Here is a 55470-nt window from a genome sequence, read left to right on the forward strand (position 1 = left end):
ATGCGGCCCCGAGCGCCGCGATACCGGGAGCAACCGCCTGTTCGGCGTTCCGGGCGCAGAGTTCCGGGCGCAGCGTCCCGAGCCGGTGTGACGCACGCCGCGCCCGCATCGTGGGCACGCTCACGGGCGCCCCGGAGGCGACGGGATAAGGTGGAGACCGTCAGAACGACACCCTTTAACACCGTCCCGTGAGGCGGAGAAGGAGGTCGCCAGTGACTGCTGGCACCGGCATGCCCGGAACACCCGAACCGCGTGACGTCCCCGAGGGGACCGTCGTGCTCGGCGCGAGCGACGTCGCCCGCGCCCTCACCCGGATCGCGCACGAGATCGTCGAGCGCGCCAAGGGTGCCGAGGACGTCGTCCTGCTCGGTATCCCCACCCGCGGCGTGACCCTCGCCGCGCGCCTCGCGCAACGGCTCGCGAGCATCGACCCGGCCTTCGACCCGGAGGGCGACCTCGGCGAGCTCGACGTCACGATGTACCGCGACGACCTGCGTCGCCAGCCCACCCGCGCGGTCGGCGTCACCCGCCTGCCCGCGTCGGGGATCGAGGGCAAGACGGTCGTCCTGGTCGACGACGTGCTCTTCTCCGGCCGCACCATCCGCGCGGCCCTCGACGCCATCGGCGACCTCGGGCGCCCGCAGGCCGTGCGCCTCGCGTGCCTCGTGGACCGCGGGCACCGCGAGCTGCCGATCCGGCCCGACTTCGTCGGCAAGAACCTCCCCACGGCGCAGACGGAGCGCGTGCGCGTGCTTCTCGCCGAGGTGGACGGCACGGACGCCGTGGTGATCAGCGGGCGCGAGCCCGGCGCCGGCGCCCCGTCCGCCGATCCCGCGGCCGAGGGGGGTGCGCGATGAGGCACCTGCTGTCCACCGCGGACCTGGCCAAGGACGAGGCGATCGAGCTGCTCGACACCGCCGCGCAGATGGCGGCCACGCAGTCCCGGGCGATCAAGAAGCTCCCGACGCTGCGGGGCCGCACGGTGGTGAACCTGTTCTTCGAGGACTCCACCCGCACGCGGATCTCGTTCGAGACGGCGGCCAAGCGGCTGTCCGCAGACGTCATCAACTTCTCGGCCAAGGGGTCGAGCGTGTCCAAGGGCGAGTCGCTCAAGGACACCGCGCTCACGCTGCACGCCATGGGGGCGGACGCCGTGGTGGTCCGGCACTGGGCGTCGGGCGCGCCGTACCAGCTGGCGCACGCCGGCTGGCTGGACGCCGCCGTGCTCAACGCCGGCGACGGCACCCACATGCACCCCACGCAGGCGCTGCTGGACGCGTACACGATCCGCCGGCACCTCGGCGGCCACGGCGGCGGCCTGCGCCGCGGCGGGGACGACGGCGTCGATGCGGACCTGGCCGGCGTGCGCGTCGCGATCGTCGGCGACGTGCTGCACTCGCGCGTCGCGCGGGCGAACGTGTGGCTGCTGCGCACCCTCGGCGCCGAGGTGACGCTCGTCGCGCCGCCCACGCTGCTGCCCGTCGGGGTCGAGGCCTGGCCCTGCCGCACGTCCTACGACCTGGACGCGACGCTCGCGGAATGGCAGCCGGACGCCGTGATGATGCTGCGCGTGCAGCGCGAGCGGATGTCCGGCGGCGCGGGTGCGTTCTTCCCGAGCCCGCTGGAATACACCCGCTACTTCGGCCTCGACGCGCGCCGCCTGGCGCTGCTGCCGGCGCACTCCATCGTCATGCACCCCGGGCCGATGAACCGCGGTCTGGAGATCTCCGCCGAGGCGGCGGACTCCGACCGCGCGGTCATCGTGGAGCAGGTCGCCAACGGCGTCGCCGTGCGCATGGCCTCGCTCTACCTGCTGCTGTCCGGCACCTCCTCGTCCGCCCCTGTCTCGAGCACCACCGAAGGGACCGCCCTGTGACCACCACCTACGTGCTGCGCGGGGCCCGGCCCCTCGGCGGCGAGCCCGCCGACGTCGTCCTGTCCGACGGCGTGATCACCCAGGTCGCGGCCCCCGGCGCCGCGGAGGTCCCCGCCGGGGACGACGTCGTGGAGATCGCGGCCGACGGGCACGTCCTGCTGTCCGGCCTGGTCGACCTGCACACGCACCTGCGCGAGCCGGGCCGCGAGGACGCCGAGACCGTCGCGTCGGGCACCCGCGCCGCGGCGGCGGGCGGCTTCACCGCCGTGCACGCCATGGCGAACACGTCGCCGGTCGCGGACACCGCGGGCGTCGTCGAGCAGGTGTGGCGCCTCGGCCAGGAGGCCGGCTGGGTCGACGTGCACCCGGTCGGGGCCGTCACCGTGGGCCTGGGCGGCGAGCGCCTCGCCGAGCTGGGCGCCATGGCCGACTCGGCCGCCCGCGTCCGCGTCTTCTCCGACGACGGCAAGTGCGTGCACGACCCGATCCTCATGCGCCGCGCCCTGGAGTACGTCAAGGCGTTCGACGGCGTCGTCGCCCAGCACGCGCAGGAGCCGCGCCTCACCGAGGGCGCCCAGATGAACGAGGGCGTCGTCTCCGCGGAGATCGGCCTGGCCGGCTGGCCCGCCGTGGCGGAGGAGGCGATCATCGCCCGCGACGTGCTGCTCGCCGAGCACGTCGGCTCGCGCCTGCACGTGTGCCACCTGTCCACCGCCGGGTCCGTCGAGATCGTCCGGTGGGCCAAGGGCCGCGGCATCGACGTGACCGCCGAGGTGACGCCGCACCACCTGATCCTCACCGACGAGCTGGCCCGCACGTACGACCCGACCTACAAGGTGAACCCGCCGCTGCGCACGGCCGAGGACGTCGAGGCGGTGCGCCAGGGCCTGGCCGACGGCACCATCGACATCGTCGCCACCGACCACGCCCCGCACACCCGCGAGGACAAGGACTGCGAGTGGGGCGCCGCGGCGTTCGGCATGACCGGGCTGGAGACGGCCCTGTCGGTCGTGCAGGCCACGATGGTCGACACGGGCCGGCTGGGCTGGGCCGACGTCGCCCGCGTCCTGTCGGCGAACCCCGCGCGCATCGGGCGGATCGACGACGCCCACGGCCGTCCCGTCGCGGTGGGCGAGCCTGCCAACCTCACGCTGGTGGACCCGGCCGCGACCCGCGTCGTCGACGGCGCCGCCCAGGCCTCCGCGAGCGGCAACACCCCGTTCGCCGGGCGCGAGCTGCCCGGGCGGGTGGTGGCGACCTTCCTGCGCGGGCGCGCCACCGTCCTGGACGGCGCACCCGTGGAGCACGCCGCCGCCACGCGGGGAGGGGCGCGATGAACCTCCCCATGCCCGTCGCCGTCGGCATCTGGGTCGTGATCGGCGTCCTGCTGCTGCTGGTGGTCCTCACCGGCCGGCGGCGCCTCGCGGCCCGCACCCGCGACACGGTCCCGGTGCCGCCGGTGGCGCCCGAGGACCTCGGCGCGCTGCGCCTCGGCCCGCTGGACGCCACCTACGTGTCCTCGACGCTCGCGGGCGACTGGCTCGCCCGCGTCGGGGCGCACCACCTCGGCGACCGCTCCACCGCCCACGTCACGGTGCACGACGCCGGCGTCCTGGTCGAGCGCGACGGCGCCCCTGACGTGTTCGCCCCCACGGCGGCGCTGCGCGGCGTCGGCCTCGCGCCCGGCATGGCCGGCAAGTACGTCGGCGCCGACGGCCTGGTCGTCGTGACCTGGGAGGACCCGGAGGCGGGCGGCGTGCCCGCGGTCGCCCTCGACACCGGCCTGCGCACGCGCCACGAACCCGACCGCTCCCGCCTGGTCGACGCCGTGCGCCACCTCATGACCTCCGCCCCCGCACCGAAGGACGAGCAGTGACCTCCAGCTCCCTGACCAACCCCGCGACCAGCACGGCGCCCGCGGCCCACGCGGCCCTGCTCGTCCTCGAGGACGGCACGGTCGCCCGCGGCCGCGCGTACGGCGCCCGCGGTGCCACCTTCGGCGAGATCGTCTTCTCCACCGGCATGACCGGCTACCAGGAGACCCTCACCGACCCGTCCTACCACCGGCAGATCGTCGTGATGACGGCCCCGCACGTCGGGAACACCGGCATCAACGACGAGGACCCGGAGTCCGGCAAGATCTGGGTGGCTGGCTACGTGCTGCGCGACCCCGCCCGTCGCGTCTCGTCCTGGCGTGCGGACCGCTCGCTCGAGGAGGAGCTCGCCGCGCAGGGCGTCGTGGGCATCAGCGAGGTCGACACCCGCAAGCTGACCCGCCACCTGCGCGAGCTCGGCGTGATGCGCGCCGGCATCTTCTCCGGCGACGCCCTCGTGCGCGAGGTCGCGGGCGGCACGCTCGTCGAGCGGTCCGTCCCCGAGCTGGTCGCCGAGGTGCAGGCCTCCCCGCAGATGGCGGGCGCCAACCTCTCCCCGGAGGTCACGACCGCCCACCCGTACGTCGTCGAGCCGTCGGGCGACTTCGCGGGGCAGGAGCCGCTGGCGACCGTCGTCGCCGTCGACCTCGGTATCAAGGCGATGACCCCGGCGCGCCTCGCCCAGCGGGGCGTGCGCGTGCACGTCGTGCCCCAGTCGGCCACCATCGCCGACGTCGAGGCCCTCCTGCCCACCGACGGCTCGCCGTCCGGTGTGTTCTTCTCCAACGGTCCCGGCGACCCGTCGTCGGCCACCCACGAGATCGAGCTGCTGCGCGGCGTCCTGGACCGGGGCATCCCGTTCTTCGGCATCTGCTTCGGCAACCAGCTGCTCGGCCGCGCGCTCGGGTACGGCACCTACAAGCTCGGGTACGGCCACCGCGGCATCAACCAGCCCGTCATGGACCGCACCACCGGCAAGGTCGAGGTCACCGCGCACAACCACGGGTTCGCCGTCGACGCGCCGCTGGACGCCGTGAGCACCGCCCCGCACGACGCCGAGCGCACCGACGGCCCCGCCTACGGGCGCGTGATCGTCTCCCACGTCGGCCTCAACGACCAGGTGGTCGAGGGCCTGACCGCGCTCGACATCCCCGCCTTCTCCGTGCAGTACCACCCCGAGGCCGCCGCAGGTCCGCACGACAGCGCCTACCTGTTCGACCGCTTCGTGGAGCTCATGACCACGCGCCGGCCCGTGACCGTCCCCGCCGAGGCGCTCGCCGCCCTCTCGTCCACTCCCGCCGCCGGCGAGAAGGAGAACTGATGCCCCGCCGTTCCGACCTCTCGTCCGTCCTCGTCATCGGCTCCGGCCCGATCGTCATCGGTCAGGCCTGCGAGTTCGACTACTCCGGCACGCAGGCCTGCCGCGTGCTCAAGGAGGAGGGCCTGCGCGTCGTCCTCGTGAACTCCAACCCGGCCACGATCATGACCGACCCGGAGTTCGCCGACGCCACCTACGTCGAGCCGATCACCACCGACGTCCTCACCTCGATCATCGCCAAGGAGCGCCCCGACGCCCTCCTGCCCACCCTGGGCGGCCAGACGGCGCTCAACGCCGCCATCGCCCTCGACGAGGCCGGCGTCCTGGAGCAGTACGACGTCGAGCTCATCGGCGCGAACATCCCCGCCATCCAGAAGGGCGAGGACCGCCAGCAGTTCAAGGACGTCGTGGCCAAGTGCGGCGGCGAGTCCGCCCGCTCCGTCATCGTGCACACCGTGGAGGAGGCCGTCGCCGCGGCCGGCGACCTGGGCTACCCGATGGTCGTGCGCCCGTCCTTCACCATGGGCGGCCTCGGCTCCGGCTTCGCCTACGACGAGGCGGAGCTGCGCCGCATCGTCGGACAGGGCCTGCACTACTCGCCGACCACCGAGGTGCTCCTGGAGGAGTCCATCCTCGGCTGGAAGGAGTACGAGCTCGAGCTCATGCGCGACAAGGACGACAACGTCGTGGTCGTCTGCTCCATCGAGAACGTCGACCCCGTCGGCGTGCACACCGGCGACTCCGTCACCGTCGCCCCCGCGATGACGCTCACCGACCGCGAGTACCAGAAGCTGCGCGACATCGGCATCGCCGTCATCCGCGAGGTCGGCGTCGACACCGGCGGCTGCAACATCCAGTTCGCCGTCGACCCCGACACCGGGCGCATCATCGTCATCGAGATGAACCCGCGCGTCTCGCGCTCCTCGGCCCTGGCCTCCAAGGCCACCGGCTTCCCGATCGCGAAGATCGCCGCCAAGCTCGCCGTCGGCTACACCCTCGACGAGATCCCGAACGACATCACCCGCGTCACCCCGGCCAGCTTCGAGCCCACGCTCGACTACGTGGTCGTCAAGGTGCCCCGGTTCGCGTTCGAGAAGTTCCCGGCCGCCGACCCGACGCTCACCACCACCATGAAGTCGGTGGGCGAGGCCATGGCGCTGGGCCGAAACTTCACCGAGGCCCTCGGCAAGGCTCTGCGCTCCATCGACAAGGGCGGCGTCTCCTTCCACTGGGACGGCGCCGCGCCGTCGGGCGCGGACCTCGACCAGCTCCTCGCCGAGATCGTGCGGCCCACCGAGCACCGCATGGTCGGCGTGCAGCAGGCGCTGCGCGCCGTCGTCGCCGGGCATACGACCCTCGAGGCCGTGTTCGAGGCCACCAAGATCGACCCCTGGTTCCTCGATCAGATCCTCCTCATGAACGAGGTCGCCGCCGAGGTCGCCACCAGCGTCACCCTCACCGAGGACGTGCTGCGCCGCGCCAAGCGGCACGGCCTGTCCGACGTGCAGGTCGCCCGCCTGCGTGGCATGGGCGCCTCGGGGGAGGCCACCGTCCGCGAGGTGCGGCGCGCCCTCGGCGTCCGCCCCGTCTACAAGACGGTCGACACCTGCGCCGCCGAGTTCGCCGCGACCACGCCCTACCACTACTCGACCTACGACGAGGAGTCCGAGGTGGCGCCCCGCGAGCGCGAGGCCGTCATCATCCTCGGCTCCGGCCCCAACCGCATCGGCCAGGGCATCGAGTTCGACTACTCCTGCGTGCACGCCGCCCTGACCCTGTCGGAGCGGTACGACACCATCATGGTCAACTGCAACCCGGAGACCGTCTCGACGGACTACGACACCTCCGACCGCCTGTACTTCGAGCCCCTCACCTTCGAGGACGTCCTCGAGGTCTACGAGGCCGAGCTCGCCGCCGGCCCCGTCAAGGGCGTCATCGTGCAGCTCGGCGGGCAGACGCCGCTGGCCCTCGCCCAGCGCCTCGCCGACGCCGGCGTGCCGATCCTCGGCACCTCGCCCGAGGCCATCGACGCCGCCGAGGACCGCGGCATCTTCGGCCAGGTCCTGCTCGACGCCGGTCTCCCCGCCCCGGCGTTCGGCACGGCCCGGTCCCTCGGCCAGGCCCGCGAGGTCGCCGAGACCATCGGCTACCCGGTGCTCGTGCGCCCGTCGTACGTGCTCGGCGGCCGCGGCATGGAGATCGTGTACTCCGTCGACCAGCTCGCCGAGTACGTCGAGCGGGCGCTCGCGGCCGCCGCCGCGGACGAGCGCACGGCCGGCGGGCTCCTGCCCGCGCCGCTGCTCATCGACCGCTTCCTCGACGACGCGATGGAGATCGACGTCGACGCCCTGTACGACGGCGAGGAGATGTTCCTCGGCGGCGTCATGGAGCACATCGAGGAGGCCGGCATCCACTCGGGCGACTCGGCCTGCGTGCTGCCGCCCGTGTCCCTCTCGACGGCCGAGATCGAGCGCATCCGCCGCTCCACCGAGGCGATCGCCCGCGGCGTGGGGGTGCGCGGCCTGCTCAACGTGCAGTACGCGCTGGTCTCGGACGTCCTGTACGTGCTCGAGGCCAACCCGCGCGCGTCGCGCACCGTGCCGTTCGTCTCCAAGGCCACCGGCACCTCGATGGCCAAGGCCGCGGCCCGCGTCATGGTCGGCGAGTCGATCGCCGAGCTGCGCGCGGCGGGCGTGCTGCCCGCCGAGGGCGACGGCGGCACGCTTGACCTCGGGGCGCCGCTCGCGGTCAAGGAGGCCGTGCTTCCGTTCAAGCGGTTCCGCACCGCGGAGGGCCAGGTCGTCGACACGGTGCTCGGCCCGGAGATGCGCTCCACGGGCGAGGTCATGGGCTTCGACAAGGACTTCCCGCACGCGTTCGCGAAGTCGCAGGCCGCCGCGTTCGGCGGGCTGCCCACGGCGGGCCGGGTGTTCGTCTCGGTCGCCGACCGCGACAAGCGTTCGATCGTGTTCCCGGTGAAGCGGCTGGAGGAGCTGGGCTTCGAGGTGCTCGCGACCTCGGGCACCGCCCAGGTGCTGCGCCGCAACGGCATCGGGAGCACCGTCGTGCGGAAGTTCTCCGAGGGTCGCGGCGCCGACGGCGAGCCGACCATCGTCGACCTCATCACCGACGGTAGCGTCGACCTCGTGGTCAACTCCCCGTCCGGCCAGGGCGCGCGCGCCGACGGCTACGAGATCCGCGCCGCCACGACGGCCGCGGACAAGCCGATGATCACCACGGTGGACCAGCTCGCGGCGGCGGTGCAGGGCATCGAGGCGGTCCGCGGCGGCCCGTTCGACGTGGCCAGCCTCCAGGAGCACACGGCCGCCACGGCGGCCCGGCTCGCGGGGGAAGACGTCGTGGCCGGGGTGTCGGCGTGAGCGCCGCGACCGTGCCGTTCGGCGCACGGCTCGCCGCGGCGATGGACGCCCACGGGCCCTTGTGCGTCGGCATCGACCCGCACGCGTCGCTGCTGGCGGCGTGGGGGCTGGGCGACGACGCCGCCGGGGTCCGCGAGTTCGGGCTCCGCGTGGTCGACGCGCTCGGCGGACGAGTCGCGGCGTTCAAGCCGCAGGCCGCGTTCTTCGAGCGGCACGGCTCGGCCGGCGTCGCCGCCCTGGAGGACGTGATCGCCGCGTCCCGCGCCGTCGGCACGCTGACCGTCGTCGACGCCAAGCGCGGCGACATCGGCTCGACCATGGGCGCGTACGCCGACGCGTTCCTCGCGGACGGCTCGCCGCTCGCGGGGGACGCCGTGACCGTGTCGCCGTACCTGGGGTTCGGCTCGCTGGCCCCGGCCGCCGAGCTCGCGGCCCGCACCGGCCGCGGCATCTTCGTGCTGTGCCTCACCTCGAACAAGGAGGGCCATGAGGTGCAGCACGCGGTCGGCCCCGACGGCGTGAGCGTCGCGGCCTCCGTCGCCGCCCAGGCCGCCGTGCTCAACGCCGGCGCCGTCGCCGAGGGGCTGCCGATGGGCTCGGTCGGGCTCGTCGTCGGTGCCACCGTCGGCGACGCGGCCCGCGAGACCGGCACGGACCTGGTGGCCGTGAACGGCCCGTTGCTCGCCCCTGGCGTGGGCGCGCAGGGCGCGGGGGAGCGCGAGCTCGCCCAGGTCTTCGGCCCGGCACGGCGGCGCGTGCTGGCGTCGTCCTCCCGCGGCGTCCTCGCCGCAGGCCCCGACGCCGACGGGCTGCGCGCCGCGGCCGCCACGGCGACCGCCGACGCACGCGCCGCGCTGCGGGGTTGACGGGCCCGCCCGGAAGCAGGGACCAGCACCGCCGAGGGCCGCACCCCGCGAGGGTGCGGCCCTCGGCCGTCGTCGCGCGTCCTCCGGAGGCCGGGGCGGGGTGCTCAGGACGGCGGAGCGAGCTGCCAGACCGACACGTGCCGCTCGCTCTCGGCGGTGAAGGGCGTGCCGTCCCAGTCCTCCCAGCGGTCCACGAGCCGCATCCCCGCGATCCGGGCCATGAGGTCCAGCTCGGCGGGCCACACGTACCGGAACGGCAGCCACCGGAAGCGTCCGGAGCCGTCCGCCCCGACCGTCACGTGGTTCGAGGTGAACCGCTGGGTCACCACGTCGATCCGGTCGAAGCCCACGTACCCGCCACCGGCGTCGTCGGGGGCGACGGCGAACGGCACGGTGTCCTGCCCGGGCGGCATGCGCCGCAGGGGCGGCACCCCCACCTCGACGACGAAGTGGCCGCCGGGGCGCAGGTGGGCCGCCGCGGTGCGGAAGCAGTCCACCTGGCCCTCCTGCGTGGTGACGTTCCCGATCGTGTTGAACACGAGGTACGCGACGGCGAACTCCCCGGGCACGCGGGCGCTCGTCATGTCGCCGATCGTCACCTCGACACGGTCGCCGCCGGGCTTGTCCGCGATCCGCGCGGCCATCGCGCGGGACAGCTCGATGCCGCGGGTGGGCACGCCCCGCAGCGCGAGCGGCGCGGCCACCCGGCCGGTGCCGACGGCGAGCTCGAGCGCCGCGCCGTCGCCGGCGAGCCCGGCCAGCACGTCCACGGTGCGCGCGACCACGTCGGGGTCGAACTCGGGGTCGGACGAGGTGTCGTAGCGGGCGGCCACGCTCTCCGGGAACCAGCCGTCGGCCGCGCTGTCGGGACCGTCGTCGGCACCGGTCTCGGGGGAGCCGTGGACGACGTCGTCGGGGGCGGTCCCGGGGGCCCGGGCGGAGGGCGGCGGATCGATGGCCATGCCGGCGACGCTAGGGCGGCGGTCGGGGCGCTGACGAGGGGATTTCCCCCCGCACGCGCCACCTGCGGAGATATCCTGACCCGTATGCCGCTTTCCTCCCGGTCGGCGGGTGGGGCGAACTGCCCTACGGATTGCCGCCTCCGCAGGTCGTGGCTACTTTCGAGTGAGCAGTTCCCTCATCAGCGGCTCGAGAAGAGTAGGTGACTTGCGTGGCTCTCCCCCCTCTCACCCCGGAACAGCGTGCGGCGGCCCTTGAGAAGGCGGCCGAGGCTCGGCGCGTGCGCGCCGAGATCAAGAACCGGTTGAAGTACTCCCAGGGCTCCCTCAAGGACGTGATCGAGCAGGGGCAGAAGGACGACGTCGTGGGCAAGCTCAAGGTCGTCTCGCTGCTCGAGTCGCTCCCCGGGGTCGGTAAGGTGAAGGCCCGGGCGATCATGGAGGAGATCGGGATCGCCGAGACCCGCCGGGTCCGCGGCCTCGGGCCGCACCAGGCTTCGGCGCTCATCGAGAGGTTTGGCTGACATTTCCGCACCACCCGCCGGCAGTCCGGCACCGCAGCAGGCCCCTGTCCCGGCGGACGCGGGCGCGAGGCCGGCCCGTCTGACCGTGCTCGCCGGGCCCACGGCCGTGGGCAAGGGCACAGTCTCCGCCGACATCCGCGCGCGCTACCCGCAGGTGTGGCTGTCGGTCTCGGCGACGACGCGGCCCCCGCGCCCCGGCGAGGTGCACGGGGTGCACTACCTGTTCGTCTCGCCCGAGGAGTTCGACCGGATGGTCGCCGAGGGCCAGATGCTCGAGTGGGCGGTCGTGCACGGGCGCAACCGGTACGGCACGCCGCGGGGGCCGGTCGAGGAGCACCTCGCCGCCGGGGTGCCCACGCTGCTGGAGATCGACCTGCAGGGTGCACGGCAGGTGCGGGACTCCATGCCGGACGCGCACTTCGTGTTCCTGTCCCCGCCGAGCTTCGATGAGCTGGTGCGGCGCCTCGTCGGGCGCGGGACCGAGGACGCCGAGGAGCGGGAGCGGCGCCTGAGCACCGCGCGCACGGAGCTCGCCGCCGAGGCGGAGTTCGACGTGACGATCGTCAACGACGACGTCACGCACGCCACCGACGAGCTCGCGCGCGTGATGGGTGTGACGTCCGCGACGCCACAGGTCACGCTGTAGGCCCTGCTGCGGTCCACCGCGCGTGCGCGGGTAGGATGGACCGCTGAACCCCGACCTTTCCTGAGACTGTCTGGAGTGTGACCCATGGCCGGAACCGTGGCCCAGCCCATCGGCATCACCGACCCGCCCATCGACGAGCTGCTCGAGCGCACCGACTCGAAGTACGGCCTCGTGCTGTACGCGTCGCAGCGCGCCCGCCAGATCAACGCCTACTACTCGCAGCTCAACGAGGGCCTGTTGGAGAACGTGGGCCCGCTGGTCGAGACCCGCAACCAGGAGAAGCCGCTCTCCATCGCGATGCGCGAGATCAACGAGGGCCTGCTCGTCTCGACGCCGGTCGAGGAGAAGCCCGAGGACGCCGCGGACCAGGTCGCCGAGCCCGGCGACGAGATCACCTTCTGACGCGTCGCCGTCGGGCGGTCGGGACGGGTAGCTGGCGATGAGGATCCTGCTGGGCGTCAGCGGCGGCATCGCCGCGTACAAAGCGGTGCTGCTGCTGCGCCTGCTGCGCGAGGAGGGCCACGCGGTGCGGGTGATCCCGACCGCGTCGGCCCTCCGTTTCGTGGGCGCCCCCACGTTCGAGGCGCTGTCGGGTGAGCCCGTCACCGACGAGGTGTTCGAGGACGTCGCCCACGTGCCGCACGTGGCGCTCGGCCAGGGCGCCGACCTCGTCGTCGTGGCACCCGCGACCGCCGACCTGCTGGCCCGCGCCGCGACCGGCCGGGCGGACGACCTCCTCACCTCGACCCTCCTCACGGCCCGCTGCCCGGTGGTGATGGCGCCCGCCATGCACACCGAGATGTGGGAGCACCCCGCCACCCGCGCGAACGTCGCGACGCTGCGCGAACGGGGCGTCACGGTGATCGACCCCGCCAGCGGCCGGCTCACGGGCGCCGACACCGGCCCGGGTCGCCTGCCCGAGCCGGAGGAGATCGCCCGCGTCGCCCTGGCTACGGTGCAAGGCGCCTCCGGCACGGCGGCGGTGCAGGACCTCGCGGGGCGCGCGGTCGTCGTCTCCGCCGGCGGCACCCGCGAGGCCATCGACCCCGTGCGCTTCATCGGCAACCGCTCCAGCGGACGGCAGGGCGCGGCGCTGGCCGAGGCCGCCCGCGCCCGCGGCGCCGACGTCACGCTGGTGGCCGCCAACCTCGACGACGCGGTGTGTGCCCCCGCGCGGGCAGCGGGCGTCGCCGTCGTCCCCGTGGAGTCCACCGCCGAGCTGCGCGACGCCGTGCGGACGGCCGCCGCGGACGCGGACGTCATCGTGATGGCGGCCGCCGTCGCCGACTTCCGCCCCGCCGAGGTGCCCGACGCCAAGATCAAGAAGGTGCCCGGCTCCGGCCCGGCGCCGATCGCCCTCGTGGAGAACCCGGACGTGCTCGCGGAGCTCGCGCGCGACCGGCTGCGCGCCGGGCAGCTCGTGGTCGGCTTCGCGGCCGAGACGGGGGACGCCGACGGGTCCGTCCTCGAGCACGGGCGGCGCAAGGCCCTGCGCAAGAGGGCCGACCTGCTCGCCGTGAACGCCGTGGGCGGCGGCCGCGGGTTCGGCGCCGCGACGAACGCCGTGACCGTCCTCGACGGGCGTGGCGAGGTCGTCGCGGAGACGGCAGGCTCCAAGCGCGAGGTGGCCGACGCGATCTGGGACGCCGTGACGAAGGCCCTGCCCACGATCTGAGATGTTCCCGGCATGTGAGATTTTCTCCTGCTCGGGGACGTGGCCGGGCGGGCTCGTGCCCGTAGGCTGTGCCGCATGACCGATGCGCTGCGCCTCTTCACGTCCGAGTCCGTGACCGAGGGCCACCCGGACAAGGTGTGCGACCAGATCTCCGACGCCATCCTGGACGCGCTGCTCGCGCAGGACCCGCACTCCCGCGTCGCCGTGGAGACGATGGTGACCACCGGCCTCGTGCACGTCGCCGGCGAGGTCACCACCGACGCGTACGTCGAGATCCCGCAGATCGTGCGCGAGGTCGTGCGCCGCATCGGCTACACGTCGTCGGCGATCGGCTTCGACGGCGACTCGTGCGGCGTGTCCGTGTCCATCGGGCAGCAGTCCCCGGACATCGCCCAGGGCGTCGACAAGAGCCTCGAGGACCGCGACGACGCGTCCGGCCCCGGCCTGGACCGCGACCCCCTCGACGCGCAGGGTGCCGGCGACCAGGGGCTGATGTTCGGGTACGCCACCGACGAGACGCCGTCCCTCATGCCGCTGCCCATCTGGACGTCGCACCGCCTCGCCGAGCGGCTCGCGGCCGTGCGCCGCTCCGGCGAGCTGCCCGGGCTGCGCCCCGACGGCAAGACGCAGGTGACGATCGGCTACGACGGCGACCGCCCCGTGCGCGTCGACACCGTGGTCCTGTCCACGCAGCACGACGCCGACATCGTGCAGGAGAAGCTGCAGCGCGAGGTCGCCGACCAGGTCATCGGCCCCGTGCTCGCGCAGGTGGCCGCCGAGACCGGCATCGAGACCGCGGGTGCGCGGCTCATCGTCAACCCGACCGGCAAGTTCGTCGTCGGCGGCCCCCAGGGCGACGCCGGCCTCACCGGCCGCAAGATCATCGTCGACACCTACGGCGGCATGGCCCGGCACGGCGGCGGCGCGTTCTCCGGCAAGGACCCGTCGAAGGTGGACCGCTCCGCGGCGTACGCGATGCGCTGGGTCGCCAAGAACGTCGTGGCCGCCGGCCTCGCGCGCCGGTGCGAGGTGCAGGTCGCGTACGCGATCGGCAAGGCGCACCCCGTGGGCCTGTACGTCGAGACGTTCGGCACCGAGACCGTCCCCACCGAGCGGATCAGCGCCGCCATCGGCGAGGTGTTCGACCTGCGCCCCGCAGCGATCATCCGCGACCTGGACCTGCTGCGCCCCGTGTACGCGGCGACGGCCGCCTACGGCCACTTCGGGCGCGACCTGCCGGGGTTCACGTGGGAGCGCACGGACCGCGTCGACGCCTTGCGCGCCGCCGTCTGAGCCCTACGCCGCGCGCATGCCCCGTGTATCGGTGGTGCGCACGCGTGGGGGCGAGTCTTCTTCGCGCGGACGCGTTCACGGGCGCCAGGGCACCCTCCACTTCGGGAGGGATACGTCCGCGCGAAGAAGACTCGCCCCCACGCTCGTCGTCAGGTGCGGTTCGCGTCCACGACGTCGGGCGTTCGTTCGGTGCCTGCTGTGCCGTGGGCGGGGCGTGATGGGATGGCCTCGTGACTGAGATCTCCGAGCCCGAGCAGCCCGCGCTGCTCGGGCTCGACGACGTCCCGGCCCCGCGCACGACGGGCAGGGCGGGCAAGGGCGGCACGGGTGCGAAGCGCCGGAAGGCGGCACTGGGTGCCACGCCCGTGGCCGACGAGCTGCCGGTGGCCCGGGTCGTGCTCGACCTGCAGCCCGCGCACCTGGACCGGCCCTACGACTACCTCGTGCCCGCCACGATGGCCGACGACGCCCGGCCCGGCGTGCGCGTGCGTGCCCGGTTCGGGCCGCAGGAGGTGGCCGGGTACGTCGTGGAGCGTCGGGAGACGTCGGACCACGACGGGCGGCTCGTGCCCCTCAAGCGGCTGGTGTCCGCCGATCCCGTCCTGTCGGAGCCGGTGCTGCGCCTCGCGCGGGCGGTGGCCGACCGGTACGCCGGGACCCTCGCCGACGTCCTGCGCCTGGCGGTGCCGCCGCGGCACGCGCGCGTCGAGAAGGAGGTCCTCGCCTCCCTGACGCAGGGTGCCCCGCAGGACGCGTCTGAGGCCCCCCAGGACGCCGCGGAGGACGAGTCGGCGGGCCTCGTGACTCCTCGGGCGGTACGGGCCCTGACAGCGGGCTCCACGGCCGCGTGGGAGTCCTACCTGGGCGGGGAGGCGTTCTGCCGCCACCTGCTGGCCGGGCAGGCGCCGCGCGCGGTGTGGACGCCGCTGCCGGGACTCGCGCCGCCGACGGGCGACGGGCCCGCGCACGTGCCGCACTGGGCGGCCGCCGTCGCGCAGGCCGCGCGCTCGACCCTCGCGGGGGGACGGCGCGTCCTGGTCGTCGTGCCCGACGCCCGCGACGTGGAGCGGACGGTCACCGCGCTCACCGAGGCGGGCGTCGACGACGTGGTCCGCCTCCTCGCCGACGACGGTCCCGCCCCCCGCTACCGCGCCTTCCTGCGCGCCCGGCACGGCCTCGCCGACGTCGTCGTCGGCACCCGCGCCGCCATGTTCGCGCCCGTGCCCGACCTGGGGCTCGTCGTGCTGTGGGGCGACGGGGAGGACACCCTCGCCGAGCCGCACGCCCCCTACCCGCACGCCCGCGACGTGCTCGCCCTGCGCAGCGAGCTCGAGGGCGCCGCGTACCTGCTCGCGTCGCCCGGGCGCACCGTCCAGGCCCAGGCGCTCCTGGCCGCCGGGTGGGCGCGGGAGATCGCCGCACCGCGCGACGTCGTGCGCGCCCGTGCCCCGCGCGTGCGCGCCCTGACGTCCGTGGAGCTCGCGTCGGAGGGACCGGGTGCGGCCGCGCGCCTCCCCACGGCGGCGTGGCGGGCCGCGCGCGACGGACTGACCCGGGGTCCCGTCCTCGTCCAAGTGCCCCGCACCGGGTACCTGCCCGTCGTGGCCTGCGCCCGCTGCCGCACCGCCGCCCGCTGCGGCGCGTGCCACGGGCCGCTCGGCATGCCCCGCCACGGGTCGGCGCCCCAGTGCTCCTGGTGCGGGCGGCTCGCCGGCGGCTGGCGCTGCGACGAGTGCGGCGACACCCGGGTGCGCGCCGTGCGCGTCGGGTCGGACCGAACGGCCGAGGAGCTCGGCCGCGCCTTCCCGGGCACCACGGTGCGGGTGTCCGCCTCCAACGCCCCCGGGGGCGTCCTCGACCGCGTGGGCGCCCAGCCGGCCCTCGTCGTCGCGACCCCCGGGGCGGAGCCGGTCGCCGACGGCGGGTACGCCGCCGCCCTCCTGCTCGACGCCGCCGTGTCGACCGCCGGGACCGGGCTCGCGACCGCCACCGAGGCCCTGCACCGCTGGCTCGCCGCCGGAGCCCTCGTGCACCCCTCGCGCGCCGGGGGGCAGGTGCTCCTCGTGGGGGACGCCGCACCCGCCCCGACGAACGCCCTCGTGCGGTACGACCCCGGCGGCCTCGCCGACCGCGAGCTCGCCGAGCGCCGCGAGCTCGCGCTCCCGCCGTCGGTCCGCGTCGCCGCCGTCACCGGGGACCGGGGCGCCGTGGACGCCCTCGTGGGCCGGGTGGCGCTCGCGGGCCCCGAGACCGTCCTCGGGCCCGTCGAGCTGCCCGACGGCGCCGACCCGCGCCGCAGCGGCACCCTCGAGCCCCAGGTGCGCACCGTGCTGCGCGTCCCCCTCGCCCAAGGTGCCGAGCTCGCCGCCCAGCTGCGCGCCTCGCTCGCGGTGCGCTCCGCCCGGCGCGAGGGGGGCAGCGTCCGCGTGCAGATCGACCCCAAGGAGATGCTCTAGATGACGCAGGACGTCCCGACCGGCAGGCCGGGCCCGGAGACAGCGCGACCCGAGGATGGCCGCCCCGGGGTCGACGGTCCCGAGATCGACACCGTGGTGCTCGACTTCGGCAACGTCCTGGTCGGCTGGGACCCCTACGGCGCGTTCCCCGGCCGCTCCCGCGCCGAGGTGGACGCCTGGATGGCCGAGATCGACTTCCCCGCCTTCAACCTCGCCCAGGACGCCGGGCGCAGCTGGGCCGACGCCCGCGCCACCCTCGCCGACCGCCCCCACCTGCAGCCCCTGCTCGACGAGTACGTCGAGCGTTTCGCCGGCACCCTCACCGGCCCCGTCCCCGGCTCCGCCGAGCTCGTCGACGAGCTGCACGACGCTGGCCTGCGCCTCCTGGGCCTGACCAACTGGTCCGCCGAGCTGTTCCGCCACGCCGCCCCCGCCGCGCCCGCCACCACCCGCATGGAGCAGGTCGTCGTCTCCGGACGCGTGGGACTCGCCAAGCCCGACCCCGCGATCTTCCGCCACCTCGCCACCACCCACGACGTCGACCCCGCGCGGGCCGTGTTCGTCGACGACAGCCCCGCCAACGTCGCCGCCGCCCAGGGGGTCGGCTTCCACGTTGTCCGGTTCACCACCACCCCCGCCCTGCGCGCCGCGCTGCGCGACCTCGGGCTCCCCGTGCAGCCGTAGGGGACGTGGGAAGCCACCTCAGGTGGCAGAGGCCTCCGGCCCGCGCAGCCCCACGCAGTCCATCCGCCAGAACACGTCCGGGTACACCAGCGCCCCCGCCATCCACGGCTCGTGGCGCTCGCGGACCAGCACCTGGAACGCGGCGGGCGGGATGCGGTCCGACGGCGGGCGGAACCCGCGCGTCCCGCCCGGCACGAACCCGAACCGCGGGTAGAACCCCGGGTGCCCCTCCAGGAACACCAGCGGCTCCGCCCGGCCCGCCGTGCCCTCCAGCGCGTGCCGCACCAGCGCCGACCCGACGCCCGCCCCCTGCGCGGCCGGGACCACCGCCAGCGGGCTGAGCACCAGCACGTCCACCAGACGCCGAGGAGCGTCGAGCCACGCCCCCGTCAGCAGCACGTGCCCCACCACCTCGCCGTCCCGCTCCGCCACGAACGACAGGTCACGCCAGGCGTGCGACTCCCGCAGCGCCAGCACCAGGCGCGCGACCAGCGCACCCTCGTCACCGAACGCCGCCCGCACCACCGCCTCCACCGTAGTGATGTCCCCGGGACGCTCCCGCCGCAGGAGGAGACCTTCCCGGGGAGGGGGCGAGACCCCACCACCTTGCCCGCCGGAGGAACCTCGCCCGCGCCCGTCGACCGTCATGCGCCGCAGGCTAAGCGCCCCGGCGCTCGCGGACGCAGCGCAAATCCGCACGACTACGATCGGGTGGTGCGCCTGCTCTTCGCCGGAACCCCCGAACCCGCCGTCCCGTCCCTGCGTGCCCTCCTGGGGTCCCGCCACGAGGTCGTCGCCGTCCTGACCCGCGCCGACGCGCCCGCCGGCCGCGGCCGCCGCCTCGTGCCCAGCCCGGTCCGCCTGGCGGCCGAGGAGGCCGGCGTCCCCGTCCTCACCGAACGCCCCCGGGGCGAGGAGTTCCTCGCGACGCTGCGCGAGCTCGAGATCGACGCCGCCCCCGTGGTCGCCTACGGGCACCTGCTGCGCCCCGACGTGCTCGCCGTGCCCCGCCTCGGCTGGGTGAACCTGCACTTCTCCGTGCTGCCCGCCTGGCGCGGCGCGGCCCCCGTGCAGCACGCCGTGCTCGCCGGCGACGAGGTCACCGGCGCCACCACCTTCCTCCTCGACGAGGGGATGGACACCGGGCCCGTGCTCGGCACCGCGACCGAGACCATCCGCCCCCGCGACACCTCCGGCGACCTCCTCGGCCGACTCGCCGTCAGCGGCGCCGACCTCCTCGTCGCCACCCTTGACGCCCTGGAGGACGGGACCCTCGCCCCGCAGCCCCAGCCCGCCGACGGCGCCTCCCTCGCCCCCAAGGTGACGACCGACGACGCCCGCGTCCGCTGGGACGACCCCGCCCTCGCCGTCGACCGCCGCGTGCGCGCCGTCACGCCCGCCCCCGGGGCCTGGACCACCCTGCCGTCCACCCCCGGCCCGGACGCCGCCCCCGGCGCCCGCCTCGGCCTCGGCCCCGTGTCCCCGCGGCCCGAGGTCACCGACCTCGCCCCCGGCCAGGTGCGGGTGGGCAAGAAGGAGGTCCTCGTGGGCACCGCCACGCACGCCGTCGCCCTCGGGCACGTGCAGCCCGTGGGCAAGAAGCCCATGCCCGCCGCCGACTGGGCGCGCGGCGCCCGGGGGCTCTTCACCGGCGACGCCGACGTGCGCCTTGGGCAGGACGCCCGATGAGCGCCGAGCGGGGCTCCGCCGGCCGGGGCGCCAGGGGACCCGGCGGGAGCGGAGATCGCCGCGAGTCCTCCCGAGACTCCTTCCGGGACAGCAAGGGACGCCAGCGGGGCGCCGCGCGCTCCCGCGGCGAGACGCACCGCTCCGCCCAGGCCCCGGGGGAGCGCCGTCGCCGCACCGACCCCGCCCGCACCGCCGCCTACGACGTCCTGCGGCAGGTGGACGGCTCCGACGCGTACGCCAACCTCGTCCTCCCGCCCCTGCTGCGCGAGCGGCGCATCTCCGGGCGCGACGCCGCCTTCGCCACCGAGCTCGCCTACGGCACCCTGCGCCTGCGTGGACGCTACGACGCGATCCTCGCCCACTGCGTCTCGCGCCCCCTCGACCAGCTCGACCCCGAGGTGCTCGACGTCCTGCGGCTCGGAGCCCACCAGCTCCTCGGCATGCGCGTGCCCTCCCACGCCGCCGTCTCCGAGACCGTCGCCCTCACCCGCGACCGGGTGGGCGCCGGGCCCGCGCAGATGGTCAACGCCGTCCTGCGCGCCGTCGGACGCACCCCGCTCGACGACTGGCTCACCACACTGACCGACGAGGCCACCGACGTCGTCACCGGGCTCGCCACCACCGGCTCCCACCCCGTCTGGATCACGCGCGCCCTGCGGGAGGCGCTCGCGGGTCACGGGCGCAACCCGGACGAGCTCGGCGCGCTGCTCGACGCCGACAACGCCGCCCCCCGGGTCACCCTGGTCGCGCGGCCGGGGCTCACGGAGCCCGACGAGCTGCGCGCGCAGGCCGAGGACGCCGACGTGCGGCTCGAGGCGGGCCGCTGGGCGCCGACCGCCCTGGTGCTCGCGGGCGGCAGCGACCCGGCCGGGCTGGCCGCCGTCGCCGACGCCCGCGCGGGCGTGCAGGACGAGGGCTCCCAGCTCGTCACCCTCGCCCTCGCCGGCGCGCCGCTGGACGGGCCCGACGGTCGCTGGCTCGACCTCTGCGCGGGCCCGGGCGGCAAGGCCGCCCTCCTGGCCGCGCTGGCGGGGGAGCGGGGCGCCACCCTCGTGGCGAACGAGCTGCAGCCGCACCGCGCCCGGCTGGTGGAGCGCGCCCTGCGGGCGGTGCCGGGCGGCGTCGTCGAGCGCGTGCGCACGGGCGACGGCCGCGAGGTCGGGCACGAGGAGCCGAGCGCCTACGACCGCGTGCTGGTCGACGCGCCCTGCACCGGGCTCGGTGCGCTGCGGCGGCGCCCGGAGTCGCGGTGGCGGCGCACGCCCGCGGACCTGGGCACCCTGAGCGCGCTCCAGCGCGAGCTGCTCACCTCAGCCCTGGACGCGGTGCGGCCGGGCGGCGTCGTGGCGTACGTGACGTGCTCGCCGCACCTGGCGGAGACCCGCCTCGTGGTGGACGACGTGCTGCGCCGCCGCGACGACGCCGAGCGCCTCGACGCCCGGGCCGCGGTGCGCGGGGCGCTCGTGCCGGGCGCCGACATCGACCTCGGCGCGCAGGATGGCGGCGCAGGCGGGCTGGACGTGCAGCTGTGGCCGCACGTGCACGGCACGGACGCGATGCACCTCACGCTGCTGCGCCGCCGCGGGTAGCGACGTCGCCGGGCGGCGAGGCCGTCAGCCCAGCGACCGCTGCAGCAACATCGTGCTGACGCTGCGCCCGTGCTTGACGCCGACGTCACGCAGCACGCCCGCGACCTCGAACCCCAGCCGGCGGTGCAGGGGCAGCGAGCCTGCCGCGGCGGGGTCGTCGGCCACGACGGCGACGACCTGCCGCACCCCGGCGAGCGAGCAGGCGTCGAGCAGCGCCGAGAGGAGCCGGGTGCCGACGCCGCGGCCCTGGGCCGCGGGGGCCAGGTAGATCGTGTCCTCCACGGTGTACCGGTACGCGGCCTTGGGGCGCCAGGGGGAGACGTACGCGTACCCCACGACCTCGCCGTCGAGCTCGGCGACGAGGAAGGGCAGCCCGCGGGCGGCGAGGTCGGCGAGCCGCTGCCGCCAGACGGCGAGGTCCGGGGGCTGCTCGTCGAACGTGACGGCCGTGCCGCTCACGTACGGCTCGAGGATCGCCGCGACGGCCTGGAGGTCGTCGGTCTCGGCGGCGCGGACGACCGGCGGGGCGGACGGGGAGACGTCCGGGGAGGGCGGCCCTGCGGGGGAGGGGAGCGGTGGCACGGAGCGAGCGTAGTGGGTGCCGCGCCTAGGCTGGGCGCATGCCTGCGCTGATCAACCCGAGCATCCTGTCGGCCGACTTCGCGAACCTCGAGCGCGACCTGGGGGCCATCGCCACCGCCGACTACGCCCACGTGGACGTCATGGACAACCACTTCGTGCCGAACCTCACGCTGGGCCTGCCGATCTTCGAGCGGCTCGCGCAGGTCTCCCCGGTGCCGCTCGACGCGCACCTGATGATCGCGGACCCGGACCGGTGGGCGCCGGCGTACGCGGAGGCGGGGGCGGCGTCGGTGACCTTCCACGCGGAGGCCGCCACGGCCCCCGTGCGCCTCGCGCGCGAGCTGCGGCGCCTCGGGGCGCGGGCCGGAGTCGCGCTGCGCCCCGCGACGCCCGTGGAGCCCTTCCTGGACCTGCTCGGCGAGGTCGACATGATCCTCGTGATGACCGTGGAGCCCGGCTTCGGCGGCCAGTCGTTCATCGACGGCACGCTCCCCAAGATCCGCCGGGCGCGCCAGGCGGTGGGGGAGTCGGGGCTGGACGTCTGGATCCAGGTGGACGGGGGAGTGTCTCGCGACACGATCGAGCGAGCCGCCGACGCGGGGGCCAACGTCTTCGTCGCGGGGTCGGCGGTCTACGGCGCCGAGGACGTGCCCGGCGAGATCGCGGCCCTGCGGGAGCTGGCCTCCCGGCACTCCCACTGAGCAGCACGACGCATGGTCGGACAGCCCCGACCCCGTCGCCTCCAGGTAAAAATAGTGTGCCAAGCGCCCTGAACAACAAGGACGGACCGTCCCGAGGGACGAAACCCCGCCGGGAGGGCCGGGTCCCGGCGTCTAGGCTGGGCGGGTGAAGACGTTCGACTCCCTGTTCGCCGAGCTGACCGAGAAGGCCACCACCCGCCCCGCCGGGTCGGGGACCGTGGCCGAGCTGGACGCCGGCGTGCATGCGATCGGGAAGAAGATCGTGGAGGAGGCCGCCGAGGTCTGGATGGCCGCCGAGCACGAGACCGACGAGGCCGCTGCCGAGGAGATCTCCCAGCTGCTCTACCACCTGCAGGTGCTGATGCTGGCCAAGGGGCTGACGCTCGAGGACGTGTACACGCATCTGTGAGCGCCCGGACCGGGGCCGCACCGTCACGGTGCGGCCCCGTCGTCCGTCGCGCGCGCCCAGACGCCCGACACTCCACGACCCGATCAGAACGAGGTATCCGCTGTGCTCCGTATCGCCGTCCCCAACAAGGGGTCCCTGTCCGTCCCGGCCTCCGACATGCTGCGCGAGGCGGGCTACCGCCAGCGTCGCGACACCCGTGAGCTCGTCCTCGCCGACCCCGACAACGGGGCGGAGTTCTTCTTCCTGCGCCCGCGCGACGTCGCGGTGTACGTGGGCTCCGGCACCGTCGACGTCGGCATCACCGGGCGCGACCTGCTGCTGGACTCGGGTGCCGACGCCGTCGAGCACCTGCCGCTCGGCTTCGCGGCGTCGACGTTCCGGTTCGCCGCTCCCGCCGGCACCGTGACCGACGTCGCGCAGGTGGCCGGGCGCCGGGTCGCGTCGTCGTACGACACGCTGGTCCGCGCGTACCTGCAGGAGCGGGGGATCGAGCCCGCGGCGGTCGTGCACCTCGACGGCGCGGTGGAGAGCTCCGTGCGCCTGGGCGTGGCGGACGTCATCGCCGACGTCGTGGAGACGGGCACGACGCTGCGCGCCGCCGGCCTGGAGGTCTTCGGCGAGCCGATCCTGCGCTCCGAGGCGCTGCTGATCCGCCGCTCCGGCGCGGAGGAGCCGGCCGGGCTGGACGTCCTCACGCGCCGCCTGCAGGGCGTGATCACGGCGCACGAGTACGTGCTCATGGACTACGACGTGCCGATCGAGCTCGTCGACGCCGCCGTCGCGGTGACGCCCGGCTTCGAGTCGCCCACGGTGTCGCCGCTGCACAACGGCGAGTCGGCCGCGGTCCGGTCGATGGTGAAGCGCGCCGAGACGAACCGCGTGATGGACGCGCTCTACGAGGTGGGGGCCCGCGGCATCATCGTGACCTCCATCCACGCCAGCCGGCTCTGAGCCGGTGCCGTCCGCCGGCAGGAGCGGCGGCCGACCTGTCGAGCTCGGCACGACGGTGGCAGCGTGGTGGGCATGACGGACCCCAGGCAGCCCCGCGACACCGCCCGAGGCCGGTCGGCGCCAGACAGGTTCCGCACCTTCCGGCCCCTCTGGGGGCAGGTCGCCGCGTGGTTCGTCTGGGTCGTCGCCGGGGTGGGCAGCGTGGTGGTGGGTCTTTCCGCGAAGGGGCCGCTCGGCGCCGCGGCCGTGAACAAGGCGTCGTTCGTCGCGTTCGCCCTCGCCGTCACGTGGCTCCTGTGGCGGCTCGGCGGAGTGCACGCCGTGCCCACGCCCGAGGGTCTGCGCGTCCGTAACCTGCTGCGTTCGAGGACCCTGGTGTGGCCGGAGATCGTCGAGGTGCGGATGGGGCCGAACGACCCCTGGGTGCGGCTGGACCTGGCCGACGGCGGCACGCTAGCCGTGATGGGCATCCAGCGCGCGGACGGGGAGCGCGGGATGGCAGAGGCGCGCCGCCTGCGCGGCCTCGTCGTCAGCCTGGGCGAGGCCCCGGACCGGACCTGAGCACGGCGAGGACGCCGCGACGACGAACGCCCCCGAGCCAGCAGGCTCGGGGGCGTTCGTGCGCGGTTCCGGTGTCGTCAGGCGGTGCGGGCCGGACGGCGGTCGGTGCGCGGGCGCTCCGTGCGGGGTGCGCGACGCTCCGGCGCACCCTTGTCGAGGGAGATGCGCAGCGCCTTGCCGGCGACGTGCGCGCGGCCGATCCGGGTCATGGTCGCGTCGTCGAGCGGCCGGGTGATGTCCACCAGCGAGAAGTTCCCGAAGATGTCGATCTTGCCGATGTCGCTGCCGGACAGCCCGCCCTCGTTCGTGAGCGCCCCGACGATGCCGCGCGGCTGCGCGCCGTGGGAGTGCCCGACGGAGATCCGGTAGCGGGTCCCGTCGGCCGGGCGGCGGATGCCGCGACCCCGGTCGTCCCGGTCGGAGCGCGGGTGGCGGCCGGTCCGGTCGCCGTCCCGCTCGGTGCGCTCGGCACGGTGGGTCTCACGGGTGCGACCGCCCTTCGCCTCGGCGCGCTCCCGCTCGTGCTCCTCCTGCGCGGCACGCTGCTGGGGGCCGTCGTCGCCGACCGCGAGCGCCAGGAGGGCGGCCGCGACCTGGGTGACGTCGACGCGGGCCTCGGTACCTGCCTCGGTACCACCCTCGGCCTCGCTGTCGTCCTGCTGGGCGGCGGCCCGCTCCTGGAGCATGCGCGTGTACATCTCGAGGCGGCCGGACTCGATGCGGGTGCCGACGGCGTCGAGCAGACGGCGTGCGCGGTGCTCGGAGACGTCCCGCGGGGACGGGATCTCGACCTCGACGAGCTGGGCGCGGATGGTGCGCTCGATGTGCTTGAGCTTGCCGCGCTCGTGCGGGGTGACGAACGAGAGGGCGCGGCCGGTGCGGCCGGCGCGGCCGGTGCGGCCGATGCGGTGCACGTAGGCCTCGGCCTCGCGGGGGATGTCGAAGTTGACGACGAGCCCGATGCGGTCGACGTCGAGGCCGCGGGCGGCGACGTCGGTGGCGACGAGGACGTCGAGGGCGCCGGACTTGAGGCGCTCGACGATCTTCTCGCGTTCCTTCTGGGCGACGTCGCCGGAGATGGTGGCGGCGGAGGTGCCGCGCTCCACGAGGGCGGCGCCGACCTCCTCGGCGTCCTTGCGGGTGCGGGTGAAGACGATGGCGGCGTCGGCGTCGGAGGTGGCGAGGACGCGCACGAGGGAGCCGATCTTGTGCCGGAAGGGCACGACGGCGTAGGTCTGCTCGACGGTCGACACGGTGGACGACTGGCGGGAGACGGCGATCGCGACGGGGTCGTTGAGGTGCTGGGCGGCGACGGAGCGGATCGCGGGCGGCATGGTCGCGGAGAAGAGTGCGACCTGTCGCTTCGTGGGGGCCTGGCCGAAGATCGTCTCGACGTCCTCGGCGAAGCCCATGCGGAGCATCTCGTCGGCCTCGTCGAGGACGAGGAACTTCACGCCGTCGAGGGAGAGGGTGCCGCGCTCGAGGTGGTCCATGACGCGCCCGGGGGTGCCGACGACGACGTGGACGCCGTCGCGCAGCGCGCGCTGCTGGGGCTGGTACGGGGAGCCGCCGTACACGGAGGTGACGCGCACGCCGGGCAGGTGGGTGGCGAACGACTCGACGGCCTCGGCGACCTGGAGCGCGAGCTCACGGGTGGGGGCGAGGACGAGGGCCTGCACGTGCCCGCCGGAGACGTCGGCGGCGGGGTCGAGCGCGGCGAGCAGCGGGATGCCGAAGGCGGCGGTCTTGCCGGTACCGGTCTGGGCGACGCCGGTGATGTCGCGCCCGGCGAGGAGCTCGGGGATGGCGCGGGCCTGGATGGGCGACGGCGTGACGAAGCCGAGGTCGTCGACGGCGGCCTGCAGCGGGGCGGGGAGGCCGAGGTCGGAGAAGGTGGGCCCGGTGGGGGTCGTCTCCTCGACGGCGGGCGTCTGCTCGGGGTTCTGCTCGGGGTTCTGCTCGGTGGGCAGCGTGGAGTCAGGGGTGCTCAAGGCGGGGTCACCGTTCTGTGGGTGGTGGGGGAGGAGTCCTGCGTCGCCGAGCTGGCGACGCGGTCGCTCTGTCCCGGACACACACCAGCCCCGCTCTTGGACGGGGCGCAACGAACACGCGGGAGGCACGACGAACTCCGAAGGTGTCACCAGTCTACGGGGTGGGGGCGAGCCCCGGTTCGTGGGGGCCGGTGAGTTCGGCCACTGCGGGTGGTGCCGTGCGTAGGATGTGCGGGTGCACGAGGGCCGGGAGATCAGCAGCCGGGTCTTCACGATCCCGAATCTGGTGAGCTTGCTGCGGTTGGCACTGGTGCCCGTCTTCGCGGTGCTCATCGTGGTGGGCGAGGACGTGTGGGCCCTGGCGGTGCTGGCGTTCTCGGGGTTCACGGACTGGCTCGACGGCGTGCTGGCACGCCGCCTCGACCAGGTCACCCGGCTGGGGCAGATGCTGGACCCGGCGGCGGACCGGCTGTTCATCTTCGTCACCCTGGCCGGCCTTGCCTGGCGGGACGTGGTGCCGCTGTGGCTGCTGGTGGTCATCCTGGCGCGCGACCTGATGCTGGCGTGCCTGCTGCCGGTGCTCGCGCGGCACGGGTACGGGCCGCTGCCGGTGAGCTTCGTGGGCAAGGCGGGGACGTTCGCCCTGCTGTACGCGTTCCCGCTGCTGCTGCTCGCGACGGTGCCCGGCGCGCTCGGCTCGGCCGCCCATGTGGTGGGGTGGGCCTTCACGTGGTGGGGCGTGGGCCTGTACTGGGTGGCCGGCGCGCAGTACCTGCGCCAGGCGCGTGAGCTGGTCGGGGCCGCGAGCGCCGGTTCGGCCGCGGGCGGTGCCGAGGAGGAGCGCGCGTGACGGCGCCGGTGCGCCCGTCGGGGCGGCGTCGCCCGGACGAGTCGATGACGCTGCTGGTCGAGGTGATGGAGAAGCCTCTGGACCCGGGGTACGCGGAGGCGGCGCAGCGGCGTGCCGAGGCCGAGCGGGCGGGCCAGCCGCCGAGGCGGCGCGGGACGGGTGTGGCCCTGCTCGTGGTGCTCGCGATCGCCCTGGGGCTGCTGACGGTGTCGGCGGCGCGGCAGCTGCGAGCGCCGCAGGCGGACGTGGCCGCGGCGCGCGAGGTGCTGGAGACGCAGATCGTGGACCGGCGCGCGGAGGTGGATGCGCTGCAGCGCCGCTCGGTGGCGGCGAGCGACGAGATCGAGGCGTTGCAGCACTCCGCGCTGGCGAGCGAGGACCCCGCGCTGTTGCAGACCCTGCGGCTGGACGCGGTGGTGAGCGGTTCTGCGGCGGTCGCGGGTGAGGGCCTGGTGGTGAGCCTGTCGGACGGCGACGCAGCCCAGTCCGAGCAGGATCCCGATCCGAGTGCGCGGGTGCGGGACGCGGACGTGCAGACGGTGGTGAACGCGCTGTGGGCGGCGGGGGCCGAGGCGATCTCGGTGGACGACCAGCGCCTGACGTCCCTGTCGGCCATCCGCAACGCGGGGGACGCCATCCTGGTGGACCTGGTGCCCCTGCCCGGGCCGACCTACGTCATCCGCGCGATCGGCGACCCTGATGCGATGCAGACCGCGTACGCTCGGTCCGGCGCGCCCGCGTACCTGCAGCTCTTGGGGTCGCGCTACGGGATCGGTTCGTCCGTCACACCGCAGGGCGACCTGTCGCTCCCGGGGGTGGGCAGCCAGACCCTGAGGTATGCCGAGCCGTCGGCTGCGGGGGACTCCTCGCGGCCGGGCGCCGGGTCCAGCTCTCCGTCGTCCAGCACGCCGTCGTCCGACACCGAGGAGGAACGTCCATGATCGCCGCGATCGGGCTCGTGATCGGCGTGATCGCCGGTCTGGTGCTGCAGCCGACCGTGCCGGTGGCGCTGCAGCCTTACCTGCCGATCGCCGTCGTCGCCGCGCTGGACGCCCTGTTCGGGGGCCTGCGTGCCAAGCTCGACGGCCTGTTCGACGACAAGGTCTTCCTGGTGTCGTTCCTGTCGAACGTCCTGGTGGCGGCGTTCATCGTCTTCCTGGGCGACCAGCTCGGCGTGGGGGCGCAGCTGTCCACCGCGGTCGTGGTGGTGCTCGGCATCCGCATCTTCTCGAACGCCGCGGCGATCCGCCGCCATCTGTTCAAGGCGTGACGGGCCCGATGAGCGACCGCACGGGCGACCGCCCCGACGCCCCGGGGGACGAGGACCGCGAGGCTGCCGAGAGTGTCGAAGCCGCCGAGGCCGCGAGCGCCGGGGACACCGCGCCCGACGACGCGCCGCCCACGGGCGACGTCTCCGGTGATGCCCCGGGGCCCGAGCCTGCCGAGGCCGCCCCGACGGAGGCCGTGCCGCCCGTCGCATCGACGGACGGCCCTGCCCAGGACCCGGAGCCCCTCGTGTCGCCGGCCGAGGAGGACGACACCGACGACGCCGACGACACCGGCGACACCGGCGACACCGGCGACACCGGCGACACCGGCGACACCGGCGACACGGAGCGCGCTGACGCCGCTGACCCCGCTGACCCCGCTGACGACGCGCCACGGACGGCGGGCGCGGCGGGCGGCACCCCGAGCGGATGGCGACGGCTCGGCTCGGCCCTGCACCCGCGCGCCACCCGCTCCCAGGTGCTGGCGGGCGTGCTGTGCGCCGCCCTGGGGTTCGCGCTGGTCGTCCAGGTGCAGCAGTCCGCGTCCGACCAGCTCTCCTCGGCTCGCCAGGAGGACCTGGTACGCCTGCTGGACGAGGTGACGGACCGGGCGCAGCAGCTCGGCGACGAGGTGTCGGGGCTGGAGGCCACGCGCGACGAGCTGCGCTCCGGTACCGGCAAGGCGCAGTCCGCCCTCGAGCTCGCGCAGCAGCGGGCGGAGTCGGAGGGCATCCTCTCCGGCAGGCTGCCCGCGCAGGGCCCGGGCGTCGAGGTGACCATCCAGGACCCGGGCGGCCAGCTGCGCGCCTCGCAGATGTTCAACGTGCTCGAGGAGCTGCGCAACGCGGGGGCGGAGGTCGTCGAGCTCAACGATGTGCGCCTCGTCACGTCCACCTGGTTCGAGGACAAGGGCGACGCGATCGTCGTCGACGGCACCCGGCTCACGTCGCCGTACGAGTGGACCGTCATCGGCGACCCCGAGACGCTGGACCGCGCCCTGGAGATTCCCGGCGGCGCGCTGGCGACGGTGCGCACGGCGGGGGCGGAGGCGTCCACCACCCGGCAGGACAAGGTCACGATCACGGCCGTGACCCCGCCGCAGGAGCCGGAGTACGCGCAACCGGAGCGGGAGCAGGGCTGACGTGCGCCGACGGGCCGCCGGCACAGGGAGCGGGGTTCCCGGTCACGGCCCCGTCGGGGTAGGTTTGTCGGACGACGGCGCACGTCGGACGCACAGCCAGCCATCGACGGACACCGGTCCGGGGTCCACGACGGCGGCAGCGTCGCCCGACCCACCCGGCCCGACCTCACAGGAGGACTGATGACGGACCCCCGCGCTCTTCCGCCGCACCAGGCGGCCGCGGACACCACCGCGCACCTGGGGCGCGTGGGCGCGCCCGCGGAGGAGCAGTCGTTCCGGATCCCGCTGACCGCGGAGGAGGCGGCCGCCGTGGCGGCCCTGCCGCGGCACTCCGCGCTCCTCGTGGTGCAGTACGGGTCCGGCGCGGTCGGGGAGCGTTTCCTGCTCGACTCGGACCGCGCCGTCGCCGGCCGCAGCGAGCAGGCCGACATCTTCCTCGACGACGTGACCGTCTCCCGCAAGCATGCGGAGTTCGCTCGCGAGGGCGACCGGTTCGTCGTCCGGGACATCGGCTCCCTGAACGGCACGTACGTCAACCGCGAGCGGATCGACGCGGCCACGCTCACCACCGGTGACGAGGTGCAGATCGGCAAGTTCCGCATGTCGTTCCACGCCAGCCCGCAGGCGCCGCGGGATCCGCAGGCGCCCGCGTCGTGACGGCGGCGCAGGCCGCGCACGGCGAGGAGCCGGCCGGCCCCCAGGCGCCTGAACCGTGGCCGCGGGGCATCTCCCGCCAGGCGACGATGCGGATCTCCGACGTGCTGGGCCAGCTCGGCCCGGAGTTCCCGTCGGTGTCGCACTCCAAGCTCCGGTTCCTCGAGGACCAGGGGCTCATCGACCCCGTCCGCACGTCGTCGGGCTACCGGCAGTACAGTCCGGCGGACGTCGAGCGGCTGCGGTTCGTCCTCACCGAGCAGCGCGACTCCTACCTACCGCTGAAGGTCATCAAGGAGCGGTTGGCGGAGATGGACGCGGGGGAGCCCGCCCCCGGGCCGGCCCCGCGCCTCGCCGAGGCCGCCGGCGCGACGGAGGTGACCCGCCGCCGCTGGACCGCCGAGAGCGTGGCGGAGGCCACGGGCACCACCCCCGCGTTCGTCCAGGAGCTCGTGTCGTCGGGCGTGCTGCACTCCCGCTCCGGGAGCAGGCTCGACGCCGGGGCACCGGACGTCGTGCGCATCGCGGCACGGCTCGCGGAGCACGGCATCGAGCCGCGGCACCTGCGGTCGCTGCGCGCGTCCGCGGACCGGCACGTGGGTCTCGTGGACCAGCTCGTCGCCCCCTACCGCAGCCAGCAGACCCCGTCGGCGCGCGCCCAGGGCGCGGAGCTCGCGGCCGAGGTGGGCGAGCTCCTCGCCCGCCTGCACTCCACCTGGGTGCGGCAGGGCACCGGCGACCTCGTCTGACCTGGCGTTCCCCGCCACCGGCGGCCGCCCGCCGACGGCCACGTCCTCCCGCACGACGTGCGGCGACCGCGCGACGTACCGTGGGTCGGTGGAACCCGACGAGGCGAGCGACGCACCGATGGTCCCGGTCGAGGTCCTCGGGGTGCGCCAGCAGCAGCACGACCAGGAGATCGTGGTGCTGCTGCTCGACGCCGCGGCCAACCTCGCCGTCCCCATCGTGATCGGCGCGCGGGAGGCGTCGGCGATCGCGATGGCGCAGGCCGGCCTCGTCACCCCCCGACCCATGACCCACGACCTGCTGCGCGACCTCCTCGTCGCGGTCGGCGTGGAGCTCGAGCGGGTCGAGGTCGTCGCCCTCGACGGCGGCGTGTTCTTCGCCGAGCTCGTCCTGTCCAACGGCACCCGGCTCGACTCGCGGGCGTCGGACGCGATCGCGCTGGCCGTCCGTACTGCCAGCCCCGTGTTCTGCTCCGCGGAGGTCGTGGCCGTCGCCGGGGTCGAGGTCGTCGACGTCGAGCAGCAGCGCGAGGTCGAGAAGTTCCGCGACTTCCTCGACCACGTCACCGCCGAGGACTTCACCACTCCCGGCGGTCCCCAGGACCCCGGCGCGCCCGGCCCCCACGGGGGAGGGCGGCCCGACGACGCACCACCCTGAGACGGCGACGACGCAGGGTTCTCCCACCGTCGCGCCACGCCGAGGGCAACCCTCGACCTCGGGTCGAGCCTCAGGCTCGGCTACCGTAGGACCCGAACCTTCAACCAGTAGTCGATAGTTGAGGGTGAGGCGTGAGGTCCCCGGGCGTCGGGGAGGACGCGCGACACGCGGTCGCGCAGGCGCCGACGTCGTTGACGACCCCCCAGGGGCGTCCTAGCGTGGAGTCGAACACCAGGAGGCACAGTGAACAGCAGCGGTGAGGCAAGCGTCCCCACGGGTGCGTCGGTGCCGCACGGCGCCCAGGGCCTGCTCTTCGGCGAGGACCTCACGGAGCAGGACGCCGCCACCGGGTACCGCGGCACCACGGCGTGCCGCGTCGCCGGGATCACCTACCGTCAGCTCGACTACTGGGCGCGCACCGGCCTCGTGGAGCCGTCGATCCGTCCCGCGACGGGATCCGGCACCCACCGCCTCTACAGCTTCCGCGACATCCTCGTGCTCAAGGTCGTCAAGCGGCTCCTCGACACGGGCGTCTCCCTGCACCAGATCCGCAGCGCCGTGACGCACCTGCGGGAGCGGGGCGTCGAGGACCTCGCGCAGATCACGCTCATGAGCGACGGCGCTTCGGTGTACGAGTGCACGTCGCCCGACGAGGTCGTCGATCTCGTCCAGGGCGGCCAGGGCGTCTTCGGCATCGCCGTCGGACGCGTGTGGCGCGACATCGAGGGCACGCTGTCCGCGATGCCCACGGAGTCCCTGGAGGACGAGGAGCCGGCGCCGCACGAGGGCGACGAGCTCGCCGCCCGTCGTGCCGCGCGCACCGCGGGCTGACCCACCACCCGCAGACAGCAGAGAAGGGCCCGCCGTCTCCGGCGGGCCCTTCTCGTGCGCGGGCGGACGCGTCGAGCTGGATCAGAGCAGCGGGCGCAGGGGCGACATCAGACGCTCGGCCACCTTCGACAGCGGGTGCCGTCGCCGCCACTCGTCCAGGGTCAGCTCGCGCGAGTTGGACTCGTCCATCCGGAACGCGTCCTCGAGCTGGGTCGCCAGGCCCTCGTCGACGACCTCGAGGTTGATCTCGTAGTTCCCGGTCAGGCTCAGCCGGTCGATGTTCGCGGTGCCCACCGTGGTCCAGCGGCCGTCGATCGTCGCGGTCTTCGCGTGGATCATCGCCCCCTGGTACAGGAAGATCCGCACACCGCCGCGCAGCAGGGTGGAGTAGTGGCCCCGCGCGAGCCAGTCCGCCACCACGTGGTTGGACCGCTCCGGGACCAGGACGCGCACGTCCACCCCGCGCGCCGCCGCCGCCAGGAGGCCGGCCTGGATGTCCTCGTCGGGGATGAAGTACGCCTGCGTGATGTAGACGTGCGAGCACGCCCGGTCCATCGCGTCGAGGTAGATCCCGCGGATGGGGAAGACGAGCTCCGAGGGCGCGTTGCGCGCCGCCCGCAGCTGCGGCAGCCACAGCGACGTGCCCACGTCCTGCAGCACGGGCAGCTGCGGGCTGCGCCAGCGGTTCCAGAAGTCGACGAACGCGTTGCGCAGCTCCCACGCCGACGGGCCCGTGAGGCGCAGGTGGGTGTCGCGCCACTGCGTCGCGTACAGGGAGCCGATGTTGTACCCGCCCACGAACGCGGTGTCGTCGTCGACCACGAGGATCTTGCGGTGGTCGCGGCCAGAGCGCCGCACGTCCAGCATGAGCAGCCCGGGCCGCATCGCGGGGAAGCGGAGCATGTGCACGCCCGGCATCTCGTAGAACCGCCGCGGGACCACGAGGTTCGCGAACCCGTCGTAGACGACGTACACGGCCACACCGCGCCCGGCGGCCTCCGCGAGGGCCTGCTTGAACTGGCGGCCGACCTCGTCGTCCTTCCAGATGTACGTCTCGAGGAAGATCTCGCGCTGCGCGCCGCGGATCGACTCGAGCATCGCCTCGTAGAGGTCCGCGCCGTAGGTGTAGAGGGTCGCGGTGGTGTCCTCGACCTCGGTCGACGACGGCGGGGCGGTGGGGAACGGGGTGTCCAGCGGGTACTGGTGGCGGCGGAACCGCTCGAGCCCCATCACCGTCGCGGCCGCGGCCACCGGGACGGCGGCCGCGAGGAGCGCCCCGCGAGTCGCGTAGCGGCGCAGCGAGGGCCAGTCGATCTGGACACGGACGGGCTTGCGGAGGCGGGGAAGGCGAGGCGGCACGAGCCTCACGGTAGCCAGGGGGCCGGGTCGGCGCGCGCCGAACTGTCGGGTTGGTCGGTGATGTCACCCGCCTCCCGAGCATCGGGCGACGTGGCCGGCCCGGCCGGTTCGGCCGGACCGGACGCCTCCGGCGCCTCCGCCCCGACGTCCGTGGGGACGGCGAGGTCCGCGGAGAGCGGGTGGGAGCGGATCGCCGCGGCGAGCTCGCCCTCGATGCGGTCCAGGTACACCCCGGTGGTGGCGATGGAGCGGTGCCCGAGCAGCTCCGCGACGACCTTGACGTCCCAGCCCTCCGCGACGAGGAGGGTCGCGGTGGTGTGCCGCAGGGCGTGGGGCGTCGCGGGACGGCGGTAGGGCGCGGGCATGCGCTCGACCGCGCGGGCCAGGAGCGCGCGCACGGCCTGCGTGTCGACCCGGCGGCCCCGCCAGGTGAGCAGGAGGGCGCGCTGCGCGTCGGGGTCGTCGGGGCGGCGTGCGGCGAGCCGGGGCCGGAGCTCGGCGAGATAGTCCTCGAGCGCGGCGGCCAGGGGCGGCGAGAGCGCCACCGTGCGGATCGAGCCGCCCTTGCCGACGATGCGCCAGCGCGTCTCCTCCGGCTCGCGGGTGAAGTCCGCGACGTCGGCGCGGGCGAGCTCGGAGACCCGGGGGCCGAGGACCAGCAGGAGCGCGACGACGAGCCGGTCGCGCAGCACGAGGGCCTGATCCGTGCGGGGCGCGCGCGACCCGAGGGCTCCCTGCGTGGCGGACGGGCGGGGCGTCGCCGCGGCGGACGCCTGCAGGAGGGCGCCGGCTGCGGTCGCGGACAGCGCGGTGCGCTCCACCCGCAGCCGGTCGCGGGACCGGGCGGGCGGGGCGGCCCACTGCATCGGGTCGGCCTGCACCCAGCACTGCCGGGTGGCGTGGGCGAAGAAGCGGCTGACCGACTGGCGGAAGCGGTTCACGGTCGCGACAGAGCGGCCGGGACCACCCTTGCGGGCCGGGTCGCTGTACCGCTGATCGGGGGTGGCCTGGTAGCGCACGAGGGCGTCGTCGACGTCCTCGCCCGTGACGTCGTCGAGGACGCGATCGCCTCCGACGAGCCGGCCGAGCTCCCGCACGTCCCGCTCGTAGCTGCGCGCGGTGGCGGGGGAGAGGACCCCGCGCACGCTCTCCACCCGGACCGTGGCGAGGTACCGCTCGACCGCGGTCGCGACGTCGACGCGGTCCAGCCGGGGCGGGGCGACCATGCTCGTCCTCCTGGGTGCCTTGGCGGCCGGGCGCGGACCACCCGCGCACCGGTGACCTGCGGCGACGCCCACCGCACGGCCCGGCCCCAGGGTAGGCGGCCGCACCGACATCCCGTCCGGCGACGGGGCGCCGACCGACAAGGACCGGGGGGCGACCCGGTCAGCGGCCGAAGAGGCTCACAGGTCGAACAGGGTGGGCTGCTCGAGGTGGACGCCCTCGGCGTCGAGCATGCGCAGCTTGGTGCGCCGGCCGCCGCGCGCGGAGAAGCCGCCCACCCGGCGCCCCGCGGCCAGGACGCGGTGGCACGGGACGATCGGCGGGAACGGGTTGCGCCCGAGCGCCTGCCCGACGGCCTGGGCGGCGCCGGGGCTGCCCAGGCGGGAGGCGACCTCGCCATAGGTGAGCGTGGCGCCCGCGGGGATGGTGCGCACGACCTCGTAGACGCGACGGTCGAAGTCCGCGACGCCGCTCATGTCGACGTCGATGGCGGACAGGTCCCCGGCCCCGGACCCGAGGAGTCCCGCCACGGCGGAGACCGCGTCGGCCAGGTCACCGTCCGGGGAGGACTCCCGCGCCGACGGGTACCAGCGGCGGACGGCGTCGCGCGTGCCCTCGGCGGAACCCTGGGGGAGCGCGGAGCCCACGACGCGGCCGGGGGAGCGCCACACCAGCGCGCAGTGCCCGATCGCCGTCGGGAAGATGCAGAAGGCGAGCCCGTCGCGGGGTGCGGCCATGTCGTTCACCGTAGGGCCGGGCACCGACACCGCCTCCGCGCCGGGGCAGGCGACGTGCGGAGTCGTGACAGGGGAGCCGCGGATCGCTCCTGCGGCAAAACCACTGTGTTGTGTCATACACAATGGTTTGAGGCGTATGTCCGAATTAGCCTAGCGCGGATCGCGGGCGATGGCGAGGGGTCGATCGGCGGCAGGTCAGGTTGCCCGGCATGGCCGCAGGATGCGCCGCGGCCTGGGCCCGGCAGTCTGCCGGACAGCGCCGGACCGCCACCCGGGGGACCGCGGGGACGAGGTCGCGTCAGGAGCGATGACGAGCGAGGCGCGAGCGACGGCACGGGCGGCCTGCGGGCGCCGGAGAACGCGCGGGGTGCGTCGCAGTCATGACCGTCGGCGCACGGTGGCGCGTGGCGAGGCCTGAGGTCGGATCTGAGGCGAGAACGTCGCAGGTGGTCGATGTCGACGCCGCCCAGAGGTTTCCCGTCAGATTCGTCGTCCGATCGTCGTCCGATCGTCGTCCGATCGTCGTCCGATCGTCGTCCGATCGTCGTCCGATCGTCGTCCGATCGTCGTCCGATCGTCGTCCGATCGGCGTGCGTGCCGCTCGTGCGCCGTGGGCGCGAGCCGCCGGGACGCACCGTCGCCACCCACGGTCGGCGCGGCTCGCCGTCCAGCCGGGCACGCCTATCCGGCGCGACGTCCGGCAGTCGACGCGGGGCGGGTTGTCCGCCGAGAGGGGGCCGCTCTCGAGCCTCGTTCTCCTCCGCGTAATGACATAATGTGCATTATCGGCCATGCATTCAGGATGGCCGCTCCCGCCGAGAACGCCGTCGGGACGCGTCAATCCAGCTCGCGCAGCTCGGCCGTCATCTCACCGCCGGCGTCGCCGGTGTTGACCGTGCCCTGCGGCTCGAACAGCAGCGCGTGCGTCTCCTCGTCGGCGCGCGGACAGTGCTCGACGCCGCGCGGCACGACGAACACGTCCTGCGGCCCCAGCACGACGTCCCTGTCCCGCAGCTGGATCGTCAGCCGCCCGCTGATCACGACGAACAGCTCGTCGGTGTCAGGATGCGTGTGCCACACGAACTCGCCCTTGAGTTTGACGACCTTGACGTCGTAGTCGTTCACGGACGCGAGCCGGTGTGGCTGCCAGGGCTCCGGGACCCTCGACAGGGCGGCGGAGATGTTGCGGACGTCGTCACTCACGCCTCGACGATACGACGTCGGCCTCGGCGGCGGCTCCAACAGGGGCTCGGCTCCCCCGGTACTCCCTGGGCCAGCGGCTCGGGCCCCCCGAGACGCGAAGCTCGAGCTGGCGGAGTCCGTCGTGGCCCGCTACCACGGCGCGGTAGCGGCGGCCGACGCCCGGGCGGCGAACACGCGCCGCGGGCCGACGGTCTTCGTCCAGGCGGTGAACTTCGCCATGACCTCTGGGATCGGGCGCGCGCCCTCGGTCGCGGCCGCCCAGACCGACGGCGGCTGGGTGTCGAACCAGTCCAGCGTGTCCGGGTTCGGCGCGGCGCCGGGCAGCGGCTCGAGCACCGCCTCGAACTCGTCCACGACGCGCTCCCCCGGCCGCCGTCGACCGGTCCAGGACGACAGCGATGTCCACGACGACATGTCCACGACGGGTCAGCGGCCGGGGTGCGACCGCCAGTGCCCGGCGACGGGCCGGCCGGCGCGCTCGTGGGGCGGAACCCAGGTGGCGGCGGGGCCGGTGCCCGCTCCCCCGCCCCGCGTCCTGCCGAGGGCTCGCGCGACGTCGGCGGAGCGGGCCGCCGCGCGGTCGGCGAACCGTGCGGCGACGTCGGCGGAGACGAGGTCGCGCTCGCCGGCCGCGGCGTCGCGCACGGCGTCCGGCCAGGCGGCCGCGTACGCGGCGGCGGTGCCCAGGAGCCAGCCCGCGTCGACGCCCAGCTCTCCGGCGGCGCGCTCGACGTTCCGGGCGCCCAGCGCGCGCAGCCGGTACTCACCGCCGAGCTTCATGGCGAGCCGCGCCTTGAAGCGGACCTCGTCGGCGGGCCACAGCAGCGCGGCGCTGACCAGGTCGTACAGGGGCGCCAGCACGGTGCGGGCCCCCACGTGCAACAGGGCGAGGTTCTTGGCGTGCGCGTCGGTGCCGGCGACCACCCAGTTGAGGACGACGGAGCGTGCCAGGTCGTCGCGGGAGCGGGCGAGGTCGCGCCGGTCGACGGCCCGCGCGACGACGGCCGCGACGTCCCGCACGCCCGGGCCGCCGTCGGACTCGTACTTGGCGGAGCGCCACAGGCCGAGGGCTTGGCACAGGTCCTCCTGGTGCAGCCGGCGCGCGCCGCCGCCGGGCGTCGGCACGCGGTCGAACCTCTCGACCACCACGGCGCCCTGGTCCTCGAACCAGGCCGTCTCCACGCCCGCGACGGGGAGCCCGAGCGAGCGCGCTGCGCGCATGGTCACGAGCTCGGCCGCGGCGGAGTCGGCGACGCCGTCGACGCCGATCTTGAAGATGTGGGTGCTGGCGCCGCGCCCGGTGGGCTGGTGCCAGGTGCCGTCGGCGGCGCGAGCCAGCGCGAACTTGCCCTGCTGCCCACCCAGGGAGAACCGGCCCCCGTGCCGCTCGAACGCCCACGAGCTGTCGTCGGCGCGCAGCTCGCGCAGGTGCGCCGCGACCTCCGCCTCGTCCAGGGGGCGCGAGCCGGCGCCGTCGTGCGGCTCCTCGCCCTCGGGCACCACCTGCACCGCGCCCGCGCAGTCGGCGCCCATGTGGCGCAGCAGGGCGAACGCCGTCGCGCGCCGCTCGTCGAACTGCGCGGCCCAGCGGGCGCGGACGGTGTCGCTGTCGGGCAGGAGGTTGTCGATCCACGGCATGACGACGTCCGGGCCGTGCTCGGTGACGTGCCGGGGCATACTCACCGACAGCGACGGCGCGGCGCGCAGCGTCTGGTAGGCGGGCACGTAGGCGAAGGTGACGTCGCCGCCCCGCCCGCGCCGCAGCGTGCCAGCATGGGCGCCGTCGAGCCAGACGTCGAGCCGGTCAGCCACGCGCCCGCCCCAGGACGGTCTCGAGCGCGTCGTCCGGCTCGTCGGGGACGACGTCGACGACGAGGTCGACGGCGCGCAGCGCGTCCAGCACCAGGTCGAGCCGCGCGGTGGGCGCCCCCGCCTCGGCCGCGATGACCCACTGGCGGGACACGTCGACGGCGGCCGCGAGCTGGGCCTGCGTCATTCCCTTGTCCTTGCGGGCGCGGCGCAGCAGCGCGCCGAGCTGCTCGGCGTCGGCGACGATCATGGTCCCCTCCCCTGCCCCGCGGACGGATGTCAGCGGTAGACGACATCTGGTGCGATGTCAACGCTAAGTAACATTGGTCCAGATGTCAACGAACGGTGACATCGATGCCCCAGCGACGCTTCCACCGGGGCGCCCAGTCGTCATCCATGAAAGTTCCTTTCGCCGCCGGGTGGTGCCGGGGGCAAGTCTTGACGTCGCCCGGGGGCGGTCCTAACTTTCAGGTCAGGCGCACCCGGACAACGACGTCCCACGGTCCCGCACCGTCGCGCGCCAGTCCGACACAGGAGGACCTCGTGAAGGATCTAGGAACCAGGCGCCTCGTGCGCTCGACGGCGGTGCTGGCGGGCGCGGGCCTGCTGCTCGCCGCCGTCTCCCCCGCCCAGGCGCAGACCACCGCCCCGACCAGCACCACCGGCAGCCCGGCCGCCGCGGCGTCGAGCGCCGACATCGCGGCGATGGTCGACGCCATGACGCTCGACCAGAAGATCGGCCAGATGACGTGGACCCACGTCTACGGCTCGTCCGCGCACGACACGTCCATGGCGGCCAGCAACCAGGCCCGCTACGGGGTGGACACCCCGGCCGAGGTGGTGCAGAAGTACGACCTCGGCGGCGTGCTCTACTTCGCCTGGTCGGGCAACACGAACAACCCGCAGCAGGTCAACGGGCTGTCCAACGGCCTGCAGGACGCGGCGCTCGCGGACGGCGGGCCCGGCATCCCGCTGGCCGTCACCATCGACCAGGAAGGCGGCCTCGTGGCCCGCGTCGGGCCGCCGGCCACGGCGCTGCCGGGCAACATGGCGCTCGGCGCGACCTTCGACGCGGGCCTCGCCCGCGCGCAGGGCGACATCCTCGGCTCGGAGCTGAAGGCGATGGGCGTCAACGTCGACTTCGCCCCCGTGCTCGACCTCAACACCAACCCCGACAACCCCGTCATCGGGGTGCGGTCGATGGGCGCCGACCCGGCGACCGTGAGCAGGCTCGGGGTGGCCCAGATCCAGGGCATCCAGCAGCACATCACCGCCACCGCGAAGCACTTCCCGGGCCACGGCGACACCGAGACCGACTCCCACTACGGGCTGCCCGAGGTCACCTACGACCGCGCGACCCTGGACAAGCACCTGGAGCCGTTCCGCGCCGCGATCGACGCAGGGATCGACATGATCATGACGGCGCACATCGTCGTCGACGCGATCGACCCCGACCTGCCGGGCACCCTGTCGCCCAAGGTCCTCACCGGGCTGCTGCGCGACGAGATGGGCTTCGACGGGATCATCACCACCGACGCCCTCGACATGGAAGCGATGACCGACAACTGGTCGCAGGAGGAGATGTCCGTCAAGGCCATCCAGGCCGGCTCCGACATCCTGCTCAACTCCCCGGACGTGGACGCGTCCATCGCCGGTGTGAAGCAGGCCGTGGCGGACGGGGCGATCACCGAGGCCCGGCTCGACCAGTCCGTCACCCGGATCCTGGAGTGGAAGGCGAAGCGCGGCATCCTCGCGGACCCGTACGCCGACCCGGCCCAGGTCGGGCAGGTCGTGGGCTCCCCCGCGCACCTGGCCACGGCCGCGACCATCGCGGACCGGTCCATCACCAACGTGCGCAACGAGGACCGGGTTCTCCCGCTGCAGCCGGGCGAGGACTCGGTGCTCGTGGTGGGCGCCGGGTCCGGGTGGCCCGAGCGGCTGGCCCCGCTGCTCGCCGCACGCGGGTTCGAGGTCACCACCGAGCTCGAGAACGGCAGCTCGCCGTCGGCGGCCTACCGGGCCCGCGCGGTCGCGGCAGCAGCGGGCGTCGACGCCGTCGTCTTCACCTCGTACAACGCGAGCGGCAACCCCGCGCAGCAGGCGATGGTGGACGCGCTCGCGGCGACGGGCAAGCCCGTGATCGTGGTGGCCTCCCGCAACCCGTACGACATCAACGTGTTCCCGGCCGCGGACGCCGTGCTGAACAGCTACGGGTACGCGGTCGTGAACTACCAGGCAGTGGTGCGGGCGATCGCTGGCGACATCAACACCCTCGGCAAGCTGCCGGTCGCGGTGCCGACGGCGGACGGGACACAGACGCTGTTCCCGCTCGGCTTCGGCCACCGGTACCCGAGCTGGCCGCACCTTCCCGGGTCGGGCAAGCCCGGGAAGTGACGGCCTGAGGTCGCACGCGACGGCGGGCGTGGGGTGCTCCCCCACGCCCGCCGTCGTGCGAGGTCGTCCCTGTGCGGCCCTCGCGTGCGGTGTCGCACTCAGACGCCGCCGAGGCGCTCGAAGCTGAGGAGCGGGCCGACGGTGATGCCTCCGTCGACGGGCAGCGTGACGCCCGTGATCCAGCCGGCGTCGTCGGAGGCGAGGAACGCGATGGCGGCGGCGACGTCCTCGGGCTCACCGACGCGGCCGAGCGGGTACAGCGGGGTGAGCTTGTCCGGGCCGCCCTGGTGGTCCCACACGCGCGTGCGGACGGTGCCGGGCGCGACGACGTTGATGCGCACGCCGCGTTCCCCGAGGCGGACGGCGAGGTTCCGCGCGAGGGAGACGAGCCCCGCTTTCGCCGCGGAGTAGTCGTCGCCGCCGAAGGCCTGCAGCCCGTTCACGGATCCGACGAGCACGATCGCCCCGCCGCGGGGCAGGTGCGGCACCGCCGCGCGGACGCAGCGCACGGGTCCGGCGAGGTTGAGGTCGAGGCCGGCCGCCCAGGTGGCGTCGTCCATCCCCTCGACCACCGACGGGTGCGGGGTGTCGCCGCCTGCGACGCCGACGAGCGCGTCCAGGCGGCCGTGCCGCTCGAGGACGGCGGCGACCGCGGCGTCGACGGACGCACGGTCGCGCACGTCGCACGGGACGGTGCTGGCTTCGGCCTGCCCGGGCCCGGCGGGCGGGAGGTCGTCGACGGTGTGCCGCGCGGCGTCGTGGTCGAGATCGGCGACGACGAGGGTGGCGCCCTCGTCGTGCAGGCGCCGCACGGTGGCGGCGCCGATGCCGTGCGCGCCGCCGGTGACGAGCACCACGCGTCCTTCGAAGCGTCGGGTCACGGTCTCCTCCTCATCGAGTCCAGTCGTGTCCTGCCGGGTCCTGCCGTGCGTTCTCGTGCCCACGGGGCGTCAGAGCGTGAGGCGGTAGTACCGCTCCTCGCCGTACCGCTCGAAACCCGCCTTGCGGAGGATGCGCGCGGAGGTGCTGACGCGCCCCTTGACGAGCGCGAGGGTGGCGCCGGCGGCGTACGCGATGCGGAGCCGCTCGACGAGGACGGCGCGGTACGCGCCGCGCCCGCGCCGGTCGGGCAGGGTGCCCGCGCCCCACAGCCGGGCGACGGTGCCGAGGTCGGGGCGCGGCCCGGGCGCGAGGGTGAGGCCGGCGGTGGCGACGGGCTCGTCGTCGAGGTAGGCGACGACGCGGGCCTCGTGGCCGCCGTCGGCGAGGAGGGTGCGCGCGTTCTCGGCGAGCCGGTCGTCGTCCATGGGCTGCTGGTCCCACACGACGGTGTCGACGCGGTCGGCGTCGCGCAGACCGTCGATGTCGGTGACGCGCCGGACGACGACCCGCTCGGCGGCGTCGCGGGGCGGCTCGTCGAGGGCGCGGGCGAGCACGTCGACGGTGTCCTCGAGGCGGGCGCCGCGCGCGAGCAGCTCCGCGGTGACGTCGGGGGTGCTGCTGGCCGACACCCACACGCCGAGGGTGTCGCTCTTCCACTCCCGGGCCTGGTCGACGGCCCCGCGCAGGACCTCGGCGGGCGTGCGCTGCGAGGCCAACCCGGTCAGCACCACCCGCCCGTGCGCCCAGGCGGGCCACCGCGTGAGGGTGACGTCGGTGGTGCGGCACTCGGCGTCCGGCGGCACCCACGACCAGTCGGCAGCGGCGCGCAGCACGGTCGAGGCGTCCCAGGCGTCGCTCATGACGGCAACCTAGCGAACGGCGCCGGACGGCGGGCGGCGGCGCGCGGTTCCCCCGGACCGGCGCGGACGCGGCCGCTCAGAGGCCGGCGGCGAGGGAGCGCACGACGTCGGCTGCGGGCCCCGTGGGCGCCGCGCGGTGGCCGGCGCCGGCCCACAGGTGGAGGCGGTCGGCGTCGCCGGTCGCGGCGGCCCGGCGGCGCAGCTCTCGGGTGAGGTGGTGCACCTGCGGGTACCCGAGCGGGGCGGCCTCGTCGTGCCGGCGGACGAAGCCGTTGCGCAGCGCGCGGGCGGGGCGCCCGGTGAAGGCGCGGGTCACGGTCGTGGCGTCGAAGCGGGGGTCGACGAGCGCGTCGCGGTGCGTGGTCGACGCCCCCGACTCGTCGGTGCGCAGCAGCAGGGTGCCCATGGCGACGGCCTGCGCCCCCGCCGCCAGCAGCCGGGCGGCGGCGCGAGGGCCGTCCACTCCCCCGGCGGCGACCAGCGGCAGCCGGGTGCGCGCCGCCACCGCCGCGACGACCTCCGCCGTGTCGGCGTCGCCCACGGCCCGGGCGGGGTCCCAGGCGCCGCTGTGCCCGCCCGCACGAGGTCCCTGCACGACGAGCCCGTCGGCGCCGAGCTCCTGCGCGGCCGCGGCCTCCTGCGGCGTCGTGACCGTCACCAGGACGAGGGACCCGACCGCCTGCAGGGCGGCGACGTCGGCCGCGGGCGGCGGCCCGAACGTGCACGACACGACGGGCACCGGGTCACGGCGCAGCACGTCGACCTTGGCCGCCCACGCGTCGTCGTCGGCCGCGGGCACCGCGCCCGGGTCGAGGGTCACGCCCAGCGCCGCGGCCTCGGGCGCGAGCCTCCGGGCGTAGGCCGCGAGCGCCGTGGGGTCGAGGGTGGGGGTGCCGGTCGGCGGCGGGACGAAGAGGTTGACGCCGAAGGGGCGTCCGTGGGCGTGGGCGGCGCGGACCTGTGCGGCGAGGGCGTCGGGGGTCTGGTAGCCGCCGGCGAGGAAGGCGAGGGCGCCGGCGTCGGTGGTGGCGGCGAGGAGGTCGTGCGTGGTGGCGCCGCCGGCCATGGGGGCGGCGACGAGGGGCAGGTCGGTGTCGAGGAGGCGGGTGGCCGTCGGTGGCGTGGTCGGCATGCTGCCATCGTGCCCCCGTGCCGTCGTAGGGTCCGGTCATGACGCGGACGGACGATGCCAGTTCCCGGAGCTCTGTGCCTTCGTCGGAGGGGTCGCCCTCGGGGAGTCCGCTCTCTGGGCGGTTGGCCCTCGGGCGGCTGGTCTCGCACGTGCGGCAGGCGGGTGACGGTGTGGTGTCGACGCTGGGGCCGGACGGGGGGCCGCAGGCGGCGTACCTGGCGGTGGCGGTGACGGACGCGGGTGAGCTGGTGTTCGACGCTCGGGTGGGGTCGCGCAAGGTGGTGAACGTGGCCCGGGACGCACGGGTCGCCGTGGTGGTGGGCGGCGCGGGTGGGACGACGTTGCAGGTGCAGGGGGTGGCGGACGTGCCGTCGGGCGTGGACCGGGAGCGGTGTGTGGCGGCGTACGCGGCGGCGTTCCCGCAGTTCGCGGGGTCGTTGGCGGACCCGGGGATCGTGGTGCTGCGGGTGCGGGTCCGGTGGGCGCGGTGGGGTGACTTCCGGGTGTCTCCGCCGGTGCTGGAGGAGGCGTCGGGGGGTGTGCGTGCCTGACGGTCCCCGTGTGGTGCGGCTCGTGGATCCGCCGGGGGTGAGGTGCGTGCCCGGCCGTCCTGTCGGGACGGGTGCCCTGGTGCTGGCTGGGTCGAGCGGTCGGGTGGACGAGGGGCGGGCGCGACTCCTGGCCCGGCACGGGGTGCTGGCGGAGTCGGTGCGCTGGTTCGGGGGCCCTGGGCAGCACGCCGGCGCGTGGGAGATCCCGGTGGAGACGTTCGTGCGCCGTGTGGAGGCGCTCGTGTCCGGGTGGGTGCCGGCCGACGACCCGCCGTCGTTCCGGGAGCTGTACCGGTTGTCGAGGGAGGCCGATCCCGGGCGGGTCGCCGCGGCCGCGATCGCGGCGGAGCGCGTCCCGGAGGTGGTGCTCGTCGCGGGTGGCGACGACCGGGTGTGGCCGGCGGCGGCGCACGCGGAGGCGATTGCGGCGCGCCGGGCCCGGCACGGGCTGGCGACGACGGTCGTGACGGATGCCGAGGCGGGTCACCGGGTGGTGCTGCCGGGCGAGCCCCGGGTCGCGGGCGGGATGGCGATGCGCCGGGGCGGCACGGAGGCGGCGGACCGGCGGCTCGGCGCGGCCGCGTGGGCGGCCGTGCGCGAGGTGCTGCGGCTCCCCGGTGTCGAGGCCTGACGGGGTGTGACCCTGCCCTTGATCCCGATGTCCCGGACCGGCCGGGCGGTCAGCGCCAGCCGAGGGCGGGCGCGACGTGCTGGACGACGTTCTCGATGATGTGGGCGTTGTAGTCGACGCCGAGCTGGTTGGGCACGGTGAGCAGCAGGGTGTCGGCGGCGGCGACGGCTTCGTCGGTGGCGAGGTCGGCGACGATGGCGTCGAGGTCGCCGGCGTAGGTCTTGCCGAACCGGGAGCGGACGCCCTCGAGGAGGCCGACCTGGTCGGTGCTGGCGGTCTCCGTGCCGAAGTAGGCGCGGTCGCGGTCGTCGGTGAGGGGGAAGATGCTGCGCGAGACGGAGACGCGGGGCTCGCGCTGGTGCCCGGCGGCCTTCCAGGCGTCGCGGTAGCGCTGGATCTGCTCGGCCTGCAGGCGGTGGAACGGCACGCCCGTGTCCTCGGACAGCAGGGTGGAGCTCATGAGGTTCATGCCCTGCGCGGCGGCCTGTTCGGCGGTGGCGCGGGTGCCGGCACCCCACCAGATGCGCTCGCGCAGCCCCTCGGAGTGGGGCTCGACGCGCAGCAGGCCGGGCGGGTTGGGGAACATGGGGCGCGGGTTGGGCTCGGCGAAGCCCTCGCCCTCGAGCACCTCGAGGAACCGGGCGGTGTGGCGGCGGGCCATGTCGGCGTCGGACTCCCCCGGCCGGGGCTCGTGCCCGAGGTGGCGGTACCCGTCGACGACCTGCTCGGGCGACCCGCGGCTGATGCCGAGCTGCAGGCGCCCGCCGGAGATGAGGTCGGCGGCGCCGGCGTCCTCCGCCATGTACAGGGGGTTCTCGTAGCGCATGTCGATGACGGCGGTGCCGATCTCGATGCGGCTGGTGCGGGCGCCGACGGCGGCGAGCAGCGGGAACGGGGACGCGAGCTGGCGGGCGAAGTGGTGCACGCGGAAGTACGCGCCGTCGGCGCCGAGCTCCTCCGCGGCGACGGCGAGGTCGATCGACTGCAGGAGGGCGTCGGACGCGGAGCGGGTGGCGGACTGCGGGTGCGGTGTCCAGTGGCCGAAGGAGAGGAATCCGAGGTTCTTCACGGGGGCGTCAACCTCCTGGGCGTCGGGGGGCTTCCCGGTCGTTCTCGATCCTTGCCGTGGTCGGCCCTGTTCGCCCGTGCGACGTCGCTCCGCCCAGGTGGTGGCGCACCTTCGGAGCGCTCCGAGGGTGCACGACCGCCTGCTCGGTGGTGTGGCGGCGACGGCGTGGCGGCATCCCGGGTGCTTTTGCCCGTGCCGCGGGGTCCGCGGCGCCCCTAGCCTGGGCGCATGACCCTCGCTCACGACGTCGCCGGTGACCCCGGCGCGCCCGCCGTCCTGCTGGTGCACGCCGGCGTGGCCGACCGCCGCATGTGGGACGCCGTCGTCCCCGCCCTCGCCCGTACGTTCCGGGTGATCCGCCCCGACCTGCGCGGCTTCGGCGACTCGCCGCTGCCGGTGGGTGCCGGCCCGACGGCGGACGGCGAGCCCGCCCACCGGTACACGAACGCGGGCGACCTGGCCGCCCTGCTGGACGAGCTCGGCGTGGCCGATGCCGCTGTCGTCGGTTCGTCGTTCGGTGGGAAGGTCGCCCTCGAGCTGACCACGGCACACCCCGGGCTGGTGCGCGAGCTGGTGCTGCTGTGCCCGGCGGCGCCCGGCGTCCCCGACACGGACACGTCCGACGCGTTCGACGCCGAGGAGGGGCGCCTGCTCGAGGCCGGCGACGTGGAGGGTGCGGTACGGCTCAACGTGGCGACGTGGCTCGGCCCGGACGCCGACGACGCCGCCCGGGACGCGCTCGCGACCATGCAGCGGCGGGCGTTCGAGGTCCAGCTCGCCGCGGACGCGGCCGCGAGCGCCGCGGGGGCGCCGGAGCCGGGCCCGGACGGCGTGGAGGTCGACCTGCCGGGGATCCACGTGCCGACGTTCGTCGTCCAGGGGGCGCACGACATGGACCTGCTGCGCGCGTGCGCCCGGCACGTGGCCGACGAGGTGCCGGGGGCCGAGCTGTCGGTGCTGGACTGGGCGGGGCACCTGCCCGTGCTGGAGCGGCCGGACGCGGTGCAGGCGCTGCTGCTGGACGTGCTGCGCGACGACCCGACGGTGCACGCCCCCTGACGGCGCCGTCGACCGGCGTGGGGTGACCGGGAAGCCCTGCATGGTGGCCCGGGCCCGAGGGCGAGGTCAGCGGGCGAGCCACTGGTCGTGCACGATCTTGACGACGAGGCCGACGACGACGATCAGCAGGACGGCGCGCACGAACCCGGCGCCGCGGGCGAGCGCGGTGCGCGCGCCGACGATGCCGCCCGCGACGTTCGCCACGGCCATGCCCGCACCGAGCAGCCACAGCACGTGCCCGAGGAGGCCGAACAGGGCGAGCGCGCCCAGGTCGCTGCCGATGCTCACGACCTTCGCCATCGCAGACCCGCGCAGGAAGTCGGTGCCCAGCGCGGTGACGAACAGGGCGACGAGCAGCACCCCCGTGCCGGAGCCGACGACGCCGCTGTAGAACCCGACCGTCGAGGCCCCGACGGCGAGCACGAGGGTGGGCCGCCACGCGGGCACCGCCGTGCCGGCGCAGGGTTGAGGCCGAGGGTCGGGGCGCGGGTCGGGGTGTGCCCGGTCCCCCGGCCGGGCGACGACGGCCCACACCCCGACGGCGACGAGGGTCGCCGCGACGACGAGCACGATGACGTCGCGTGGCAGGTGGGAGGCGGTGACGGCGCCGACGAGGGCGGTGGGCAGCCCCAGGGCGGCGGCCACGAGCGCGCGCCGGCGGTCGAGGCCCACCCGGGTGACGTAGGTGACGGCGGCGCCCGACGTCCCGGTGATGGCGACGAGCTTGTTGGTGCCGAGCACGGTGGCGACGGGCACGGACGGCAGCGCCAGCATGAGCGCGGGGACCTGGACGAGCCCGCCCCCGCCGACGACGGCGTCGAGCCATCCGGCCGCGAAGGCGACGGCGATGAGCAGGCAGATGGCGGCGGGGTCGACGTGCAGGCCCATGGGGTGCTCCTCGGTGCGTGCTGCGGTGCGTTCCTCGCCGGCGTCCACCGAGCCTGGCCGTCCGGCGGGAGCCTCGGGCGGCGGGGACCGGGGGTCCACCGTCCGGTGGACGACACGGCCCGGGGGTGCGGTCGACGATGGTGCGGACGGTGGTGCGGACGGTGGTGCGAGGGACGAGGGTGGAAGGCAGGTGGCCGCTGTGCTGGCCGCTGGGTCGGTGACCGGGTGCCGGGGGCGCCGGGGGTGCGGCGCCGCCGTACACGGAGCCAGAGGGTGACTCGCGGCGCGGTGACACGGACCGGGCGCACATTCGACGAGGGTGCAAGGTCGGGTGCCCGGTGCCGGGGGCGACTAGCGTGGGACGGCGGAGACCAGGGCGGTGGCGGCATGCTCACGATCGACCTCACGGCGGAGGACCTGACGCGCCTGCGCGTGGCCGCCCGCCCCGACCCGATGTGGGACGTCGTCCTGAGCCTGCACCTGCTGCAGAACCGGCAGGCCGCGATCGCGTTCGACCCGTGGCGCAGCCAGGTGCGCGCGCGGGTCGTGGAAGCGGGGCTGGCCCGGACCGTCGCGGCGCTGGCCCGGCTGGCGCCGTGGGCGTCCTACTTCCCCGACTTCCTCACGCCGACCCCGACGGATCTGGGCAGCGGCTCCGCGACGCCGGTCGAGGTGGCGGTGGACCGGGTGGCGAGCACGCCGCGGCAGCGGCTGACGCGCGAGCTCGCGGTGACGTTCCCGGCGGGCGCGCCGTCGTGGGTGCGGCGCATCGCGAGCGGGGAGACGGAGGCGATGCGCTGGCTCGCCGGGGCGCTGCACCGCTACCACGACGTGGCCGTGGCCCCCTACGCGCCGGCGACGGGCGTGGCCGTCGCGGCCGACCAGGTGGCCCGCGACGCGGCCCTGCGGCGCGGCGGCGTGCGGGGTCTGATGGCAAGCTTCGACCCGGTGCTGCGGCGCGTCGACGACGGCACGTGGGCCGGCCGGTACCCGGTGACGCGGGCCCTGCCGCTGCGGGGCCGGCCCCTGACGGTGATCCCGTCGGTGTTCTGCGTGCTCGCGCCCGTGGCGCTCGCGGACGAGGCCCTGGACCCGGCGCTGGTGTACCCGGTGGCCCCGGCGCCCGGCTGGCTGGCCTGCGCCGACGCCGTCGACGGGGAACGGCCCCCGGTGGCGCACCTCATCGGCCCGACCCGAGCCCGCGTGCTCGAGGTGCTGGACGTGGGCCGCACGACCACGGCGCTCGCCCGGGTGCTGGACCTGACCCCCGCGACCGCGAGCCGGCACGCGACGGTGCTGCGCGAGGCCGGGCTGGTCTCCTCCCAGCGGCAGGGCAACTGCGTGGTGCACACGCGCACCCCGCTCGGCGACGCGCTGCTCGCCGGGCACCTCGCCTGACCGCGCGTCTCGCCTGAGCGGGCCAACAGCTCAGCGCGGACGACACCTGGGCAGGCGACACCTGGGCGAAACACGCGCGGGGCAGGATGTGGGCGTGATCATCGCCCCCGAGGTGCCGGGCCGGGCGGACGTGCGCGCCCTGCTGGCCGAGCACCTGGCCGACATGCACGCCACGTCCCCCGCAGAGTCGGTGCACGCGCTCGACCTCGCCGCGCTGCGGGCCCCCACGGTGACGTTCCTGACGGCGCGCGACGCCGACGGCGTCCTGCTCGGCTGCGGGGCGCTGAGCGAGCTGGAGCCGGCGGCGCCCGACGGTGGGCCAAGCAGACCAAGCGGGCCAGGCTGCCGGCCGGGAGGCCACGGCGAGGTGAAGTCGATGCGCACGGCGCGCACGGCCCGTGGCCGGGGCGTGGCGGGAGCGGTGCTGGGGCGCCTGGTCGACCTGGCGCGCGAGCGCGGGTACGCACGGGTCAGCCTCGAGACCGGCCCGCAGGAGTACTTCGCGGCCGCGAGACGGCTGTACGCGCGGCACGGGTTCGTCCCCTGCGGGCCGTTCGGCGCGTACTCCCTCGACCCGTGCAGCGTGTTCTTCGGCCTCGACCTGCGCCGCGACGGCGACGCCCTCCCGGGGCCGGTGCGCGCCGAGGGTGTCGGCCCCGCCGCCTAGCCTCGCGGGATGGGCGACACCGGCCGCACCCCACCGACCTCCGCCACGGCGAGCGCCGCGAGCGCCGTGGGCGCCGACGCCCCTGGGCCGCGAGCGCCCGCCGGGCAGGACGTGCTCCTGGACCGCCGGTTCGTGTGGCGGGGCCGTGCGGTCGCGTGGACGGCGTTCGGCTCCGGCCCGCCGCTCGTGTTCTGCCACGGCACGCCCTGGTCGTCGTGGCTGTGGGAGCCGTACGCGCGCGCCCTGGCCGCCGAGTTCACCGTGCACCTGTGGGACATGCCGGGCTACGGCGCGTCGTCGATGGACCCCGATCACGCCGTCGACCTGGGGGTCCAGGGCGAGGTCTTCGCCGCTCTGCTGGAGCACTGGCGCCCCTCCTGGTCGGCGCCCGGCGTGCCGCCCGGTGCCGTGCCCGTGCCGCACGTCGTGGCCCACGACTACGGCGGTGCGGTGAGCCTGCGCGCCGCGCTGCTGCACGGCGCCCGGTACGCGTCCCTGTGCCTGGTGGACGTCGTCGCGCTGCGTCCCTGGGGCTCGCCGTACTTCGCGCTCGTGCGCGAGCACGCCGACGTGTTCACCCGCACGCCCGCCGTCGTGCACCGCGGCGCTCTCGAGGCCTACGTGCGCACGGCCGCGCACCGCCCCCTGTCCGACGCGGACCTGGACGCGCTCGTGGCCCCGTGGACCGGGCCGCAGGGGCAGGCCGCGTTCTACCGGCAGATCGCCCAGGCCGACGAGCGGTACACCGCCGAGCTGGAGCCGTTGCTCGGCGCGCTGGAGGTGCCCACGCGCGTGCTGTGGGGCGCCGAGGACGCGTGGATCCCCGCCGACCGGGCGCGGCGCCTGGCCGACGCGCTGCCTCGCGCCGACATGCGCCTCGTGCCGAGCGCCGGCCACCTGGTGCAGCTCGACGCGCCGGTCGCGCTCGCCGTCGAGCTGCAGCGGTGGCTGTCCGCGCGCGGGTGATCCGGCGTGACCGGGGTCAGTACCAGGACGCGCGCGCGTGCTGGAAGATCAGGTTGGTCTCGGTGAGGGCCACGTCCGGGTCGGTGGACAGGTGCTCGATGACGAACTCGTTGAGCGCGTCGGAGTCCGCGGCGGCCACGTGCACGAAGAAGTCGTGCACGCCGCCCAGCAGGAAGACGTTCAGCACGCCGGGGAGCTCCGCGAGGCGCGCCAGGTAGGTGCTGAGCCGGGTGCGTGCGGCGCCCCTCATCTGCACGGCGATCATCGCCTGCAGCGGGTGGCCGGTGCGCGCCGGGTCCACGTCGGCGTGGAACCCGCGGATCACGCCCCGCTCGCGCAGCTGGCGCACCCGCGTCAGGCAGGTGGACGGCGCCACCCCCGCCCGGGCGGCGAGCGCGTTGTTCGGCAGGCGGGCGTCCTGCGCGAGCGCGGCGAGGATGCGCTGGTCGACGTCGTCGAGGCGCTCCGGAGCGGGGCCGCGCCGGTCCAGGCCCCACGACGGGTCGGGACGAACATCCTTCGGTCGTGACGCCCGCGCCGCGGGCCGAGACTGCCCCATGTTCGACATGGGACGAATCTACCGAAGGATGTTCGCAATCGTGGTGTCGTGCCGAATCGCGGCCTCACACTGGGAGGTGAGCGGGGTCACACACCCACGCGACCCACCGACCGACCGCGACCGCCGGCCACCGCCGCGCGGCCGCGGTCACCGAGCCTCGAAGGCGAGCTCCCATGCGCATCGGCGTCCCGAAGGAAGTCAAGAACCACGAGTACCGGGTGGCCATCACCCCGGCAGGCGTGCACGAGCTCGTCGGCCGCGGCCACCAGGTCGTCGTCCAGGCGGGCGCCGGGCTCGGCTCCGCGATCACCGACGACGAGTACCGCGCCGCGGGCGCGGACCTCGTCGACAACGCGGACACCGTGTGGGCCGGCGCCGAGACCGTGCTGAAGGTCAAGGAGCCCGTCGAGCAGGAGTACCACCGCCTGCGCCCCGGCCTGACGCTGTTCACCTACCTGCACCTCGCCGCCGACAAGGCCCTCACCGAGGAGCTCCTCGCGAGCGACGTCACCGCCGTCGCCTACGAGACGGTCCAGACCCCCGACGGGCGGCTGCCGCTGCTCGCCCCCATGTCGGAGGTCGCCGGCCGCCTCGCCCCCCAGGTCGGCGCCGCCACCCTGCTGCGCGCCGCCGGCGGGCGCGGCATCCTCCTCGGCGGCGTGCCCGGTGTCCCCGCGGGGCACGTCGTGGTCATCGGCGCCGGCGTCTCCGGCATGAACGCCGCACGCATCGCCGTCGGGCTGGGCGCGCGCGTCACCCTCCTGGACACCAACGCCGACGCCCTCAAGGCCGCCGACCGCGAGCTCGGCGGCCGCGTGCAGACCCTCGCGTCCAACCGGCTCACCCTCGCCGAGGCCGTGCTGGAGGCCGACCTCGTCGTGGGCGCCGTCCTGGTGCCCGGCGCGAAGGCCCCCGTGCTCGTCCCGAACGACCTCGTGGCGCGCATGCGCCCCGGCGCCGTCCTCGTCGACATCGCGATCGACCAGGGCGGATGCTTCGAGGACTCGCGCCCCACCACGCACGACGACCCCACGTTCCGGGTGCACGACGCGGTGTTCTACTGCGTCGCGAACATGCCCGGCGCCGTGCCGCGCACCTCCACCTACGCCCTGACGAACGTGACCCTGCCGTACGTCGTGGCGCTCGCGGACCACGGCTGGCGCGAAGCCCTGCGCCGTGACCCCGTGCTCGCGGGCGGGCTGAACGTGCACGGCGGCCGCGTCACCAACGCCGGCGTCGCGGAGGCGCACTCCCTCGAACGGGTGGACGTCGCCGACGTGCTCTGACCTTGCCGGTCGTGGGGCTGGGGCCGGGAGGCGGGAGGTTTCTTGTCGCGAGGCGCGCCATCCGGAGGCTCGTTCCTCGCCTCCTCCCGCCAGGCCCGACCAGCCTCGCGACAAGAAACCTCCCCCTCCCGGCGCTGTCACCTGTCCTTCGCGCGAGGTCCGGCCGACGAAGGAAGACCCGACGAAGGAGGCTGCCGGTCGGCGCCTGCGGGGGGAGGCAAGGGTCAGTGCCGGCGGGGCGGCAGCGGGACGCGGTCGAGGTCGGAGGCGACGGTCAGGCCGCCGTCGAACACCTCGCGGGCCTCGCGCTCGAACTCGTCGGGGAGCTCGTCGGGCACCCGGTAGCGCTGGGAGAAGTGCGTGAGCACGAGGTGTCGCACGCCGGCGCGGGCGGCGACCACGGCGGCCTGCCGGCACGTCAGGTGGGCCCAGCGGGCCGCGAGCTCGGCGTCGCGGTGCAGGAACGTCGACTCGATCACCAGCAGGTCGACGCCGTCGGCGAGCTCGAGCACCGCGTCGCACAGGCGCGTGTCCATGACGAACGCCACCGACTGTCCCGGGCGCGCGACCGAGACGGCGTCGCGCTGGACGGTGCGGCCGTCGGCCAGGGTGAGGCTGCCCTCGCGCAGCAGCCGTCCCACCGCCGGACCCGGCTCGACCCCTGCGGCCGCGAGCGCCGCCGGGTCGATCCGGACGCCGTCGGGCTCGTCCAGGCGGTAGCCGACGGCGTCGATGCGATGGTCCAGCGGCCGCGCCGTGAGGACGGGGGCGCCCGGGCCGGCGCCGCGCTCGCCCTCCACCCGGGGCAGCGTCGCAACCCGGGCCGCGACGGAGGCTGCGTCGGGCGCAGCGCTCGTGGTGGCCGGGGCGGGGCCGGTCGACGGGAAGGACACCGGCCGGAAGGCGACGCGCTCGTGGTGGTCGTAGGCGCTGGCGTGCAGCAGGTGGCGCACCCACTCCTCGCCCGAGGCGGGGAAGGAGATCGGGACGGTGTGGCGCACCTGGTCCCCCGACAGCCGCTGCGCGACGCCCGCCAGCCCCAGGGAGTGGTCGCCGTGCAGGTGGGTGATCGCGATGCGGGTGAGGTCGGTGGCCGAGACCCCGGCCAGCGTCATCTGCCGCTGGGTGCCCTCGCCGGGGTCGAACAGGATCGCGGCGTCGTCGAAGAACAGGACGTACCCGTTGTGGTTGCGCGCGCGGGTGGGCACCATGCTCGCCGTGCCGAGCACGACCAGCTCGCGTCGGGACACGTCGTGACGCGCCCGCCGCTCAGCGGCCCAGGGCGCGCCCGACGACGCGCACCAGGCCGGTGGTGACGTGCTGCACCGGGCGCCACAGGTCGCGGTCGAACACCGCAGTGCGGGTCAGCGGGCGCGGGCGCAGGCGCCCCGCGAGCCGGGGCGTCGACGACGTCGACGATGTCGACGATGTCGACGCAGCGGTCGGCGCCGGCGCGACGGCCGCGGGCCGCAGCGACGGCAGGCCCGCGAGCACGGACGGCCGGTACCGGGCACCCGGGTCCCACCGCTGGTGGAGGCGCTGCGTCGCGTCGTCGCGCGTCGGGTCGGGCATGGGGTCATCGTGGCGCGGCGGGCAGGCCCCCGCAAGGCCGCACGACGACCCGCGGCCGGGCCCGTGCGCTCAGGCCCCGGGGAAGCCCTGCGGGTTCTCCGACTGCCAGCGCCACGTGTCGGCGCACATGTCGTCGATGGTCTTGACGGCGCGCCACCCGAGCTCGTTCTGCGCGCGCGTGGGGTCGGCCCAGAAGGCGGCGAGGTCACCGGCGCGGCGCGGGCCGACCTCGTACGGCAGCTCGCGGCCCACGGCCCGCTCGAACGCGTGCAGCATCTGCAGCACGGACGTCCCCGTGCCGGTGCCGAGGTTGAAGGCGCGCACCGGCTCGGTCATCGCGTCCAGGTGGTCCAGGGCGGCGACGTGCCCGGCGGCGAGGTCCTCGACGTGCAGGTAGTCGCGCTCGCAGGTGCCGTCCGCGGTCGGGTAGTCGTCGCCGAAGACGACGAGCTTGTCGCGCTTGCCGACGGCGACCTGCGCCAGGAACGGCATGAGGTTGTTGGGGATGCCCTGCGGGTCCTCGCCGATCTGCCCCGACGGGTGCGCGCCCACGGGGTTGAAGTAGCGCAGCAGCGCCACCTTGAGCCTGCCGACCGCGACCGCGGCGTCGGCCATGATCCGCTCGATCATCACCTTCGTCTGCCCGTACGGCGAGGAGGACGACAGGTACTCGTAGTCCTCGCGGTAGGGCACGGGGGCCTTCTCCCCGTACACGGTGGCCGAGGAGGAGAACACCAGCCGCGGCACGTCGTGGCGGCGCATCGCCTCCAGCAGCGACAGCGTCGAGTCGAGGTTGTTGCGGTAGTACTCCAGCGGCTTCGCCACCGACTCCCCCACGGCCTTGAAGCCGGCGAAGTGCACGACGGCGTCGAACTTCTCGTGCGCGAACAGCCGTTCCGTCTTCTCCGCGTCGGTGAGGTCGATCGCGTGCACCGGCACGTGCACCCCCGACAGCGACTCCACGCGGCCCATCACCGTGGGCTTGGAGTTGGAGAAGTCGTCGACAACGACGACGTCGTGCCCGGAGGCGACGAGGGACAGGACCGTGTGGG

General features: G+C 75.0%; 56 protein-coding genes (1 of these 56 only partly in view). 36 read left to right on the forward strand and 20 right to left on the reverse strand.

Annotated features, from left to right (window positions below):
- Window positions 1–212: 212 nt before the first annotated feature.
- Genes pyrR through pyrF form a run of 7 tightly spaced genes read left to right on the forward strand, consistent with a single transcriptional unit; the run spans window position 213 to window position 9314 of the window.
- Window positions 213–857, forward strand: coding sequence for a bifunctional pyr operon transcriptional regulator/uracil phosphoribosyltransferase PyrR (gene pyrR / locus ACFWDO_RS10070; protein ID WP_380323774.1), 645 nt, complete (start codon window positions 213–215; stop codon window positions 855–857).
- On the forward strand, window positions 854–1876 hold the full coding sequence (locus ACFWDO_RS10075; protein WP_380323771.1) for an aspartate carbamoyltransferase catalytic subunit: 1023 nt from the start codon (window positions 854–856) through the stop codon (window positions 1874–1876). Before pyrR ends, ACFWDO_RS10075 begins: the two co-directional genes overlap by 4 nt.
- On the forward strand, window positions 1873–3213 hold the full coding sequence (locus ACFWDO_RS10080) for a dihydroorotase (RefSeq protein WP_380323768.1): 1341 nt from the start codon (window positions 1873–1875) through the stop codon (window positions 3211–3213). Before ACFWDO_RS10075 ends, ACFWDO_RS10080 begins: the two co-directional genes overlap by 4 nt.
- Window positions 3210–3752: a hypothetical protein gene (locus tag ACFWDO_RS10085; RefSeq protein ID WP_380323765.1), complete on the forward strand. Its 543-nt coding sequence runs from the start codon at window positions 3210–3212 to the stop codon at window positions 3750–3752. The genes ACFWDO_RS10080 and ACFWDO_RS10085 overlap by 4 nt, the downstream gene beginning before the upstream one ends.
- Window positions 3749–5071: a glutamine-hydrolyzing carbamoyl-phosphate synthase small subunit gene (carA, locus tag ACFWDO_RS10090; protein WP_380323762.1), complete on the forward strand. Its 1323-nt coding sequence runs from the start codon at window positions 3749–3751 to the stop codon at window positions 5069–5071. Before ACFWDO_RS10085 ends, carA begins: the two co-directional genes overlap by 4 nt.
- Window positions 5071–8448 (forward strand): carbamoyl-phosphate synthase large subunit, encoded by a 3378-nt coding sequence (carB, locus tag ACFWDO_RS10095; RefSeq protein WP_380323759.1) that lies wholly within the window; start codon window positions 5071–5073, stop codon window positions 8446–8448. Before carA ends, carB begins: the two co-directional genes overlap by 1 nt.
- The gene (pyrF, locus tag ACFWDO_RS10100) at window positions 8445–9314 is read left to right on the forward strand and encodes an orotidine-5'-phosphate decarboxylase (RefSeq protein WP_380323756.1); all 870 of its coding nucleotides are present in this window, start codon (window positions 8445–8447) and stop codon (window positions 9312–9314) included. The genes carB and pyrF overlap by 4 nt, the downstream gene beginning before the upstream one ends.
- Window positions 9315–9418: 104 nt before the next feature.
- On the opposite strand, the gene ACFWDO_RS10105 is transcribed toward pyrF, so the two are convergent.
- Window positions 9419–10276, reverse strand: a complete 858-nt coding sequence (locus ACFWDO_RS10105) for a class I SAM-dependent DNA methyltransferase (protein ID WP_380323753.1) — start codon at window positions 10274–10276, stop codon at window positions 9419–9421.
- 209 nt (window positions 10277–10485) lie between these two features.
- On the opposite strand from ACFWDO_RS10105, the gene mihF reads away from it, so the two are divergent.
- The 7 genes from mihF to ACFWDO_RS10140 all read left to right on the forward strand — a co-directional run bounded on the left by mihF (window position 10486) and on the right by ACFWDO_RS10140 (window position 17551).
- Complete coding sequence (gene mihF / locus ACFWDO_RS10110) at window positions 10486–10797, forward strand: integration host factor, actinobacterial type (RefSeq protein ID WP_380323750.1); 312 nt, start codon at window positions 10486–10488, stop codon at window positions 10795–10797.
- 85 nt (window positions 10798–10882) lie between these two features.
- A complete protein-coding gene (gene gmk / locus ACFWDO_RS10115) occupies window positions 10883–11443 on the forward strand; it encodes a guanylate kinase (RefSeq protein ID WP_380323747.1) in 561 nt (186 codons plus the stop codon).
- A gap of 84 nt (window positions 11444–11527) precedes the next feature.
- On the forward strand, window positions 11528–11845 hold the full coding sequence (gene rpoZ / locus ACFWDO_RS10120) for a DNA-directed RNA polymerase subunit omega (RefSeq protein ID WP_380323744.1): 318 nt from the start codon (window positions 11528–11530) through the stop codon (window positions 11843–11845).
- Window positions 11846–11882: 37 nt separating this feature from the next.
- Window positions 11883–13118 carry a bifunctional phosphopantothenoylcysteine decarboxylase/phosphopantothenate--cysteine ligase CoaBC gene (coaBC, locus tag ACFWDO_RS10125; RefSeq protein WP_380323741.1) on the forward strand — a complete coding sequence of 412 codons (1236 nt, stop codon included), beginning with the start codon at window positions 11883–11885 and terminating at the stop codon, window positions 13116–13118.
- A gap of 75 nt (window positions 13119–13193) precedes the next feature.
- Window positions 13194–14411: a methionine adenosyltransferase gene (metK, locus tag ACFWDO_RS10130; RefSeq protein WP_380323738.1), complete on the forward strand. Its 1218-nt coding sequence runs from the start codon at window positions 13194–13196 to the stop codon at window positions 14409–14411.
- A 230-nt stretch (window positions 14412–14641) separates the two neighbouring features.
- Window positions 14642–16867, forward strand: a complete 2226-nt coding sequence (locus tag ACFWDO_RS10135; protein WP_380325144.1) for a primosomal protein N' — start codon at window positions 14642–14644, stop codon at window positions 16865–16867.
- Window positions 16868–17551, forward strand: a complete 684-nt coding sequence (locus ACFWDO_RS10140; RefSeq protein ID WP_380325141.1) for an HAD family hydrolase — start codon at window positions 16868–16870, stop codon at window positions 17549–17551.
- Window positions 17552–17569: 18 nt separating this feature from the next.
- Here ACFWDO_RS10140 and ACFWDO_RS10145 read toward each other — a convergent pair whose 3' ends face one another.
- Window positions 17570–18118 (reverse strand): GNAT family N-acetyltransferase, encoded by a 549-nt coding sequence (locus ACFWDO_RS10145; protein WP_380325147.1) that lies wholly within the window; start codon window positions 18116–18118, stop codon window positions 17570–17572.
- Window positions 18119–18265: 147 nt separating this feature from the next.
- Here ACFWDO_RS10145 and fmt point away from each other — a divergent pair, with 147 nt between their 5' ends.
- Window positions 18266–19240: a methionyl-tRNA formyltransferase gene (fmt, locus tag ACFWDO_RS10150; protein WP_380325138.1), complete on the forward strand. Its 975-nt coding sequence runs from the start codon at window positions 18266–18268 to the stop codon at window positions 19238–19240.
- Window positions 19237–20829 (forward strand): RsmB/NOP family class I SAM-dependent RNA methyltransferase, encoded by a 1593-nt coding sequence (locus ACFWDO_RS10155; RefSeq protein ID WP_380325135.1) that lies wholly within the window; start codon window positions 19237–19239, stop codon window positions 20827–20829. Before fmt ends, ACFWDO_RS10155 begins: the two co-directional genes overlap by 4 nt.
- Window positions 20830–20853: 24 nt before the next feature.
- Here the strand turns inward: ACFWDO_RS10155 and ACFWDO_RS10160 are convergent, their stop codons facing one another.
- On the reverse strand, window positions 20854–21411 hold the full coding sequence (locus ACFWDO_RS10160) for a GNAT family N-acetyltransferase (protein WP_380325132.1): 558 nt from the start codon (window positions 21409–21411) through the stop codon (window positions 20854–20856).
- A gap of 38 nt (window positions 21412–21449) precedes the next feature.
- Between ACFWDO_RS10160 and rpe the strand changes: the two genes are divergently transcribed.
- The 4 genes from rpe (at window position 21450) to ACFWDO_RS10180 (ending at window position 24033) form a co-directional block, all read left to right on the forward strand.
- A complete protein-coding gene (gene rpe / locus ACFWDO_RS10165) occupies window positions 21450–22112 on the forward strand; it encodes a ribulose-phosphate 3-epimerase (RefSeq protein ID WP_380325129.1) in 663 nt (220 codons plus the stop codon).
- A 145-nt stretch (window positions 22113–22257) separates the two neighbouring features.
- Window positions 22258–22521, forward strand: coding sequence for a phosphoribosyl-ATP diphosphatase (locus ACFWDO_RS10170; RefSeq protein ID WP_380325126.1), 264 nt, complete (start codon window positions 22258–22260; stop codon window positions 22519–22521).
- Between the two features lie 102 nt (window positions 22522–22623).
- Window positions 22624–23472: an ATP phosphoribosyltransferase gene (gene hisG / locus ACFWDO_RS10175; RefSeq protein ID WP_380325123.1), complete on the forward strand. Its 849-nt coding sequence runs from the start codon at window positions 22624–22626 to the stop codon at window positions 23470–23472.
- Between the two features lie 72 nt (window positions 23473–23544).
- Complete coding sequence (locus ACFWDO_RS10180; protein ID WP_380325120.1) at window positions 23545–24033, forward strand: PH domain-containing protein; 489 nt, start codon at window positions 23545–23547, stop codon at window positions 24031–24033.
- Window positions 24034–24110: 77 nt separating this feature from the next.
- On the opposite strand, the gene ACFWDO_RS10185 is transcribed toward ACFWDO_RS10180, so the two are convergent.
- Entirely contained in the window at window positions 24111–26024 is a 1914-nt protein-coding gene (locus ACFWDO_RS10185) for a DEAD/DEAH box helicase (protein ID WP_380325670.1), read from the reverse strand.
- A gap of 235 nt (window positions 26025–26259) precedes the next feature.
- On the opposite strand from ACFWDO_RS10185, the gene ACFWDO_RS10190 reads away from it, so the two are divergent.
- The 8 genes from ACFWDO_RS10190 (at window position 26260) to ACFWDO_RS10225 (ending at window position 32172) form a co-directional block, all read left to right on the forward strand.
- Window positions 26260–26874 (forward strand): CDP-alcohol phosphatidyltransferase family protein, encoded by a 615-nt coding sequence (locus tag ACFWDO_RS10190; RefSeq protein WP_380325667.1) that lies wholly within the window; start codon window positions 26260–26262, stop codon window positions 26872–26874.
- Window positions 26871–27815 carry a DUF881 domain-containing protein gene (locus ACFWDO_RS10195; protein WP_380325664.1) on the forward strand — a complete coding sequence of 315 codons (945 nt, stop codon included), beginning with the start codon at window positions 26871–26873 and terminating at the stop codon, window positions 27813–27815. The genes ACFWDO_RS10190 and ACFWDO_RS10195 overlap by 4 nt, the downstream gene beginning before the upstream one ends.
- On the forward strand, window positions 27812–28144 hold the full coding sequence (locus ACFWDO_RS10200; RefSeq protein ID WP_380325661.1) for a small basic family protein: 333 nt from the start codon (window positions 27812–27814) through the stop codon (window positions 28142–28144). The genes ACFWDO_RS10195 and ACFWDO_RS10200 overlap by 4 nt, the downstream gene beginning before the upstream one ends.
- A gap of 8 nt (window positions 28145–28152) precedes the next feature.
- The gene (locus tag ACFWDO_RS10205; protein ID WP_380325658.1) at window positions 28153–29283 is read left to right on the forward strand and encodes a DUF881 domain-containing protein; all 1131 of its coding nucleotides are present in this window, start codon (window positions 28153–28155) and stop codon (window positions 29281–29283) included.
- A gap of 180 nt (window positions 29284–29463) precedes the next feature.
- Entirely contained in the window at window positions 29464–29940 is a 477-nt protein-coding gene (locus tag ACFWDO_RS10210; protein WP_380243804.1) for an FHA domain-containing protein, read from the forward strand.
- Window positions 29937–30686: a MerR family transcriptional regulator gene (locus tag ACFWDO_RS10215; protein WP_380325655.1), complete on the forward strand. Its 750-nt coding sequence runs from the start codon at window positions 29937–29939 to the stop codon at window positions 30684–30686. The genes ACFWDO_RS10210 and ACFWDO_RS10215 overlap by 4 nt, the downstream gene beginning before the upstream one ends.
- Window positions 30687–30804: 118 nt before the next feature.
- Window positions 30805–31341: a bifunctional nuclease family protein gene (locus tag ACFWDO_RS10220; protein ID WP_380325673.1), complete on the forward strand. Its 537-nt coding sequence runs from the start codon at window positions 30805–30807 to the stop codon at window positions 31339–31341.
- Between the two features lie 243 nt (window positions 31342–31584).
- Window positions 31585–32172, forward strand: a complete 588-nt coding sequence (locus tag ACFWDO_RS10225) for a MerR family transcriptional regulator (RefSeq protein WP_380325652.1) — start codon at window positions 31585–31587, stop codon at window positions 32170–32172.
- Window positions 32173–32253: 81 nt separating this feature from the next.
- Here the strand turns inward: ACFWDO_RS10225 and ACFWDO_RS10230 are convergent, their stop codons facing one another.
- The 7 genes from ACFWDO_RS10230 to ACFWDO_RS10260 all read right to left on the reverse strand — a co-directional run bounded on the left by ACFWDO_RS10230 (window position 32254) and on the right by ACFWDO_RS10260 (window position 38754).
- A complete protein-coding gene (locus ACFWDO_RS10230) occupies window positions 32254–33531 on the reverse strand; it encodes a phosphatidylserine/phosphatidylglycerophosphate/cardiolipin synthase family protein (protein WP_380346928.1) in 1278 nt (425 codons plus the stop codon).
- A 5-nt stretch (window positions 33532–33536) separates the two neighbouring features.
- On the reverse strand, window positions 33537–34757 hold the full coding sequence (locus tag ACFWDO_RS10235; protein ID WP_380325429.1) for a tyrosine-type recombinase/integrase: 1221 nt from the start codon (window positions 34755–34757) through the stop codon (window positions 33537–33539).
- Between the two features lie 177 nt (window positions 34758–34934).
- Window positions 34935–35492, reverse strand: a complete 558-nt coding sequence (locus ACFWDO_RS10240; RefSeq protein ID WP_380325432.1) for a methylated-DNA--[protein]-cysteine S-methyltransferase — start codon at window positions 35490–35492, stop codon at window positions 34935–34937.
- 837 nt (window positions 35493–36329) lie between these two features.
- Window positions 36330–36695, reverse strand: a complete 366-nt coding sequence (locus ACFWDO_RS10245) for a cupin domain-containing protein (protein ID WP_380325435.1) — start codon at window positions 36693–36695, stop codon at window positions 36330–36332.
- 129 nt (window positions 36696–36824) lie between these two features.
- Window positions 36825–37049, reverse strand: a complete 225-nt coding sequence (locus tag ACFWDO_RS10250) for a hypothetical protein (protein ID WP_380325438.1) — start codon at window positions 37047–37049, stop codon at window positions 36825–36827.
- Window positions 37050–37121: 72 nt separating this feature from the next.
- Window positions 37122–38507, reverse strand: coding sequence for a HipA domain-containing protein (locus tag ACFWDO_RS10255; protein ID WP_380325441.1), 1386 nt, complete (start codon window positions 38505–38507; stop codon window positions 37122–37124).
- Window positions 38500–38754 (reverse strand): helix-turn-helix domain-containing protein, encoded by a 255-nt coding sequence (locus ACFWDO_RS10260; protein ID WP_380325444.1) that lies wholly within the window; start codon window positions 38752–38754, stop codon window positions 38500–38502. Before ACFWDO_RS10260 ends, ACFWDO_RS10255 begins: the two co-directional genes overlap by 8 nt.
- Before the next feature lie 320 nt (window positions 38755–39074).
- Here ACFWDO_RS10260 and ACFWDO_RS10265 point away from each other — a divergent pair, with 320 nt between their 5' ends.
- Window positions 39075–40898, forward strand: coding sequence for a glycoside hydrolase family 3 N-terminal domain-containing protein (locus tag ACFWDO_RS10265; protein ID WP_380346930.1), 1824 nt, complete (start codon window positions 39075–39077; stop codon window positions 40896–40898).
- Window positions 40899–40996: 98 nt separating this feature from the next.
- Here ACFWDO_RS10265 and ACFWDO_RS10270 read toward each other — a convergent pair whose 3' ends face one another.
- From ACFWDO_RS10270 to ACFWDO_RS10280, 3 genes are all read right to left on the reverse strand, one after another.
- On the reverse strand, window positions 40997–41779 hold the full coding sequence (locus ACFWDO_RS10270) for an SDR family NAD(P)-dependent oxidoreductase (protein ID WP_380322755.1): 783 nt from the start codon (window positions 41777–41779) through the stop codon (window positions 40997–40999).
- A 69-nt stretch (window positions 41780–41848) separates the two neighbouring features.
- Window positions 41849–42640, reverse strand: a complete 792-nt coding sequence (locus ACFWDO_RS10275; RefSeq protein ID WP_380322752.1) for a GNAT family N-acetyltransferase — start codon at window positions 42638–42640, stop codon at window positions 41849–41851.
- Window positions 42641–42716: 76 nt separating this feature from the next.
- The gene (locus tag ACFWDO_RS10280) at window positions 42717–43772 is read right to left on the reverse strand and encodes a nitronate monooxygenase (RefSeq protein ID WP_380322749.1); all 1056 of its coding nucleotides are present in this window, start codon (window positions 43770–43772) and stop codon (window positions 42717–42719) included.
- 170 nt (window positions 43773–43942) lie between these two features.
- Here ACFWDO_RS10280 and ACFWDO_RS10285 point away from each other — a divergent pair, with 170 nt between their 5' ends.
- Complete coding sequence (locus ACFWDO_RS10285) at window positions 43943–44323, forward strand: pyridoxamine 5'-phosphate oxidase family protein (RefSeq protein WP_380322746.1); 381 nt, start codon at window positions 43943–43945, stop codon at window positions 44321–44323.
- A gap of 46 nt (window positions 44324–44369) precedes the next feature.
- The gene (locus ACFWDO_RS10290; protein WP_380346932.1) at window positions 44370–44954 is read left to right on the forward strand and encodes a hypothetical protein; all 585 of its coding nucleotides are present in this window, start codon (window positions 44370–44372) and stop codon (window positions 44952–44954) included.
- Between the two features lie 49 nt (window positions 44955–45003).
- Here the strand turns inward: ACFWDO_RS10290 and ACFWDO_RS10295 are convergent, their stop codons facing one another.
- Window positions 45004–46023 (reverse strand): LLM class flavin-dependent oxidoreductase, encoded by a 1020-nt coding sequence (locus tag ACFWDO_RS10295; RefSeq protein WP_380322740.1) that lies wholly within the window; start codon window positions 46021–46023, stop codon window positions 45004–45006.
- A 228-nt stretch (window positions 46024–46251) separates the two neighbouring features.
- On the opposite strand from ACFWDO_RS10295, the gene ACFWDO_RS10300 reads away from it, so the two are divergent.
- Window positions 46252–47082, forward strand: a complete 831-nt coding sequence (locus ACFWDO_RS10300) for an alpha/beta fold hydrolase (protein ID WP_380322737.1) — start codon at window positions 46252–46254, stop codon at window positions 47080–47082.
- A gap of 66 nt (window positions 47083–47148) precedes the next feature.
- Here ACFWDO_RS10300 and ACFWDO_RS10305 read toward each other — a convergent pair whose 3' ends face one another.
- Window positions 47149–47970, reverse strand: a complete 822-nt coding sequence (locus tag ACFWDO_RS10305; protein WP_380322734.1) for a sulfite exporter TauE/SafE family protein — start codon at window positions 47968–47970, stop codon at window positions 47149–47151.
- 387 nt (window positions 47971–48357) lie between these two features.
- Here ACFWDO_RS10305 and ACFWDO_RS10310 point away from each other — a divergent pair, with 387 nt between their 5' ends.
- The 3 genes from ACFWDO_RS10310 to ACFWDO_RS10320 all read left to right on the forward strand — a co-directional run bounded on the left by ACFWDO_RS10310 (window position 48358) and on the right by ACFWDO_RS10320 (window position 51001).
- Window positions 48358–49368 (forward strand): ArsR/SmtB family transcription factor, encoded by a 1011-nt coding sequence (locus ACFWDO_RS10310; RefSeq protein WP_380322731.1) that lies wholly within the window; start codon window positions 48358–48360, stop codon window positions 49366–49368.
- A 94-nt stretch (window positions 49369–49462) separates the two neighbouring features.
- On the forward strand, window positions 49463–50035 hold the full coding sequence (locus tag ACFWDO_RS10315; protein ID WP_380322728.1) for a GNAT family N-acetyltransferase: 573 nt from the start codon (window positions 49463–49465) through the stop codon (window positions 50033–50035).
- A 9-nt stretch (window positions 50036–50044) separates the two neighbouring features.
- The gene (locus ACFWDO_RS10320) at window positions 50045–51001 is read left to right on the forward strand and encodes an alpha/beta fold hydrolase (RefSeq protein WP_380322725.1); all 957 of its coding nucleotides are present in this window, start codon (window positions 50045–50047) and stop codon (window positions 50999–51001) included.
- A gap of 16 nt (window positions 51002–51017) precedes the next feature.
- Here the strand turns inward: ACFWDO_RS10320 and ACFWDO_RS10325 are convergent, their stop codons facing one another.
- Window positions 51018–51569, reverse strand: a complete 552-nt coding sequence (locus ACFWDO_RS10325) for an Lrp/AsnC family transcriptional regulator (RefSeq protein ID WP_380322722.1) — start codon at window positions 51567–51569, stop codon at window positions 51018–51020.
- 164 nt (window positions 51570–51733) lie between these two features.
- On the opposite strand from ACFWDO_RS10325, the gene ald reads away from it, so the two are divergent.
- Window positions 51734–52846, forward strand: coding sequence for an alanine dehydrogenase (ald, locus tag ACFWDO_RS10330; protein WP_380322719.1), 1113 nt, complete (start codon window positions 51734–51736; stop codon window positions 52844–52846).
- 224 nt (window positions 52847–53070) lie between these two features.
- Here the strand turns inward: ald and ACFWDO_RS10335 are convergent, their stop codons facing one another.
- The 3 genes from ACFWDO_RS10335 to galE form a co-directional block, all read right to left on the reverse strand.
- A complete protein-coding gene (locus tag ACFWDO_RS10335) occupies window positions 53071–54096 on the reverse strand; it encodes a ribonuclease Z (protein WP_380322716.1) in 1026 nt (341 codons plus the stop codon).
- Window positions 54097–54115: 19 nt separating this feature from the next.
- Entirely contained in the window at window positions 54116–54418 is a 303-nt protein-coding gene (locus ACFWDO_RS10340; RefSeq protein WP_380322713.1) for a hypothetical protein, read from the reverse strand.
- A 69-nt stretch (window positions 54419–54487) separates the two neighbouring features.
- Window positions 54488–55470 carry the 3' portion of a UDP-glucose 4-epimerase GalE gene (gene galE / locus ACFWDO_RS10345; RefSeq protein ID WP_380322710.1) on the reverse strand. 40 nt of this gene lie beyond the right edge of the window, so the window shows 983 of its 1023 coding nt (coding positions 41–1023); its start codon lies beyond the right edge, outside the window; it ends in the stop codon at window positions 54488–54490.

This window comes from Isoptericola sp. NPDC060185, from assembly GCF_042728595.1.
In the GTDB taxonomy this organism is placed as follows: Bacteria; Actinomycetota; Actinomycetes; order Actinomycetales; family Cellulomonadaceae; genus Isoptericola.

Coding starts and splice junctions, on each gene's coding strand:
- ACFWDO_RS10075 (WP_380323771.1), top strand. CDS start 854: ATGAGGCACCTGCTGTCCACCGCGGACCTGGCCAAGGACGAGGCGATC.
- ACFWDO_RS10085 (WP_380323765.1), top strand. CDS start 3,210: ATGAACCTCCCCATGCCCGTCGCCGTCGGCATCTGGGTCGTGATCGGC.
- carB (WP_380323759.1), top strand. CDS start 5,071: ATGCCCCGCCGTTCCGACCTCTCGTCCGTCCTCGTCATCGGCTCCGGC.
- ACFWDO_RS10105 (WP_380323753.1), bottom strand. CDS start 10,276: ATGGCCATCGATCCGCCGCCCTCCGCCCGGGCCCCCGGGACCGCCCCC.
- rpoZ (WP_380323744.1), top strand. CDS start 11,528: ATGGCCGGAACCGTGGCCCAGCCCATCGGCATCACCGACCCGCCCATC.
- coaBC (WP_380323741.1), top strand. CDS start 11,883: ATGAGGATCCTGCTGGGCGTCAGCGGCGGCATCGCCGCGTACAAAGCG.
- metK (WP_380323738.1), top strand. CDS start 13,194: ATGACCGATGCGCTGCGCCTCTTCACGTCCGAGTCCGTGACCGAGGGC.
- ACFWDO_RS10140 (WP_380325141.1), top strand. CDS start 16,868: ATGACGCAGGACGTCCCGACCGGCAGGCCGGGCCCGGAGACAGCGCGA.
- ACFWDO_RS10155 (WP_380325135.1), top strand. CDS start 19,237: ATGAGCGCCGAGCGGGGCTCCGCCGGCCGGGGCGCCAGGGGACCCGGC.
- rpe (WP_380325129.1), top strand. CDS start 21,450: ATGCCTGCGCTGATCAACCCGAGCATCCTGTCGGCCGACTTCGCGAAC.
- ACFWDO_RS10180 (WP_380325120.1), top strand. CDS start 23,545: ATGACGGACCCCAGGCAGCCCCGCGACACCGCCCGAGGCCGGTCGGCG.
- ACFWDO_RS10200 (WP_380325661.1), top strand. CDS start 27,812: ATGATCGCCGCGATCGGGCTCGTGATCGGCGTGATCGCCGGTCTGGTG.
- ACFWDO_RS10205 (WP_380325658.1), top strand. CDS start 28,153: ATGAGCGACCGCACGGGCGACCGCCCCGACGCCCCGGGGGACGAGGAC.
- ACFWDO_RS10210 (WP_380243804.1), top strand. CDS start 29,464: ATGACGGACCCCCGCGCTCTTCCGCCGCACCAGGCGGCCGCGGACACC.
- ACFWDO_RS10220 (WP_380325673.1), top strand. CDS start 30,805: ATGGTCCCGGTCGAGGTCCTCGGGGTGCGCCAGCAGCAGCACGACCAG.
- ACFWDO_RS10235 (WP_380325429.1), bottom strand. CDS start 34,757: ATGGTCGCCCCGCCCCGGCTGGACCGCGTCGACGTCGCGACCGCGGTC.
- ACFWDO_RS10240 (WP_380325432.1), bottom strand. CDS start 35,492: ATGGCCGCACCCCGCGACGGGCTCGCCTTCTGCATCTTCCCGACGGCG.
- ACFWDO_RS10260 (WP_380325444.1), bottom strand. CDS start 38,754: ATGATCGTCGCCGACGCCGAGCAGCTCGGCGCGCTGCTGCGCCGCGCC.
- ACFWDO_RS10275 (WP_380322752.1), bottom strand. CDS start 42,640: ATGAGCGACGCCTGGGACGCCTCGACCGTGCTGCGCGCCGCTGCCGAC.
- ACFWDO_RS10280 (WP_380322749.1), bottom strand. CDS start 43,772: ATGCCGACCACGCCACCGACGGCCACCCGCCTCCTCGACACCGACCTG.
- ACFWDO_RS10300 (WP_380322737.1), top strand. CDS start 46,252: ATGACCCTCGCTCACGACGTCGCCGGTGACCCCGGCGCGCCCGCCGTC.
- ACFWDO_RS10305 (WP_380322734.1), bottom strand. CDS start 47,970: ATGGGCCTGCACGTCGACCCCGCCGCCATCTGCCTGCTCATCGCCGTC.
- ACFWDO_RS10310 (WP_380322731.1), top strand. CDS start 48,358: ATGCTCACGATCGACCTCACGGCGGAGGACCTGACGCGCCTGCGCGTG.
- ACFWDO_RS10320 (WP_380322725.1), top strand. CDS start 50,045: ATGGGCGACACCGGCCGCACCCCACCGACCTCCGCCACGGCGAGCGCC.
- ACFWDO_RS10325 (WP_380322722.1), bottom strand. CDS start 51,569: ATGTCGAACATGGGGCAGTCTCGGCCCGCGGCGCGGGCGTCACGACCG.
- ald (WP_380322719.1), top strand. CDS start 51,734: ATGCGCATCGGCGTCCCGAAGGAAGTCAAGAACCACGAGTACCGGGTG.
- ACFWDO_RS10340 (WP_380322713.1), bottom strand. CDS start 54,418: ATGCCCGACCCGACGCGCGACGACGCGACGCAGCGCCTCCACCAGCGG.